The organism is Halorubrum shenae, from assembly GCF_051194165.1.
Classification (GTDB): Archaea; Halobacteriota; Halobacteria; order Halobacteriales; family Haloferacaceae; genus Halorubrum.
The window spans coordinates 1-57,671 of the sequence record NZ_JBLZNI010000017.1 but is presented as its reverse complement, the minus strand read 5'-3'; the positions used below and the strand labels follow the sequence as shown (position 1 = coordinate 57,671).

Annotated in this window: 43 protein-coding genes and 3 pseudogenes (1 of these 46 running past the window's edge); 17 read left to right on the top strand and 29 right to left on the bottom strand. The window is 54.1% G+C overall.

Annotation, left to right across the window (positions count from 1 at the left end; translation table 11 throughout):
- Window positions 1–20: the 3' end of a hypothetical protein gene (locus ACNS88_RS15095; protein ID WP_435099306.1), read on the top strand. It extends 226 nt beyond the left edge of the window; 20 of the gene's 246 nt are visible here — the last part of the coding sequence; its start codon lies beyond the left edge, outside the window; its stop codon occupies window positions 18–20.
- Entirely contained in the window at window positions 13–669 is a 657-nt protein-coding gene (locus tag ACNS88_RS15090) for a restriction endonuclease (RefSeq protein ID WP_435099304.1), read from the top strand. Before ACNS88_RS15095 ends, ACNS88_RS15090 begins: the two co-directional genes overlap by 8 nt.
- Before the next feature lie 200 nt (window positions 670–869).
- Here ACNS88_RS15090 and ACNS88_RS15085 read toward each other — a convergent pair whose 3' ends face one another.
- The gene (locus ACNS88_RS15085) at window positions 870–1,532 is read right to left on the bottom strand and encodes a hypothetical protein (RefSeq protein WP_435099302.1); all 663 of its coding nucleotides are present in this window, start codon (window positions 1,530–1,532) and stop codon (window positions 870–872) included.
- Between the two features lie 389 nt (window positions 1,533–1,921).
- Here ACNS88_RS15085 and ACNS88_RS15080 point away from each other — a divergent pair, with 389 nt between their 5' ends.
- Together ACNS88_RS15080 and ACNS88_RS15075 are read left to right on the top strand one after the other, a co-directional pair.
- Window positions 1,922–2,284 (top strand): hypothetical protein, encoded by a 363-nt coding sequence (locus ACNS88_RS15080; RefSeq protein WP_435099300.1) that lies wholly within the window; start codon window positions 1,922–1,924, stop codon window positions 2,282–2,284.
- Window positions 2,277–3,476, top strand: a complete 1,200-nt coding sequence (locus ACNS88_RS15075) for a tyrosine-type recombinase/integrase (RefSeq protein WP_435099298.1) — start codon at window positions 2,277–2,279, stop codon at window positions 3,474–3,476. Before ACNS88_RS15080 ends, ACNS88_RS15075 begins: the two co-directional genes overlap by 8 nt.
- 293 nt (window positions 3,477–3,769) lie before the next feature.
- On the opposite strand, the gene ACNS88_RS15070 is transcribed toward ACNS88_RS15075, so the two are convergent.
- Window positions 3,770–6,133 (bottom strand): DEAD/DEAH box helicase, encoded by a 2,364-nt coding sequence (locus tag ACNS88_RS15070; protein WP_435099296.1) that lies wholly within the window; start codon window positions 6,131–6,133, stop codon window positions 3,770–3,772.
- Window positions 6,134–6,306: 173 nt separating this feature from the next.
- On the bottom strand, window positions 6,307–9,516 hold the full coding sequence (locus tag ACNS88_RS15065; protein ID WP_435099294.1) for a DUF5817 domain-containing protein: 3,210 nt from the start codon (window positions 9,514–9,516) through the stop codon (window positions 6,307–6,309).
- 1,192 nt (window positions 9,517–10,708) lie between these two features.
- Here ACNS88_RS15065 and ACNS88_RS15060 point away from each other — a divergent pair.
- From ACNS88_RS15060 to ACNS88_RS15050, 3 genes are all read left to right on the top strand, one after another.
- Window positions 10,709–11,095: an HVO_A0114 family putative DNA-binding protein gene (locus ACNS88_RS15060; RefSeq protein ID WP_435099292.1), complete on the top strand. Its 387-nt coding sequence runs from the start codon at window positions 10,709–10,711 to the stop codon at window positions 11,093–11,095.
- An 88-nt stretch (window positions 11,096–11,183) separates the two neighbouring features.
- Window positions 11,184–12,113, top strand: a complete 930-nt coding sequence (locus ACNS88_RS15055; protein WP_435099290.1) for a hypothetical protein — start codon at window positions 11,184–11,186, stop codon at window positions 12,111–12,113.
- A 37-nt stretch (window positions 12,114–12,150) separates the two neighbouring features.
- A complete protein-coding gene (locus ACNS88_RS15050; protein WP_149784095.1) occupies window positions 12,151–12,456 on the top strand; it encodes a hypothetical protein in 306 nt (101 codons plus the stop codon).
- Between the two features lie 76 nt (window positions 12,457–12,532).
- On the opposite strand, the gene ACNS88_RS15045 is transcribed toward ACNS88_RS15050, so the two are convergent.
- The 9 genes and pseudogenes from ACNS88_RS15045 to ACNS88_RS15005 form a co-directional block, all read right to left on the bottom strand.
- The gene (locus ACNS88_RS15045; RefSeq protein WP_435099287.1) at window positions 12,533–13,129 is read right to left on the bottom strand and encodes a tyrosine-type recombinase/integrase; all 597 of its coding nucleotides are present in this window, start codon (window positions 13,127–13,129) and stop codon (window positions 12,533–12,535) included.
- Window positions 13,130–13,539: 410 nt separating this feature from the next.
- Window positions 13,540–14,100, bottom strand: coding sequence for a PIN domain-containing protein (locus ACNS88_RS15040; RefSeq protein ID WP_435099285.1), 561 nt, complete (start codon window positions 14,098–14,100; stop codon window positions 13,540–13,542).
- Complete coding sequence (locus ACNS88_RS15035) at window positions 14,097–14,723, bottom strand: DUF7437 domain-containing protein (protein WP_173230891.1); 627 nt, start codon at window positions 14,721–14,723, stop codon at window positions 14,097–14,099. Before ACNS88_RS15035 ends, ACNS88_RS15040 begins: the two co-directional genes overlap by 4 nt.
- 242 nt (window positions 14,724–14,965) lie before the next feature.
- On the bottom strand, window positions 14,966–15,187 hold the full coding sequence (locus ACNS88_RS15030) for a hypothetical protein (RefSeq protein ID WP_435099282.1): 222 nt from the start codon (window positions 15,185–15,187) through the stop codon (window positions 14,966–14,968).
- Between the two features lie 24 nt (window positions 15,188–15,211).
- The gene (locus ACNS88_RS15025) at window positions 15,212–15,631 is read right to left on the bottom strand and encodes a DUF8161 domain-containing protein (RefSeq protein ID WP_435099280.1); all 420 of its coding nucleotides are present in this window, start codon (window positions 15,629–15,631) and stop codon (window positions 15,212–15,214) included.
- Between the two features lie 17 nt (window positions 15,632–15,648).
- Window positions 15,649–16,044, bottom strand: coding sequence for an HVO_A0114 family putative DNA-binding protein (locus ACNS88_RS15020; protein ID WP_435099278.1), 396 nt, complete (start codon window positions 16,042–16,044; stop codon window positions 15,649–15,651).
- A 68-nt stretch (window positions 16,045–16,112) separates the two neighbouring features.
- Window positions 16,113–16,407, bottom strand: a pseudogene (locus ACNS88_RS15015) (toxin-antitoxin system TumE family protein).
- A 402-nt stretch (window positions 16,408–16,809) separates the two neighbouring features.
- The gene (locus ACNS88_RS15010; RefSeq protein WP_007344317.1) at window positions 16,810–17,091 is read right to left on the bottom strand and encodes a helix-turn-helix transcriptional regulator; all 282 of its coding nucleotides are present in this window, start codon (window positions 17,089–17,091) and stop codon (window positions 16,810–16,812) included.
- Between the two features lie 167 nt (window positions 17,092–17,258).
- The gene (locus tag ACNS88_RS15005; RefSeq protein ID WP_435099276.1) at window positions 17,259–18,143 is read right to left on the bottom strand and encodes a transcriptional regulator TbsP domain-containing protein; all 885 of its coding nucleotides are present in this window, start codon (window positions 18,141–18,143) and stop codon (window positions 17,259–17,261) included.
- 152 nt (window positions 18,144–18,295) lie between these two features.
- Between ACNS88_RS15005 and ACNS88_RS15000 the strand changes: the two genes are divergently transcribed.
- Complete coding sequence (locus ACNS88_RS15000; RefSeq protein ID WP_435099274.1) at window positions 18,296–18,964, top strand: tyrosine-type recombinase/integrase; 669 nt, start codon at window positions 18,296–18,298, stop codon at window positions 18,962–18,964.
- A gap of 98 nt (window positions 18,965–19,062) precedes the next feature.
- Here ACNS88_RS15000 and ACNS88_RS14995 read toward each other — a convergent pair whose 3' ends face one another.
- The 8 genes from ACNS88_RS14995 to ACNS88_RS14960 all read right to left on the bottom strand — a co-directional run bounded on the left by ACNS88_RS14995 (window position 19,063) and on the right by ACNS88_RS14960 (window position 25,180).
- A complete protein-coding gene (locus ACNS88_RS14995) occupies window positions 19,063–19,773 on the bottom strand; it encodes a hypothetical protein (protein ID WP_435099272.1) in 711 nt (236 codons plus the stop codon).
- Window positions 19,774–20,092: 319 nt separating this feature from the next.
- Window positions 20,093–20,326 (bottom strand): hypothetical protein, encoded by a 234-nt coding sequence (locus ACNS88_RS14990; protein ID WP_435099270.1) that lies wholly within the window; start codon window positions 20,324–20,326, stop codon window positions 20,093–20,095.
- Window positions 20,319–20,471, bottom strand: coding sequence for a hypothetical protein (locus ACNS88_RS14985; RefSeq protein ID WP_007998983.1), 153 nt, complete (start codon window positions 20,469–20,471; stop codon window positions 20,319–20,321). The genes ACNS88_RS14990 and ACNS88_RS14985 overlap by 8 nt, the downstream gene beginning before the upstream one ends.
- Window positions 20,472–20,729: 258 nt before the next feature.
- Window positions 20,730–22,478, bottom strand: a complete 1,749-nt coding sequence (locus ACNS88_RS14980; RefSeq protein ID WP_435099269.1) for a sensor histidine kinase — start codon at window positions 22,476–22,478, stop codon at window positions 20,730–20,732.
- Window positions 22,479–22,768: 290 nt separating this feature from the next.
- Window positions 22,769–23,308, bottom strand: coding sequence for a winged helix-turn-helix transcriptional regulator (locus tag ACNS88_RS14975; RefSeq protein ID WP_435099268.1), 540 nt, complete (start codon window positions 23,306–23,308; stop codon window positions 22,769–22,771).
- Between the two features lie 42 nt (window positions 23,309–23,350).
- Complete coding sequence (locus ACNS88_RS14970; RefSeq protein ID WP_435099267.1) at window positions 23,351–23,647, bottom strand: hypothetical protein; 297 nt, start codon at window positions 23,645–23,647, stop codon at window positions 23,351–23,353.
- 97 nt (window positions 23,648–23,744) lie between these two features.
- Complete coding sequence (locus ACNS88_RS14965; protein WP_435099266.1) at window positions 23,745–24,383, bottom strand: PepSY domain-containing protein; 639 nt, start codon at window positions 24,381–24,383, stop codon at window positions 23,745–23,747.
- Between the two features lie 311 nt (window positions 24,384–24,694).
- Window positions 24,695–25,180 (bottom strand): chemotaxis protein CheW, encoded by a 486-nt coding sequence (locus ACNS88_RS14960; RefSeq protein ID WP_092563099.1) that lies wholly within the window; start codon window positions 25,178–25,180, stop codon window positions 24,695–24,697.
- A gap of 297 nt (window positions 25,181–25,477) precedes the next feature.
- Between ACNS88_RS14960 and ACNS88_RS14955 the strand changes: the two genes are divergently transcribed.
- From ACNS88_RS14955 to ACNS88_RS14935, 5 genes are all read left to right on the top strand, one after another.
- Window positions 25,478–28,471: a PAS domain S-box protein gene (locus ACNS88_RS14955; protein WP_435099265.1), complete on the top strand. Its 2,994-nt coding sequence runs from the start codon at window positions 25,478–25,480 to the stop codon at window positions 28,469–28,471.
- Between the two features lie 123 nt (window positions 28,472–28,594).
- A complete protein-coding gene (locus ACNS88_RS14950; protein WP_435099264.1) occupies window positions 28,595–30,073 on the top strand; it encodes an ATPase domain-containing protein in 1,479 nt (492 codons plus the stop codon).
- Between the two features lie 48 nt (window positions 30,074–30,121).
- Window positions 30,122–31,663, top strand: coding sequence for an ATP-binding protein (locus ACNS88_RS14945; protein ID WP_435099263.1), 1,542 nt, complete (start codon window positions 30,122–30,124; stop codon window positions 31,661–31,663).
- Window positions 31,660–33,489, top strand: coding sequence for a PAS domain S-box protein (locus ACNS88_RS14940; RefSeq protein WP_435099261.1), 1,830 nt, complete (start codon window positions 31,660–31,662; stop codon window positions 33,487–33,489). Before ACNS88_RS14945 ends, ACNS88_RS14940 begins: the two co-directional genes overlap by 4 nt.
- A gap of 278 nt (window positions 33,490–33,767) precedes the next feature.
- Window positions 33,768–35,108, top strand: coding sequence for an ISH6 family transposase (locus tag ACNS88_RS14935; protein ID WP_435099259.1), 1,341 nt, complete (start codon window positions 33,768–33,770; stop codon window positions 35,106–35,108).
- A gap of 154 nt (window positions 35,109–35,262) precedes the next feature.
- Here the strand turns inward: ACNS88_RS14935 and ACNS88_RS14930 are convergent, their stop codons facing one another.
- Window positions 35,263–35,889 carry a deoxyribodipyrimidine photo-lyase gene (locus ACNS88_RS14930; protein ID WP_435099257.1) on the bottom strand — a complete coding sequence of 209 codons (627 nt, stop codon included), beginning with the start codon at window positions 35,887–35,889 and terminating at the stop codon, window positions 35,263–35,265.
- Between the two features lie 650 nt (window positions 35,890–36,539).
- On the opposite strand from ACNS88_RS14930, the gene ACNS88_RS14925 reads away from it, so the two are divergent.
- Window positions 36,540–38,438 carry a methyl-accepting chemotaxis protein gene (locus tag ACNS88_RS14925; RefSeq protein ID WP_435099255.1) on the top strand — a complete coding sequence of 633 codons (1,899 nt, stop codon included), beginning with the start codon at window positions 36,540–36,542 and terminating at the stop codon, window positions 38,436–38,438.
- Between the two features lie 140 nt (window positions 38,439–38,578).
- On the opposite strand, the gene ACNS88_RS14920 is transcribed toward ACNS88_RS14925, so the two are convergent.
- Window positions 38,579–41,911 (bottom strand): PAS domain S-box protein, encoded by a 3,333-nt coding sequence (locus ACNS88_RS14920; protein WP_435099253.1) that lies wholly within the window; start codon window positions 41,909–41,911, stop codon window positions 38,579–38,581.
- A 250-nt stretch (window positions 41,912–42,161) separates the two neighbouring features.
- Between ACNS88_RS14920 and ACNS88_RS14915 the strand changes: the two genes are divergently transcribed.
- Complete coding sequence (locus ACNS88_RS14915; RefSeq protein WP_435099308.1) at window positions 42,162–43,154, top strand: response regulator; 993 nt, start codon at window positions 42,162–42,164, stop codon at window positions 43,152–43,154.
- A 133-nt stretch (window positions 43,155–43,287) separates the two neighbouring features.
- On the opposite strand, the gene ACNS88_RS14910 is transcribed toward ACNS88_RS14915, so the two are convergent.
- Together ACNS88_RS14910 and ACNS88_RS14905 are read right to left on the bottom strand one after the other, a co-directional pair.
- Window positions 43,288–44,976 carry a histidine kinase N-terminal 7TM domain-containing protein gene (locus ACNS88_RS14910; protein ID WP_435099251.1) on the bottom strand — a complete coding sequence of 563 codons (1,689 nt, stop codon included), beginning with the start codon at window positions 44,974–44,976 and terminating at the stop codon, window positions 43,288–43,290.
- Window positions 44,977–45,452: 476 nt separating this feature from the next.
- Window positions 45,453–46,250 (bottom strand): recombinase family protein, encoded by a 798-nt coding sequence (locus ACNS88_RS14905; RefSeq protein WP_435099249.1) that lies wholly within the window; start codon window positions 46,248–46,250, stop codon window positions 45,453–45,455.
- A 96-nt stretch (window positions 46,251–46,346) separates the two neighbouring features.
- Between ACNS88_RS14905 and ACNS88_RS14900 the strand changes: the two are divergent.
- Window positions 46,347–46,667, top strand: a pseudogene (locus ACNS88_RS14900) (IS5/IS1182 family transposase); the annotation flags it as partial.
- Between the two features lie 199 nt (window positions 46,668–46,866).
- Here the strand turns inward: ACNS88_RS14900 and ACNS88_RS14895 are convergent.
- Together ACNS88_RS14895 and ACNS88_RS14890 are read right to left on the bottom strand one after the other, a co-directional pair.
- Window positions 46,867–48,639 carry a DUF4097 family beta strand repeat-containing protein gene (locus tag ACNS88_RS14895; RefSeq protein WP_435099247.1) on the bottom strand — a complete coding sequence of 591 codons (1,773 nt, stop codon included), beginning with the start codon at window positions 48,637–48,639 and terminating at the stop codon, window positions 46,867–46,869.
- A complete protein-coding gene (locus ACNS88_RS14890; RefSeq protein ID WP_435099245.1) occupies window positions 48,636–49,037 on the bottom strand; it encodes a hypothetical protein in 402 nt (133 codons plus the stop codon). The genes ACNS88_RS14895 and ACNS88_RS14890 overlap by 4 nt, the downstream gene beginning before the upstream one ends.
- A 396-nt stretch (window positions 49,038–49,433) precedes the next feature.
- Between ACNS88_RS14890 and ACNS88_RS14885 the strand changes: the two genes are divergently transcribed.
- Complete coding sequence (locus ACNS88_RS14885; protein ID WP_435099243.1) at window positions 49,434–52,892, top strand: Eco57I restriction-modification methylase domain-containing protein; 3,459 nt, start codon at window positions 49,434–49,436, stop codon at window positions 52,890–52,892.
- A 745-nt stretch (window positions 52,893–53,637) separates the two neighbouring features.
- On the opposite strand, the gene gdhB is transcribed toward ACNS88_RS14885, so the two are convergent.
- From gdhB to ACNS88_RS14870, 3 genes and pseudogenes are all read right to left on the bottom strand, one after another.
- Window positions 53,638–54,945, bottom strand: coding sequence for a glutamate dehydrogenase GdhB (gene gdhB, locus ACNS88_RS14880; protein WP_435099241.1), 1,308 nt, complete (start codon window positions 54,943–54,945; stop codon window positions 53,638–53,640).
- Window positions 54,942–55,085 (bottom strand): rubrerythrin-like domain-containing protein, encoded by a 144-nt coding sequence (locus ACNS88_RS14875; protein ID WP_435099239.1) that lies wholly within the window; start codon window positions 55,083–55,085, stop codon window positions 54,942–54,944. Before ACNS88_RS14875 ends, gdhB begins: the two co-directional genes overlap by 4 nt.
- Before the next feature lie 112 nt (window positions 55,086–55,197).
- Window positions 55,198–57,594: pseudogene (locus tag ACNS88_RS14870) on the bottom strand (bacterio-opsin activator domain-containing protein); the annotation flags it as partial.
- Window positions 57,595–57,671 lie beyond the last annotated feature (77 nt).

The following is a 57,671-nucleotide window of genomic DNA, read 5'->3' as shown; positions in this document are numbered from 1 at the left end:
AGGCCTCAACCGATGAGTGATTTCTTCGATGACCTCAACGAGAAAATCGGCGCTCTCGGCGATCAGGAGGAACCAATCGACGATCTTGAGCACGATCCGACAAATGGTCGGTGGCTCGAACGAGAGACAGCAGAAGCGTTCGACCGGTGGGGGTACCAGACAACACGGAATGAGTACCTATTCGGGCTTGAGACCGACGTTGTCGCCCGGAGAGTGGACCTACAGAACGGCCCGGCAGATTACCTCGTCGCGGAATGTAAAGACTGGCACACGACACTCGTCGGTCGTAATGCGGTCGCCGATATCTCTCACCGAGCACTGCTTGCTCGGGCGATGCCCGTGCTCGTCGTCGCGTGGGGCGTGACCAGCCAGGCATGGTGGCTTGCCCAGGTGCTTGATGTGCGAATCCTCACTATTGATGACCTCTATAAGGACTCGCTGCCGCCGCTGACTGAACGTCGGCCGCCTCGAGGGACGCTTCGAACGAGACGAGAACCATACGTGAGCGAACTCAGGAGTAATATGCCGCAGCTATTGAAGCGACGGAGCAATCTTGATATCGAGACGCCCGTGTTCTTCGATGGCGGTTGTGGGCCTTGTTACGTGTCAGACCGACGTGGGAATGACAAGTATATCAACGCCTCCGACACCGACTACAACTTTAGATAAAAACAAACGACGCTCTTGTGGCGGTGATTGGTGGTAGTGAACTTCCGTAGCGGTCTGGGTCGGTCAAACCATCGGTAGAAATGGCGGCATTCCTGTTTGACCTTGTCCATGAGGAGTGATAGCTATGTCGAAACCACCCGAAGGCTCTCCATCAACAATCCTCTATCTAAGAGCGTCCACAGATGAGCGTAGAACGAACTCTACTCTGGTGGGTTTTCGATGAGGCTACGCACTACTTCTCTGCGATCAGGGAGTAAGTAGACAACCATGGTCACGCCGAAGGTAAGAGCGATGGTCAGACTAATCCATTCAATTCGGTCACCAGTCGCAAGCGCTTGAAGTGCACCGTTCTGACCCAACAGTACAGCACTGACCATCGCGATCAGTATTCCGGTACCAATAATTTTCGTCGCAGTTGACCTACTTAGTGGGTATTCGATGTCTTGATGTGCCCGGAGATAGACACCTTTTATTTGGCTCCATTCTGCCACCGTACGCGCGTAGAAGGCCCCAATGTCGATCGGTATGATACTGCTGCGAACTTCAGCCGTTGGCTCATCAACAATCTTTGCAATTTCAATATCACCAATTTTGAGCATTGCTTTCCTACCGTTGATTCCCAAGACATCTCGTACTTCTTCGTCGATCCTAACGATCCCGCGATTGTTGATCCGAGAAATGGTTCGGCACGTTTCGTCTGGTAAATCCTCAACATTAATTTCATCGTCCTCAACCTTCACGACTTGAATTTCACATAATCTGACGAGCGCCTTTTTTTCCTTCAGACCTAGAACCTCCCGGATTTCGGAATCAATCGTAACACTTCCCCGTTCGTTCATATACCGAATCGTCTGTTCGCCCATACAACCAATCGACAGCAAAATAATATAGTTCTATCGGCCACTTGACATAGTTCAATGGATTGGAAGATTTAATATTGAGAATATTATCTTTCCGACTCACTCGGATACAAACTGACTTGTTCTAGATTGATCCGATTCAACCAGTCGGGTACACTCCATTCTTATTTTTGGCGGGGGCTAAAACAAAAGAAGTTATGTACATTCTAATCCGCCACCACGCTTTCTTCATGCGATTTCGAAAATAAGAATGACAAATGAGAACTGGAGTATATCGATTTTCCCTGTTTACATCCTGTTCTCATTTGTTTACTCTTACCGGAAAAACAACTAAGTGCCTGGCTTCCAGATAAAGAAATACAAGTTCAGTTGTAAAACTGGGCGTGAAAATCATGGCAAAGCCAGAATTCACGAAACGGTACGTATCGATGCCAACGACGATGTGGAAACGTGCCTCCGACGCTGAGGGGTACAATAGCGCAGCAGAGTACATTCGCATCATGATCTCTGCCGGTGAGAGTAACATCGTCGCGCTCGACCCGCGCACGTTGAACGATAAGATCAGGAGTACAGGTGAAGGTACTGATGACCCGGAGAAGCTCGTACTTGAGGCACTGGACGAGGACTACAAAGACCTCAACACCGTTCTCGAGGACGCTTTCAAGGAACTTGCTTCAGACTACCTCTTCCAATTAGCCAAAGACGATGACTCGCCCGTCGAAAAAGACGGGTTCGACTTCCGAATCAATGAGTAACCCAGACTACGGAACCGTACGGCACGGTAACGACCCCACCCGACCGCCGCTGGACTGGTTCGTCCATACGCGGCACAACCACTCGGCGGACTCCACCCAGCGGAGTGTCAAATGGCATACAGGGTTGTTCAAGCGGTGGCTCAACGACGAGTTAGACTGGATCATCTACGAAGACGATGATAAACGCACGATCGAAGAGAAGCATGACGAGTACGGCAGTGAGGTGCTGCGCCACGAGAGCGGGATTGACTGGAACACTGGTGGTGACAAACAGCCAGAAAACCTCTCGATCGACGACGCTCGAGATTATTTTCATGCGATGGCTGCGAATCCAAACTATGGTGGAGCCACTGAAGGGGAGAACGTAAAGACGATCAAGCAGTTCTACGACTTCTGCCTGAAGCGCGGCCACTCCTTGTTCACCGAGTCAGGGAACCCGATTGAACTCGCTATCGACGAAGGTGCTGATAAGATCATCGGGAGCGCCTCATCACGGAACCCGAAAATAATCGCCGTCGACGAGATGGCCAACTACATCCAGGCTTTCCAGCACCCACTCTGGGAAGCGATCACAGCACTGATGGCGAAAACAACGATACGAAGGGGTGTCATCACTAATGCTGACCTCCAAGATATCTACCTGGATCACCCAGCCTGTAACTGGGAAGTTCACAAAGCCCTCCGGCACAAGAAACGTCCATTCCTCTACGTGCCAAGTGCCCCCGAAGAGGGTGCACTCTGGGAGGAACGAGGGCGAGTCCCAACAGCGTCGAACAAAACAAGTGTCAACAGGACGATCCCGCTTGATGAGGAGATGGTCGACCTTCTCCTCCGATGGCTGGCAGCGCACCCCGGGACACTCGAATCTGACACGCCACTGTGCACGACAGTCTCACGCAATTGGGGACAGAGGATTCACCCACAGACGGTAGCCCAGAACATTCGCCGCCACTCGGAGGAACTCGGATACTGGTACGAAGCCTATGACGACGATAACATCAATCCGCACTACTTCCGCCACTGGGCAACATCAACGATCGACGAACGGCTCGAGGCCGCCAGTACGGGAGAACACGCAACGACGACGAAACTGCTCCGCGGTGACGAGGAAAACACGATGGACAACTACACCCACTGGTCGGACGACCGCGTCGAACGGTTCCTTGACGTAAGCCCCCGGTTCTACGACTGAAAAGGAGGTTTTCTCCTCGATCTCTTTCACTCACCGAGAGTAGTAGAATGGGTTCTAATCTGGCCGATATCCAGCGGACTCGAAAGTTAGCCGAACTCGCCGGGCAGTTTGTTGCCCGGTCGGATTTCAAGATGAAGAACCTACAGCCACCATCTCGATGAAGAATTCCCCTAGCAAGCGCATTGTGGGACTCATCTCCAGGGCTTGACCCCGAGACACTGCTTGCTTATGTGGTAGGTGAGTGGGCGGATACTGATTCACGAGTCCCTCGTGAGTTCAGACAATGATACTCTTTACACGAAGTCATCAAGTGACGTTCCACGTGTCGTATCACGAGAGCTTGATTCCGTAGACTCACTCGCAGGCTGCGGCATCTCGATCGTCCCGGACGAATTGCCGAAATTAAGGAAGTTACGACCAGATTCGGAAATCGGCGGTTGAGTCAGCTCTCCGGAGTCACCGGCTGTCCAGTCTTTCACCGCTTCGACAACAGTCGGTGCTGTCCCAGTCGAGATGTGGTCTGCGCTGAGAACGATATTTTCCTCGAAGCCTGACGGAGCCTGCTTCTGTTGGAAGGCCAGTTTTTCGATGGTTGTAGCGTGACCCGGTGGCGTATCCTTGTCGAGGCCTGACCACGCGGTCTGTATCTGATCTTCGAGCGCCATCACCTGTCCCCGAGCGATTCCATCGTAGGACGTCAGATGGAGATCTTTCACCGTTACCCCATCCGCAAGCTGCTGAGTAAACGTCTCTACCCACACCGGTTCTTCGTGTGGTGTTGCATTGTACAGCTCACCGATCGCCCCAATCGCTTCAGAGAGGTTGCTAGCAGTTGTTGAGAGGTGTGCTACGTCGATGTCCGCTCGATCTTCGATCAAGTCCGCATTGATGCCCTGGCACCAGAGCCACGTCATCACGGCTGCCGTCATCGACGAGTTGGACTGTTCATAACCGTGTCTCTCCAGTAACTCCCACAACGGATTATCCTCACTGGGCGACTCGCCAAGATCGCAGGTGTATGAAACCGTCGCAAACTCTTTGATTAACCGTTCGGGCGAGATTGGGTGGTAGTTCTCGAGCATCCTGACAACGCCCTTGAGCGCGTCAGGCGTGGGTTCAAGCCGGGTCGCATGGTCATACTCGAAGACAGCCTCACCAAGTTCAGTTGGTGTAATCTGATTGTCCGACTGGTAGTTGATGAAGCCCTTCTCGTCGAGTTCCTCTGTGAATCGAATGACCTTCTGGGCGACCTCATCATTACCGAGAGTCGGAGTCGCGGATGTCGACGCGCTCTGATAGAACCCGTACAGCGTCATCGAAACGAACTCGATCAGTTCATCGAGTGTATTCCACCCACTGACGACAAGTTCAATCAGGAGCCAGCGGAGATTCGTGTCGGCGTTCTCTGCGTTCGAAATGTATTCATCGCTCGGGAAGTCGTCAGGTACAGGCCCGAAGTGCGACCCAATTGATTCAAGCGATTTCTCTTCGACTGGCGTTCCGAACTCGAAGTACTCTTCGGCTTCTTCATCTGTGTAGATGGGATAAGCATACGCCTCCTCCATATCACCACCCCGGCCAGCCCGACCGATCCATTGTATGTACTCATACTTTCCAATAAACTGCCCAAAGCGAGCGAGGTCAGCAACAATGACTGACTGAATGGGTGAGTCAAACCCGTACGCGAGCGTGGTCGTACAGGAGATACACTTGATGTCGCCGTTCTTGACCCCCTCCTCTACGAGTTCTTTGATAGAGTTCTCGAGCCCGGCATAGTGAAACGCAACTCCGTTCTCCAGACAGCTGATCAAATCATGGTGGGTACTTGTGAGAACTGTATCGACTGCGGCCTCAACCTTTGCCCGGTAGTCTGTATCGGGTCGCTCGAACCGACAGTTATCTTTGATCCGCAGCGCCCGAGTCTGAGCATTTGACGTCGAGAAATTGAATATCATGAACGGGCCCACCTCTCGGTTATCCATGATCAGATCGCCGATGAACTCGCCATAGGACTTCCGTGAATCACCTTTCTTCACCGGTCTTTCAACGATCGGAACGCCTCGCTTCGCAGGGCTGATGACAAGATCTGACTCTAACCAACGAGCAATTTCATCAGGATTCCCAACCGTCGCACTGTTCGCAAAGATCTCAGCCCCATTCTGCCGGGCGATAGTCAGGCATTTTTCGATGGTATCTCCGCGAAAGTCTGAGTATATCTCGTGGAAGTCATCGAAAATGAGCGTATCCACACCGAGGCCAACACCGCGAATCGCTGCTTCATAATACGAGTCGAAGGTCGCAACGATCACATCAGCATGCTGGTAGCCGGCTGTGTCACCCCACGTGGCATTGGCCAGCGTATATCCTCCGTCCAGCCATTCGCTGATGGACTCGTACTTCCCGTTCGTGAGAGAGACACTTGGGACGAGATACGCAACTGACTTCCCGTTTTCAAGCGCCCGTTGTACAACAGTTTCAGCACAGAATGTCTTCCCATTCCCAGTCTCTGCGCAGAGCAGGGTGTTTCCCTCATTCATTCCATCTGCCTTGAGGAAAGCCGCCTGGGTCTCATTCACCGAGTCAAACCCTTTCCGCTGAAGTAGTGATTCGACCCGCTCAACACTGGAGTGGGAGAGACAATCTGGAATATCAGCCATTGATGAATTGTGATAAGAATACGCGGCATCAGATAAAAATACTACTACAATTGACACACCGAATCACCTTGTTTGTGTTTGGTGAATCGTCATAAGGCGGACATTCTACGAGACGAATACTTATCGGGTCGGGTGTATCATCGATCGGCACCGGACTCTCGTCAGAACTCACGTCACGTCGGGGTACCTCGGGTGGTCGCCTCCTGAAGGCTCAACTGACGGGGGCGTTTCCCCATCACCTCAATCTCTAGCTCGACGAGGGCAGCACCGGCGACAGCAGCGTCCTGTCGGTATGAGTCTCTTGCCGTGACTGCCCACAACGCTGGGAGAACCTCCTCGATCAACGGCCACGGCTCTGTGAGTTCAAGTAGGACGTCGCCAGCAAAGCCGACACCATCCGGGGGAACTGGCCCCTCCGGCCCGTGATGGGTTCTAGCTGTGCGCAGCGCTCCAGCCGCAGCGTGGACGTCGTTGCTGACAGTCGGATCACTCACCCACTTTGGATAGATATCACGATACCGTTCGGGGAGGTTTCTGTCGTCTCGGTTCGTCTCCTCGAATGACAGCTGTAGCCGGTAGCCGGTGTCCGTCTTTTCGACGATCCCCGCATCGATGAGATCTGGGAGGTGGTCACGCAGCGATCGAGCCGACACGCCAGCTCTCTCGGCGAGTTCCGATTGGTTCACAAGTTCATCGCATTCAGCGAGCGTCACAAGCGCTTTCCGCGGTGTCGACGACGCATCTCGAAGTATTTGCTCCGAAGACAGCGCTGCGATGACTCGACGGAGTTCTACAGACCGGATGTGCCGCGTCTTATCTTCCGGCTCCAAGGCTCGAGCGACACCGTTCGCGATGGCCAGTGGCGATCGACACAATCCGTGGAGTACCGACACCGCCTCCGGCGTCGTGATGAGATTCTTCTCACGGAGAACCGAGTCGAGGAGGTCCTGGAACTGCGCCCGGCTCGTCGACGTTTGGACAGAGATCCGGACACCGATCTCGGGAGCGCCGTCCCGGATTTTCTTTGGAGAGACGTTGGATCGGAGTTTCTCAGCGAACACCCCTTGGCGGTCGCCGTAATCTGCGAACAGACACCACGACCCGATGAGCTCGCCGAACGGTTCTGCGGCGTCAACATCGACGTCTATCGACCAGCGGAGGACTTCGTCGCGATCCTCGAACAGCTGGCGGAACACAGAGGCCATGCCGTAGGTCGACCCGATCGCCGAGTTGATACCGACGAATTTCGCGATGGACGAGAGCTTCTCTTCGTCAAAATCACTCTTGAGCCGGGGCATTCGGCCGATCCGGAGGAGATCAATGCCAGCGAAGTCGAGCAGCCGCGTCATCACACCGATTACGCCGAGCGATTCAGTGAGTATCTGCGTCCGGAAGGCCGTCCGAGAGTCATATTCGCGGTACTCACCATGGGTCATGTCCCGCGTCATCTCGCAGATATCCTCAAGAACACTCTGAATCCGGCTGCCGAACTCTTCGACGTCGTCGACGATGTCGTCACCGTCGGCGATCCACCCGAGGCACGCACTATTTTGGAGGATGCCAGGTGCCTCTTGGAGCAGCCGGCGGAAATCGCCGTGCTCGTCGAACCGCTCCTTGGTCAGGAGGTTGTCCCAGACAAACGCGTCACCCAACGAACGAGCAGTACAGACCGCCCACTGCATCGGATTGTCGACCTCGGCGGCCACAGCCAAGCGATTTTCTTCCCAGTCCATATAGCGATGGGGAGCCGCCCGATCATCCCACTCAGTGATGGCCGCATCGACCGTTGCGATGCCGTTCTCGGGGGTCGTCGCGACGGCAGCTTGGTAGGTAGAACGGGGAAGCGGCTGGATGGTGTGGAGTGCGGGGAGGCGGTCGCGGCTCCACCCGGTCCCCCCCTCACGTGTGTGCGCGGGTCTAGACTCCAAATTGTCGTCGGATTTTCCGGCCCGACTCACAAATTTTTGAAGGGGCTTCTGTTGCATCCCGGATCGTCCGATCTCCTCCAGTAGCCGCATCCCAGCTGGGCGAATCGCTACCTTGCTCCCATCACTAGTCCCGATCCGATCGGTCACCAGTTCGTGTTCGCGAAGCTGTCGGAGGTGGTACGCAACATTGTTCCGTGACTGGTCGGGCTCGTCGTACGGGGCAGCCCGGTAGAGCGCCTCGTAGGACGCAGTCTGTCCGGCTTCTACACCGATTCGTTCGAGCGTCGCGACGACCTCACCATCCGTATCGAGTGCCTCCAGAGCCGCAGCTACGTGGTCGTCAACGGCACCGGAAGCGCGCTGGCCTGTGTTGCATTGCTGACTCACATCGAACGCTGTCACGTCCGGCACGTTGCCGTCAAGCTCGTCGATATCGATCTCCGGATCGTAGGTCCACGCAAAGCGGCGCATCCAGATTGGTGATTCAAACACAACTCGAACATCCACACCGTGCCCGAGCCAGCTGAGCAGCTGGACCATCCGCCGGCGCTGGTCAGCATGGTCGATCTCTCGGAACGACTCGTCTATACGCACGGTGATCGTCGGCGTATGAACCGAGGCCGAGAGTAACGGCTTCACAATACGCCGGATGTCTTCGATCTCGCCGTTGAACCCGATACCTAGTGGGCCGAAGTCGGTATCACCGAGGCTAGAAAGAAACTCCACTGCCTGCTGGTGTTGCTCGGAGCCAACGTCCTTACACAGGCTGAGCAACGTCGACGTGGCAATTGACCCACGAAGGTTCTCGGCATCCTCGAGGGCGCCCCGATCGACCATGCCAAGCTGGTCGTCGATGATTGCTTCGAGCACTTGCCACCCGGCTCCGTCGCCGACGCCACCAACGAACTCACGAACGGCAAGCGCGATATCTTCCTGAAGGGTGTCAACAAGACGCTGCCACATCTCACCCGGCCGGCTGTCCTCGTCGAGACGCACCGTCCCTGACGACTCCGCTGGATACTGTTGGACCAGCCACAGACCAGAGTCCCCATCGTGACGGAGGTCTTCGAGGGAACGGTAATCGGGCTCATCGCCGGCTTCTTCATCCATCTCGTCGCCGTCCAGATGGTGATCATTCGAGAACTCACCAGTGACCACCTGGACACCGAGCGGGTCGTCGATGAGCTCGCGGTCCCACTCGCCTTCGAGCACGCTGTAGTGATCGACGTCGGCGAACTCATCGCCAGCGCTGCGCTTGTTCGCGAGCAGTACCGACCGTTTCTCGACGGCGTCCACCCACGTCTCTGCTCTCGCCCGGCGGCGTAACTTCTCGTCTGTATGGCGTGTTCCACACTGCGGACACTCGTGTTGGTCCGCAGGTCGCACGCCGACTACATCCTCGATGACCCAGTGTTCCGTACATTCGGCACATCCGACGACAGCGAAGCGACTCATCGGGAGGGCTCACCTCGATCTGATCCGGTTGCGTGCATACTGCGCTCTCGCACGCTATCTGACGCCAAACATCGCGTAAATCACCGAATTCACGCGGGAGAGGAGCAACAGGGCCTAGTTCCGGTGAAACACAGATGCCACTCTGCGCACCGGAACGATTAAGCCACCTCGGGAGAATTTGGGAGTACGATTGGATACTCCACTGGGCTGCCAAGCCCCGTGGTCTCCCGGGATGACCCCCTGCTGCCACCAGGGGGGATGACCCCCTGATTCTACGCCATCTAGCTGTGCATATTAGATGGCGATGTAACGACTCTTCTTAATCCCATCGGTCAGATAGATCAACTGGCGGTACAGTCCGACGTTTTTGGACTATCTGCCACAGCCCATATTATACGAAATCAAGGAGAATACCTGCGGCTTGAGCCGCAGGATGAATCCGACAACTTAGAATCAACCCACGTTCGACGCCTCAGTTCGAGTTTCCAATACGTAGTTTGAAGTTCAAAGACCCGGTATAAAACGGGAAGGTCAGGTCGGAACGGAGCGGATTCCGAACGACCTTCGGAGGCGGCCTCGCCGCCACTCAATGAGACAATATCCGAAACGCCGACGCGGTGAACACGAATCCTCGAAGGGTTCGTCGCTGTGCCCGTCGGCCTGAGCAAGCCCGGCGATACCTCCGAGTCCGGCGACGTGCCAGCGACTTCCCACTGGCAAAAACAACAGTTGGAAGTCAACGACACCGAGGATAGGAGTAACGGCCAGTTGGCATGGCCAGACAGCCACCGTCACGATGGCTGGGTTAGATGGGGACTCCCGTGAAGTGGCGGCGTCCGTGGTTGTAAACCTGAAACTCCCACCGCTCGGGATTCCTCCGCCTTCAGGCGGAGGAGGATGTCAACCTCATCACTGTCGGGTGGCAGATACTCCTTGTCGAGGTGAGGTTGGTTGTGGCGAGTATCCATCCCTACGATTTCGTCGTTTTCGTCGAGTGGAGACTCGGCTTTCTGAACGAGTGACCACCCATAGTTCTCGGCATCTTCTGCAGGGTCGTAGTCGTCGAAGCCGTCGGGATCTGGTTCGACATACCCGACGATAAAGTAGTTATCACCTCGGTACTCTCCGAGGTCAATATTGTCAAAACACCTTTGACTGTTGTGGTTCTAACAACGGTCAAGGAGTAATGAATATGCCTGAATTCGAAGAATCCCCAACATCGGTGCCTGATCCGAACGACTTCGAGAGTGAGGACGCAGAGTTTGATGAGCGTTTAGAACTCCGAGCTGCGTTCTCGGAGACGCTTACCCAGCACGGGTTCCCGGACACGCTCATTCTTACCCGGGAGCGTGCTGGTGATATCTTCCATGACCGGCGTCTCGATCTACTCGATTATTTGAAAGACCACGATCCTGACTCGGTTCGATCCCTTGCGAATGAGCTGGGCTACGATAAAGGAGTCGTCAGCCGGGATCTCCAGAAGCTTGCCCGTATCGACGTCATCGAATATGTAGAAGAAGGTCGTGCGAAAGCGCCACGGCTCAAGCACAATCACATCGCTATTGAACCGGTCGTCTAATCAGTTTTATTAGAAACAACTTCAGCCTCTCTCGATGTGCGTCTGACTTAATCTTAAGCTTAGGGATATCCTTAGGGATAACCGTATCATGGCTGATCAATTCACGGCGGCACTCGATGACGCCGAAGAGGCCCATGCTCGGTATGCCGAGCAGTTAGGGCTCATCGAGGACCGCACACCGTTCGCGGCGGAATCGCTTCCTGACACGCGGGTCGCCGTACGAGTCAACGATGACCTTCTCCAAGAGGTTGCCTCACACATCCTCACCCGTGCCGGGCACGTCTCGGTGATCGACAAGCGAGGTGCTGGGAAGACCCACTTCCGAGAGCTTGTGTACAACGCGCTGAGCGAGGGCCCTCGCAGCGACGAGTTCGCAATCGCCCGCATTCGTGAGGTCGAGAGCATCACCACACGCCGGCTTTACACGCGGCTGCTTGACGAACTCGATGCGTACGATGAGTTGGACATCCCCGAGACCTACCCGCGGGCGACCGACGAGGTCCGCCAAGTCGTTGAGGAGGTCGCCGAGCAGTTGGAGGCGGCAGATCTCACGTGTATTGTCCAAGTGGATCAGCTTGAGGACGCGGCGCGGAACACGCGTACCTTTGAGCAGTTGCTCGCCGGGCTTCAGAGCATCGGCGACCTCGGCGAGACTGGGCCTGCCTTCATCCTCTTCCTGTTCGGGACACCCGAGGCCGGCGACCGACTCGACGAACTGCGGGAGACGTTGTCGTCGCGGCTGGTCGCCAAGGACCGGTCGCTCGAACGCTTCGAGTTCGCCGAGACTGAGGAGCTGATCGCTCGGTGGCTGGCGTGGGCCCGCGACGAGGAGTACACTGAGGGGTATCTCTCCGATCCGTACACAGCCTCGGCGATCCGGACGATCGTCGAGCGTTCGGATGGGACGCCGCGCTCGGTGCGGCAGGAGTGCTATCACGCCTACCGTGCTGGCGCCCAGCAGTTCGCCGCCGGTGACGGCGTCGAGATCACTGACGAGACAATCGAGACATACGCCTAACCTTAAGCTTAAGATTAAAACTATGAGTGATAACCCGATGACGGACGCATTCGACGCAGCGGAAGACGAACAGAACGAGACGAACAAGGGCGACGCCGGGGATAACTTCGATGTCGACCGGTACCTCGACGCGCTGAACAGCGACAGCGCACCGAAGGATAAGACGGTCGGGGTCGCGGTGACGACCGAGACACACGCGTTCTACCATGAACTTCAGAACGCCGATGAGGTCGAGGTGAACCCAGCCCAGTCAGTCCGGGACCATTTGGAGAAGCTGGCGCACCGGCATCCGAAGGTCTTCGAGCGGGCGATGCGGAAGCTCGAAATCGAGCGGGAGTTCTGACGCTGTGTGTCAGCAAATTAACCAACATTCCGATAGAGATGCGTTCGAGTGTTGGTTAACACCAACCCCGCTACAGTCAAATTGTCTCGAAGTGGTCGTACTTGCGCTCAGTCGTGAGAAGGGAGGCGTGACGGAGGCGGTTTCGAACGTCGTAGAGCGTGTTTCCCTCTTCGATCCGTAGCATCCGCCAGGCGACGCTGTGGCGGAGTGTGTGGGCGGAGACATCTTCGGGTCGGCCTCGCCCCGAGAAGCAGTACGGGCGAACGCTAGCGCGACGAGCGGCCCGTTGGACGACGTCGTTGATCCCCTTCCCGGTCATCCGACCAGCCTTCTGGCTAGGGACTAGGGCGAGATCGTCGTCGACGCGGGCCTCGAGGAACTCACGGAGTGTTGCGACGGTCCGCAGCGAGCCGTCCCGATCGAGTTCAAAGGTAACGGGCGGCGGGGTACTGTCGTTTGGGTAGTCCTTTTGGACTGATGTCGGAAGTCGGAGCAGCCCGTCCTCAAGATCGAGCATCTCACGGTCCACATGGGCGAGTTCGCTGCGACGGAGCCCAGTGTCGTAGAGGAGGGTGATGATCGCGTCGTCACGCTTGGGGTGATGCCCCGCACGAGCGCCATCTCGCATCGCCTCGACCTGACCGGGTTTCACCCAGTGCTTCTCGTCACCCATCTGTGAACCATGCCTCTCTGGGAGCGGTCTAATAATGTTCGATTCCGTTGGTAGATTCGAACATTTCTGTAGCCGATCTACTTTGAACCCGGTACAGTCTGGTGGTTTTGTCTCGTGGAAGGTGGTCCTCAAGCTGCTAACCCTAGTGGTAGCGTGGCGATCAGAGCGGGCAGAACGCGGTCTGATAAACTGGTGAATGATATATAATTTTTCAGGACCCCGGCGCGGTGGTATGGTGAGGTCGTTAACTTACCGGATCTCATAAGCCGCGCAAGGAGGGTAGCCCCAACGAGGCAGGGAATGTTATGATTCTCTGTCGAACTGTACCGAAAAGTCGACCGCGGGACGATCTCACGGTGGAAGATCCAACGGACTATCAGAAACCGAAGGGCAGCAGAGCAACAAGGGTGTTACTGTATCTCTTCTAATACCTCTGGCCCCCTCAGTATCCGGAAGAATTGCTCGTACTCCGTCTCACTGACTACCTGGGATAGTGCGCGCTCTGCGTTCCTGTCGTCGATGATCAGCCCCACGGAATTGTGACCCTCAGACACCTGGATTTGAACAAGATTACCGGCGAATTTGGCGTCCGTTTTCGGGAGTTCATCTTCTCGCTCCTGTTCGAGCTTGGCTAATTCTCTGTGTGCTTCGTCAACCATCTCGCTCACGGTAGGTCCGTCACAGATTCGCGCACCGTAATCCGGCTCTGGAAGGGCAACAATCCAGTCCTCGTTACGTATTGGATCAAGCCAATCGTTGACACCGTAGGGACCAGCCCATTCCTTGTCCAACTCATCGACTACTCCAGTGGAGACGTACAACTGCTTATCATTCGACTGAATGTAGTTGATTAGCTGTCGCCGTTCTGGAGTAGATCGCCCGATTCCACCCAAGACGCTCGAGTCAACGAGGAGTGCATCCGGGAGCGGGTAGAGGGGTGAAGAGTCAACTAATTTCGGCCGATCGCTCATTCCTGCTCAAACACGTACGGAGTGTTTCGAATCTTCCGATCATGTACGTCGTGTTCGAAGGAATCATCGATGAGCCCTGCTTTGACAAATAGGGCAATGATCGGCTCCAGCGCCTGCGTGATGCTGATAGCCTCGATCTCATCAACATTAAGGCGGTCTGCTGCTCCACGACGAGTCACCTCGCCACTGAGGTATGCCCGTGTCTGCTCAACCGCCATCAGCAGCTTCGCCTTGCCGTGCCGATCAACGAAGAGTTCGATCTCACTGACCTCGCCGCTTGCACCGTAAGCGGCGATCGTAAGCGGGTCAAACAGTATCCGCGTCTCTCCCTCCCCAACGGGGAGAAATAGTGAATCAGTCCGGAGCTGGCTCTCTTTCCCGCTACTGACATCCTCGACAATGTCTAAGTTTTTGAGCTTTCCAACCCGCATTGAGGTTGTACTTCCGGCAAGATCGAGTCTACGCTCGATACTGCTGTTCGTAGTAGGCTGATTCAGCAGGATGTCAGTATAGACTCTGGCGATGTCGGGATTCACCAGTATCTCTGAGGCTGCGATGAAGGAGCGTGCGGTGCCCTCTTTCGAGCCGTTCTCGTCCGCAGCCGGGGCGTTTGTTACCACCATCGTAATTCATGATACGTGAACCGAGAACTAATATCTTGTGGCAGTCGTTTCGGACTGTATGGAGGCTCCGAGAAATTGTTCTTAGATAACTAATTTGTAGATACTGGTATTCGTATTCACGCCCTGAGAGAGTATTTCACTCAAATGAATTAATCTTAATCTTAATCTTAAGGTTAATCTGACAGCTTCTTCTGGACAAACGGCTGTTAGCCGGGTACTAGGGCGGTGTCTCTGTTTCGTGGTCACCACCCAGTGGCCATGTCCCAGAGGAGGGCGACGTCGACAACACCGAGGATAATCCCAGCCAGTAGCCACACATCAAGTAACGATGTGAGATCAAAGATCGGGCCAGAAACTGCGAGCTCGAAGGCCGACACCAAACTCGTCAATTCAAACAAGAGCACCCCGAAGATGGCCCAGAGTACAGTCGCACCAGCGGCGATGAGAAGCTTGCTCTCGCTCACCCTGGACGCCCTAGCGACACCCAGCTACTGTCCATCGTACCAGGGAGGCGCACCGAACGCATCGGCGTAGCAGTCTGGGTGACACGGCCGCTTGCGGTTATCTGGCCATGCCCGGTCGAGTGGAACCTGCTCGCCGCAGAGCCCACACTCGGCGGTGTGACCTGCCTGACGAGCGTCTGGTGAGAGATTCCGCGACTCGGTGTAGAGCTCGTGGAGCGCCCACGGAGTGAGACGAACGGCGACACGCTCGGCCGGATTGGGATCCTCGTCCGACGTTGTAGCCGAGAGTGTAAGCACCCAGTCGTCACCGGGCTCGCCATCGGTCGCTGGCCCGAGGGCGATCGTCCCCGCAAGGTCGTCGTCGACGTAGTACCACTCTGCGTCGCGGTCGACGTGGTAGTGGCCATCGGGGCGCGGATCCTCGGGATCGACGTCGTCGCCCATCGTGTGTCCTCGCTGAGTCAGGCGTTCGCCTTCCGTCCCTGTCCCGACCCAGTCGTGAGCGGGATGTCGACGTCGATCTCGTCGTACCACACGACAGGTCGCTTTGCTCGGCCATTCTCCTCGAGTTCGACGAGGCCGTAGTCAGCCAGTTCGTTCACGTTCTCGAGGACCTCTGGTGGGTTCCGATCAACGAGGCGTGCGAGCTCGCGGATGCTCCCCGGCTCGTGTTCGACGATCGCCTCCAAGAGCTCGAGGTTGATCGAGCGGAAAACGCGACCGAACGTTTCGAGGTTCTCGATCGACAGCGTCGGCTCGCTGGGGTCGACGTCTTCGCTGGCGTCGATCGCTTCGAGGCGATCTTCGAGGTCGCTACGGTCGGCGGACTTGATCTGAACGTGGAGTGTCTGGGTCATGGGTGGGCGTGGGGTTGTGGGTCGGGATTAGTTGTGGGTCTGTACGTCGGTCACCGTACTTGAACGGGCTACCAGTCGTCGCGCTTCTCTTCTGGGAGTGCCGCCCGCCAGGCACGGAGGATCTCCGTAAGGCCGGGGTAGTCGATCTCGAAGATCTCACTGCTGAGGTGGAGTTCGTGGACGCCGTGGTGGTTGTCGAATCGGATGATCGGATCGTCTGTGCCGGCTTCGGTAGTGGTAGGCGTACTTGATCCCGTCTTCGAACCGATCTGAGGTCCGGACCAAAAGCACGCGTACCTGCGCAACGGTACCGTCGGCGTAGGCTTCAATCTCGTCTTCAAGTACGGTGACATCATCGCTCATCCACACATGTGTCGACGCACCCTGTTCCGGTAAATGTTAGGTAAAAACCTAACAAAGACAAAGAAACAGATAGCATCCATGACGGCAGCATCGAGCTATCGCTCTGTCAGCTGTAAGGCTATACTCAGATGTGGCTAATGCGGTACTACTCGTCGTCGGAGCCGCCATCAACGAGACCTAGGAAACTGTCCGTTGCCTGTCTGAGCTACTGCCCGGCTGATGCCTTTCTCGAACAGATTACAAGTATAGCTCGGCAATTGGAAGGATATGAGTTAATCTTAACCTTAACCATAATATTAACCCAAAACACTCTTTCTACGATTTCTAGAGATGCTAAGTGGATCTCACGCGAGAAGAGCGCGAAATACTAGAGTCAAACAGTCCTCGAACGCAGCTGTTCGATTACCCGTCGTGGTCAATATACTCGGCTTCCCATTCAGTCCGAGCTTCGATCTCTCTAGTGCCCCGGCGAGTAGTGCTGTACTCGTTGGTCCGTCGGTCGCGCTGACTCTTTTCGATGAGTCCCTTCTCAACGAGCGTGTCGAGGTTGGGATAGAGCCGCCCATGATGGATTTCCTTTTCGTAGTAGTCCTCGAGCTCGTCTTTGATCGCAAGTCCGTGGGGGTCATCAAGTCCGGCAACTACGTACAGCAGATCGCGCTGAAAGCCAGTGAGATCGTACATGTCGCAATTTACTCATTCGAGTTTTGAAATACTATTGATCTGGTGACTGCGTGTTATAGAATACGTTTCACACCCTATACAGTGATTTTGACTGCTTCATCTCACGCTTGAGTCGGAGAAGTACCGTATTCTCGTCTCGATAGTCGGTGGCTATCGTGGGGCGGATGCTACAGCGGAGACTGGATCTCGGTGGAGAGTGTTTTCAGGTCTGCTGTCGCGAGTTCGTCGGTTTCGATAAGCCGAAGTCGGGGGCGACCGATGTTTACTGGGACTTTTTCAGTCTCGATGAGGCCAGCATCTTCGAGTGCTGTTTTGGCCCGTGAGAAGGTCGCTTTCGAAGCGATATCCGTATCCTCTCCCCATTTCGAGACGTCGTAGAGGAGAATCTCGTTGCGGGCTGCGAGGATGAGTATGATCTCGACGATACTGAGGTATTCGTTGCTGTTGGCAATCTCGTCAGCGTGTGCGAGCACTTCGGTGAGTTCGTCAGCGACACTGTCGCCAATCTCCTCCCGGAGCGTCTCTTTCACTACTGAGAGGGCAGGTGTCCGAAGGTGATACTGCTCGGCGGCTTCGAATCTGGAGTCGAACTCACTGTAGACTGATGAGACTAGTTCGGGATCCGAACCCGAGATACTGTGCTTGCCCATCACAGGGACTACAGTCTCAGATTCGGTTGTGAAGATGGTATTCTGGACTGGCTCTCTAAGTGTTCGGAGGCTAAGTTGATCTCGGCGGATCAGTTCGGCGATTTTTGATGCTGTGAGGAAACTGTAGAAGGCGTCTTTGATTTCACCTGTGTCTGCGAGCAGCCGGACCTTGGATTGGTCCCCAACCGTTACTGCTTCCTCTGCGAAGGCTGCGATTTGTTCAGAGCGGGGATTGATATACAGTGCTGGCTCGTCTTGTTCGGAAATCATCTGTGTGAAAATATGTTGTTTGACCATGTTCTGTAATTTCATCGATATGTACTTAATAGATATGGTATCTGAGGATTGGACTAGTTTGCCAGTTACGGGATAGAGCTGACTATCCGTTTCGAGTACGCTCATAGGAAGCAGATTGTTGGTCGCAGTAGTGACCCTCGATCTGGGGTAGTAGAATCCGGTATTCGGCTACCGATAGGTCCGATCTGACTCTCAAACCGACCCCTCAGACACCCATCCCACATGGTTTTTAGTAGCGTTACCTCGTTAAGCCTACTATGCGACTCGACGACTACCCCGAACGAGACGGGAAGCGGGTCTGGCTCAGCCAGAGCGACGAGAACGACGAGGTCGCAGCGCTCATCGACGAGGCGAAGTCCCCCGAGCAGGAGATCGCCTTTCGACTCGGAGTTCAGGCCGGGCTCCGTCGCGAAGAGATCGCAAGCGTCACGACTAACGACTTCACGCACGCTCCCGACGGGTTCGTTCGCGTGTGGAACGACTACGCGAAGCGTGGGAAGTATCGCGAGACGCCGATCCCGGAGCAGCTCGCCAGCTCCGTCCGCACGCTTTCGTACGACCGCGACCCAGACGAGCCCGTCGTCGGCGTCGAGCCGAACTCGATCTACCGCTGGGTGAAACGCGCCGGCGAGCGACGATACGCTGTAACTGGCGACGAGGGATGGACCTCTCTGGACGTTCATGACTTAAGACGGACATGGGCAGGCCACCTTCTGTGGGACTGTGGACTACTCCCTGCCGTTGTCATGAGTTTTGGCGGGTGGGAGGACTGGGAGACCTTCCGCGATCACTACCTCGGCGAGATGTCACCTGCTGCCGCAGAGCGCGAGCGCGAAAAAATATCATTCATCTCTGAGAGTCCTGGGTCCGAGCAAGAATCGAGCCGTGTGTTTGAGCCAGCGGTTCAAACACATTCTGGTTACTGAGTTATCCGAGCGATTCTGTAACCCGGTGTCTTGAACAGTGAAACATTAGACTGAGAATCACAAAATAAAATTGAGAAAAGCCATCTGCGATAAAACACCTATCTGGCCTTCTTCCACTCCTCCATCTGATCGACGCGAACACGCCGCGTATTGAGGCAATCGCTATCAAGACATTGTACCTCAGCCATATCCAGCGTGGTATCAATCCCGATAACTTTCATTCCGATTGCTTCCGCACCAGTGAATGTCGTTGATCCCGAAAGTCCCCACGCCAGGTTGCACTTTGGACACCGCATCTGCCAGAGGTGTGCCTCTTGTTGTACCTTTTTTTCGATCTCTTTCTTTCGCTGTTGACGCTCTTGGTTGGCCTTCTCGGCCTTTTTACGCTGCTTCTCTCTTTGTTGTTTCTTCTCTTTTTTCCGCTTTCGTTCGCGGCGTTTTTCATCTACCTTTGCCGCCGTATTGGCGATCTGAGCAGCTTGATCAAGTGCTTCTTTTGCCTCTTCAGGATTGTCCTTCATGTATTTCGCTGTGTCTTGGCCTAAGTCTCCGAGAACAATCATCCCCAAAAATGGCATTGCTAGTACAACAACACCCATGTTAGCAATGGCTGTCATAAAATTCCCATTTATGCCTGCGGGGAATGCGGCTATTAACGCTATAAGACTCCCAAAGCCGAATATCCCATAGCATTTCATGTAGGCCTTCCATCCATCTCTTCCGCCACTGTCACTCGTGGCGATCGAGTACGCCTTGTACAAACTCCATCCGATGATTCCTGCCGCGACAACTGTTGATACACCAACCATACAGAAAATGCCGCCAACTTGTTATAAATGCCTACTGGTGAATATATCAGATGTGATTTCTACGAACTGTGAGTTCAGTCTGCAGTGAGGTAGTCCGCGAATAGACATTGGATAAAGTACTCTTGATAGTCGCCTTTTACATCTTTGAATGGCGATCAGCTTCTGATTGACCACCGTCGGCCACAAGCCGCTGACCTCTGTCACCGAAATGACTATATAACACCCGGCCGCCTCTCAAACCGGTGTACCTTGTACACCATGTCAGAGGCTCAGCCGTGTGTTCTTCCTCCCCGTTCTCATTCACACTTTCTCACCCCGGCTAGACCTCGATGGGCTCGCCGACGCATTCCTGAACGCGCTCGTTCTGGTCGAGGAGGCCCGCCGGATTGTCTCGGGTCATCGTCGAGAAGCCAGTGTGGATCCCGAGATCGAGAACCTCCACCTTGTCGGCGACATCCTCCGCGAGACCTCGGACCAGTTCACGCTGGTCTTTGAGCCCGACGTCATCATCGTCACCCTTCGACTTCCGGATCCACGCGAGTGCTTTACTCATCGACGACTGTCACCTCTAGGGAGCTTCCCGATTTGACCTTCCAGTCGAGCCGCTTTCCGTCGAGGTCCATCGCCTCGGCGAGCCCCTTCGGTACGGTAACCTTGTACTGGCCGTTTGCCCCCTGACTGACTCTCGTTTTCGCCATCTCTGTATAGGCCTATAGTTAGGCCTAAACTTAGTTCTAATGTAGATGTTCAGATAACCCCCGTTTCCTGAACACCTTGCCCTGTACACAATCCGCTTATGTGTAGAAGATCGTTGATGGCTTGCCTTCTTGCGGTGTGAAAAATTTTTCTTCGGTTCGAGAGTGGTCTTGTAAACCGATCTCTGTTGAGTTTAGCACTCATTTCGAGTTCGACTGAGCTGTATCAACGACCTCCGCCAGAAGAGCGTACAGTATATACTAGTCCTTCGGTATGAATGGGAGATTGACAATAAACACTACACCCTCAGGCGGTGTATCAGCGGGTGTTTCCGTCTCAATAACGTCGCCTTCTTCCCGGTCTTCAATCCAGATGTCACCCCCGTAGCTCTCTACCAGCGACTTGACGAGGTAGAGACCGATTCCGGTGCCCCCACTGTCGAGGCCCTTTTCGCCTTTGCCGAAGATGTCCTCCTTTGCGGCGTCGGAAATACCGGGGCCGTTGTCTGTAACTCGAATGCTGATATGCTCATCCTCTGTTTTCGATGATACCGCAACGGTTGGAACCGGTTTGTCATTATGTTGAACTGCATTTTTTAGCAGGTTGCGGAACACAGAGCCTAACATTTCGTTGGCCCGCACAGAGACCTGTTGTACCTCCGAAGCGGTGATGATGTTGGCGTCTGGATATGCCTCACGAGTCTGTTCTACCTCAGACATTACCACGGGCCGGATACTGACCGCCTCAAGTTCTTGTTCTCCTGAGAGCATGACGGCTGCCATCTCTCGGGCTACTTTCGTGAGATCAACTGCCTGCTCTGCATTTTCACTAACGGTCTCCAAGTGTCTCTGTAACTCATCATCATCTATCGTGTCTACAACCATCTCAGTATACGCGAGTATCAATTGGAGATTATTCCGGATGTCGTGACGCAATACTTGATTAAGAATATCTAGATTGTCTCGTTGCTCTTCAATGCGGTGTCTATACTCTCTTTCTGCCGTAGTTTCATGTAACACGAATGTACGGCGTCTCTCGTCGCTGCCGACTGTTGACGCTGACACAGAAAAGTATCGTTTCTCATTATCATTTGTGATCTCAATTTCTGTCTTACCGTCGGCCACCTCAGCAAGCTGGTTGAGTTCTTGATTTCCGGCTGAAGAAACAAAGTCGTCTGCCGGCATGCCGACGTACTCTGGGTCAGTATCAAACAAGTCATGGGCAACGCCGTTGGCGTAAACGAGACGATCCTGATGATCAAGGACTATCGCAGCATCATCTATGTCATCTAATAACGCCCTGCGTGCGATGGGAGCTAACTCCAGGAAATCAGCGTAGAAGAGAGCCCAGAGGAAAGTTACGGACAAGACCGTACTCCCAGCCATCGTTGCGTTGTACAGTGGGTCTGGATATGGCTCAAGTCCAGCGACCTCAATAATTGCCGTCAGATAGATGACTACGACACCGCCAAGTACTGTACGGGCCTGTTGACGATACGCCCCACTCTGGGTCAAATACGCTTCGAGAAACATCCCCAACATCGCAGTGGCCGCGACAAACACCACAAAAATGTGTACTGTCCACCAGATACCAAACTCATAGACTGGTGTCCCAGCTTGAACAACTGTCGGCGTACGGGTATAGAACAAGCCGCCGGGATTGAGTCCGATCACTAACGCTTCCAGACAGAGATAACCACCAACACTGCCTAGTGCTATTGGTTGTTTGAGCCACGTCCGTTCAGTATACTCCACAGCGACATACATACCGGAGAATGCCACCACAACCGCAGCAAGCCACGAAACGCCCAACATACGTGGAGCAATCAACTGACTATTTATTCTGGTGCCTATTCCATAGCTAAGTATCCAGACGGCTGACCCGAGTCCGTGGATGACGAGTGGCTTGCCACCGGGGCTCGATTGATGTTGCCACGCAAACAGCGCGACACCTACTGATATCAGAGCCGGAACCCCGAACAAGATTAGATCAAACTGGGTCACACTCATATTAGGATAATTAGCAAAATGTCATATAAAGGCCATTCATGTACCGATCGCGTACTTCCCCGCTACCTGTCAGGAAAGTCGTGCGAGATAGACAGGGTGTTGTCAGCACGGGAACTGCGTTTTTTATCTGAATGCTAAATCAACCGATAGAATTCGCTTGCGTGTAGGCTGCCGGAAGCTCTTTGATTGTAACGTATGTTCTGGTGACCATGTTGTGGATACATGTATCTGTTAGGTAGTGGTGTAAGAATGGATCATGTTTTAATTAGTTTGTGCTTCAGATCGTGGAGTCAACCCCAGAAGTCAAGCACATTATCGACTGCCCTGTCAACGAAGCTTTCCTGATATCGTACGAGGAGTTGCATCGTCAATTCCTCGTCGGCAACAGTGTAGAGCGTCGTTCGGCCATCTCGAACCTCGGAGATAATCCCCTCTTCAACGAGGCGTGACACGTGCCAAGAAACCGTCGCTGGTGCCACGCCGACCTCTTCGGCGATTGCCCCATTTCGGGCCGTCTCCTCTTGTATCAAGAACAACAAGACATGGCGGGTCGTCTCGTATCGGAGGGACGACAGTATCTCACGCTCTTCACTATCGAGTTCCTCGGCGACGAACAACCGACGTTTACCCTGATGGTCCTCGCTCATGAGCACGTCATAGTTTTCGAGTGTGTCGAGATGGTGCTGTAAAAGCCCGGTCTCCATATCGAGTTCGCGCTTCGCTTGGCTGAAGTGAACACCCGGGTTTGTTTTGACGTATTCGAAGATCTCCTTCCGCGTCTCTAGCTCAAGGATGTCTTCCTCGCCGTCGTGAGGTCGGCGTCTAACCATCTGCGTTTCGTTTCTGTGAGCCGGGTGTGGCGCGTGGGGATATCATCGTGGCTGCCAGTCGAAGCGCCAGATTACTGTCGATAGCAAGAGGAGTGCAATCCCGAGTGCAAACAGGCTCGTGAGCAACTCGAAGTGTGGGATCCCTTCCTCGAAGAACTCATCACCGACCTCTAATATGAGATCGGTTGCGAGTAGCGCTGCGAGCAGCGCAAGGACCAGAATACGACGGACCCGGGTGCGGTAGTAGGCGAACGCGGTAACAAGAACCACGATCATCGTCACTAAGAGCGTAAGAGCCCGGATGAACGTTTCCGGTTCAAACAGTTCAATCTCCGTCATATAATGAAATTGGGTGTGGGGGCTATCTAATTATTTGCCACGGTGGTCACACGCGACCGTTGGTTCTGACGGTCATATTGTTGAGCGACACCACCGTTTATTCGTCGTCGCTGTCTTCGTACTCATCCTCGCCGTCCGCCTCCTCATCTTCCTGCTCATCTTCGTCGGCTTCGCTCTCAGTTTCGAGGACCGTACCATCGTCTGCGTGGACGGCAACTTCAGTTTCTGAGCCGTTTGCCGTCACGAGTTCGACTTCGTAGACTGGTGCGCCATCCTCAGTTTCGAGTTCAACTTCGTCAACAGTTCCGTTGGCTTCAGCAGTTGCGATATCAATTGCTTCTTGCTCAGTGAGTGAAACGTTACTCTCCGAAATCGAGTCTTCGTCCATCTCCTCGTCTTCGCTCTCAGTTTCGAGGACCGTGCCATCGTCTGCGTGGACAGCAACTTCGGTCTCTGAGCCGCTTGTCGCCACGAGCTTTATTTCGTAGACGGGTACGCTGTCTTCGTTTTCAAGTTCAACTTCATTAACAGTCCCATTAGCTTCGGCAGTTGCGATATCAATTGCTTCTTGCTCAGAAAGTGTGACGTTACTCTCTGGAATTGAGTCGTCGTCATCAACGTCCGATACGAGTGATGATCCACTCCCTTGCGCGAATGCTACCCCGCTGCCGACAACGGCGAGCAAGGCGATTGCAACAACGGCACCTCCGATTATCTTCCGACTGTTAGATTGCATCAGTTTCGTAGCCTCACTACGACTATACGGGACCACGTGTAAAGTGTCGTTTGGTATATGAGTCTAGCAGTGGTACACGCCTCTAACAACTCATTACATCTTGAGTCTGTAGATAATTGTAATCACTCTACCAGTCACATATCCCCCAATAATAGATATATTTGTTAATCTGGGACGTACATGAGACACAGCGCAAGTTAGCCCGACAGCAGTATCATTAACGTCCTCCCCGCGCTAAAAGCTGTCTCTTACCGTCCCGCACGAGTTGAGGTCGGAGTCTCCACGTTGTATTATGCTGATCCGTCGACCCACTATTCGTCGGCCTGCTCCTTCTCCCTCACGAGATTGGGAGCTTCGAAGTCCACGACCTCGTCGATATCTGTAGTGACCCAGATCAAGAAGCGGTTTTCGGATTTGACGATTCCATTAACTCCTTCGCCATTAACGGTTGTTGCTTGATCCACGTCTTCCGGAGCCACGTCGCGGACTTGGAACAGTTCATCAACCATCCAGCCGACGGCACCGCTCCCATCGGTCTCGTCGTCGTCGAACACCACAATCCGTTCGCGGGGTCCTTTCTCGTCGATCGAAAAGAGTGTCTTCGGGTCAACAATCGTTGTCGTACGTCCTCGCAGGTCCATTACGCCTTCAACGTGGTCAGGGGAATTAGGGATCCGCGTGAGCTTGCCGGCGTCAACGATTTCGTCGATGATCCCGATATCCAGACAGTACGTCCCGTTGCCCAAGCCAAACTCCAGCACTTTGGTGGGTTCAGCTTCAGTTTCTGTGACTGACATAAAGAGTCTGTGGTGAAGATACAAATAACTGTACCTCTGAAATTATTAGCTTTGATTGTCAGACCCGTAAAATCATCTTGACTCTCGCTCTTCTCGTGGAGGTTGTTGGCACGGGTTTCTTTTATAAAACTCACTCAGTAGGTAGTCGGCAGAGCTACTGTGGTGCGAGATATCTCACAGAAGTGGTGTATCTCGAAATCGCAAGAACTCTCTCCATCAACAATGTGCTATACAAGAACAAATCAAACATGATAATCCTCAGAAAGTGTTATAGAACTGGTGTCAAAGTAACGGGTAATGACTCTCGCTTCGGAACACCAGATTCAGGTTCTCCACGTTGACGATGAGCCGTCTCTTACAGACCTGACTGCGACGTTCCTCGAACGTGAGGATGATAAATTCACTGTTGAGACAGCAAACAGCGGTAACGAGGTCCTAGAACGGGTTGATAGTCACCTACCCGACTGTATTGTCTCGGACTACAACATGCCCGGCATGGATGGCTTAGAACTCTTACAAGGTGTCCGTGAGAACAATCCAGACCTCCCGTTCATTCTCTTTACCGGCAAGGGCAGTGAAGAGGTAGCCAGTGAGGCGATCTCCGCCGATGTAACAGACTATCTTCAGAAGGGAACAGGTTCAGAGACGTACGAACTCTTGGCCAACCGAATTCGGAACGCGGTCAACACCCGACGTGAGGCTGAGCGCGCTGACAGACAGGAAGAACTGATGCGCCTGACAGAGTTTGCGGGCAACACCGGCGGGTTCGAACTTGACAGAGAGAGTGGTAGGGTCTTGCTGACCGTTGGTGCCCGTCGAATTATCGAGCGTCCCAACCTGACTGAAATCCCTGTTGAAGAGGCGATAGAATTGTTCCACCCGGATGACCGCGAAGAAGTTCAGCAGGCACTCGAGAAGGGTTTCGAAGCAGGTGATAAACTACGAGACACGTGGCGACTCCATCCAGGCGGCAGCGACGAGCGTCTCTTGGACGTTACGATCACTCCAGTCGTGGAATCTGGGGAGCAGGTAACAAAGCTCCGCGGGGCAGTCAACGACATCACTGAGAAAAAAACACGTGAACGACAGTTAACCGAACTGAACCGGGCTACACAGGCACTCCTAGAGGCAGAAACCAGACAAGAGGTCGCTGATATTGGCGTTGAGGCTGCCAGTAATATCCTCAATTTCAAGGCAAATGCTATCCACGTCTCCGAAGCTGACGACACTCAACTGGTTCCCGTGGCACAGACAGATGAGCTAAACTCGCTCATCGGAGATATACAACCGCTTCCTGTGACGGACAGTATCGCGGGACGAGTCTACCGCGACGGCGAACCAGCAGTAATAGCAGATGTACAGCAGGATTCGGACAGCCACAACACCGGAACTGATCTCGCCGGTCACTTGTATCTGCCACTTGCTGACCATGGGGTACTGATCGCTGGCTCCGAGAGGCGAGCAGCCTTCGATCAACAGGACACCGCGCTCGGAGAACTACTGGCAGGGAGTCTCATAGCAGCGCTTAATCGCGTCGAACACGAGCAGACTACTCGCCAACGACAGCAGGAACTCGCGCTGTTATTCGAGGAATCCCCACTTGGGGCCGTCCAGTGGGACAACACATTCCGATTCGAACGGCTGAACGCACGGGCTGAAGAAATCCTTGGATATGGTGAGCAAGAGATACGCGGCGAACCATGGGAAATGATTGTCGCCGCCGATGACCATGACAAAATTGGCACTGTCGTCGAGAGCCTCCTCAATGCCAATGGCGGAGAACACGCACTCAATCGGAACGTCCGAAAGGACGGCGAAGTATTCACCGGTGAGTGGCACAACCGTGTTGTTACCAACGCAGAAGGGGACGTACAGTCGATCTTTTCAAAGTTTCAGGACGTCACCGAGCGCGAGAACCGCAAGCGAGGATTAGAAGAGTACGAAACGATCATTGAAGCACTGACCGACGCAGTGTACGTGATTGACGAGGAGGGACGGTTCACCTACGTCAACGACAAGTTCGTCGAGTTAGTCGGCTACGACCGGGAAACTATCTTTGGGAACACACCGTCGCTCATCAAAGACGAGGAGGCTGTCGAACAGGCAGAACACCAGTTGGGACGGTTGTTGTCAAGTGATGGCCCGGAAACGCTCACATTCGAAGTGACGGTGCACCCGCGGGAGGGTGACCCGATTGTCTGTGAAGATCAAATGGGCGTTCTCCCGTACGAAGGCGACCAATTCAACGGCTCAGTTGGAACACTCCGGGATGTGACCCACCGAAAAAAACGTGAACAGGAGTTACAGGAGTTAAAAAACCAGTACGAGACACTAGCCAAGAATTTCCCGGACGGTGCGGTATTCCTCATCAACACGGATCTCGAATACGTACGCGCCGGTGGCAGAGAACTGGGCAACATTGGCCTACCTCCCGACGATATCGAGGGTCGGAAATCACACGATCTGTTCCCGGAAGACATCGCGAATGAACTCTGTCACTACTACGAGGAAACGCTGAATGGGAATGCCAGCACGTTCGGACAGGAGTACGGGGGCAGGCAATACCGAATTCAGACCGCCCCTGTTCGGACCAACAACAATGAGATCGAGTACGTGATGGCAGTCTCACAGAATGTCACCGAGGAAGTCGAGAACAAACGGGAACTCGAACGTCAGAACGAGCGACTTGAGGGGTTCGCCAGCATTGTCAGCCACGATTTAAGAAATCCGCTTCAAGTGGCTGTCGGACGGTTAGAACTGATTCGTGAGGAGTGCGAGAGTGACCATATTGAGGGTGTTGCCCAGGCACTCGATCGGATCGGCGCGCTCATAGAGGACTTACTAACACTGGCACGAGAGGGTGAGAAGATTGGTGAGCCCGAACCAGTTGGACTTGCGGACATAGCCAAGGACAGTTGGCAAACCGTTGGCACGGGACAGGCAGCACTCGAATCTAATGTCTCTCAGGTTGTCAAGGCCGATCAGAGCCGTCTTCAGCAACTATTTGAGAATCTCTATCGTAACGCAGTCGAACATAACGACGAAAACGTGACAGTATCCGTCGGTACAATAGAGAACGGCTTCTACGTGGCGGATACCGGAACCGGTATCCCAGGGAGTGACCGCGAGGAAATATTTGAGGCGGGCTACTCGACCAATGAGGAGGGGACCGGCTTCGGCCTGCGGATCGTCGAGCAAATTGCCAGCACTCACGAGTGGGAGATTACTGTGACCGAGAGTGAACAGGGTGGTACACGGTTCGAATTTACGGGGGTCGAACTTGTAGAGTGAGTTCTGGACTTTGGTGGAGAAAGTGAATCGCCTCGGGGTATTCGCCTTGTCCGTCGATAAAAGACAAGACTAGAGCACGGTCACAGCAACAAACTACTTGAAGACTAAGAGTAATACCCTATTATGACAGATCGACGATTGTCTACGGGTATTAGTGGGTTGGACGATATTTTAAACGGCGGTCTCATCCACCCGCGAAACGTGCTTATACGCGGGTCTCCTGGTTCAGGGAAGACAATTTTCGGCTTACATTTTCTTTCGGCGGGGATAGACGCTGGCGAGACATCTCTGTACGTCAACATGGGTGAGCCACAGGCGTACGTTGAGGAAACCGCAGATGCGTTCGATCTTCATACCGAGCAAATTCACTTCCATAATATTTCCCCGACTCAAGAACAGTTCTCAGAGCGTAACTCGTACAGCGTCTTTGAGTCAGCGGAAGTCGAACAGCCGGACTTTATTGCCGATCTCCGTGAGAAGATTGATGAGATCGACCCAGACCGCGTGTTACTGGACCCAATCACAGAATTCCGACATCTTACAACTGACGAGCGGCAATTCCGGTCCGGAATCCTCGGTCTCCTTGATTATCTCAAAGAAATTGACGCGATGGGCATGTTAACGTCTCAAGCTGGCGGGCCAATCACAGACGATGATATTCAGTTTCTTGTTGATACTGTCATTTCTCTTGATGTGACTCCTGAGAGCCGGATGGTCAGTATCTCTAAGTTCCGAGGGTCGTCGTTCCGGCGTGGGGATCATTTCTACGATATTTCTGCGGCGGGACTGGAAGTATGGCCGGCACTCGTGCCCGATACGCAGAAACAAGTGATCGACACGGAACCGCTCTCATCTGGCGTGGACGAACTCGATGAGTTGCTCTATGGCGGGTTAGATCATGGCACGATAACAATGCTTAGCGGGCCAACCGGCGTCGGCAAGACAACGACTGGGCTTCAGTTCCTCATCCAAGCAGCACTTGAGGGCAAACAGAGCGTGGTATTCCAGTTCGAAGAAGCAGAATGGACAATTCGTGATCGGGCAGAAGCAATTGGGCTTCCACTTCAGGCTGCGCTGGACAGCGGCGAACTCTCTATTGTCGACGTCTCCCCCGATGAGTATACGGTTGGTGAATTTGAGCATCTCCTCCGGGAGGCCGTTACCAACGGTACTGAGGTGGTGATGATTGATGGGTCACAAGGCTTCCAAGAGAATCTCCGTGGACTTGCCGACACGACGGGTGCGTTGGTGCGGATTGGCCGGTTCCTGCGGGCTGCTGGTGTCACCACTCTCCTGGTTAATGAAGTCCACAATATCACCGGGGACTTCCAAGCGTCTGAAGAGCGGACGAGCAATCTTGCCGATAATATTGTGTTCCTGCGCCACGTTGAGTACCGTGGCGAGATGCGGAAAGTGATTGGGACACTGAAAATGCGAACGAGCGACTTCGAACGCAGCCTTCGCGAACTTGAGATTACGGCCGACGGGATACGCGTCGGGGAGCCTCTCCCACAACTTCGGGGCATTCTCACTGGGACGCCTGACTGGAACGAGGATACTGGCGGCACTAGTCGCGATGTGGCTGACACCGACCAATCGTAGCCCTCGCGTGATATAGGCACCAAATACGAGCCCACACGATCAAACCTCATGTCCACGAACGAACAGCAGCCATATCAAGAGACGGCCGACGAAGCGAAGCGCGTCCTGCTGCTGGTTAGTGACCAAGGGAACCGACGTGTCCTCACAGAGTGGCTAACCACACATGACCAATATACGATTGTCGAGAGCGTAGATATCGCTGAGGCGGCGTTCGACTGCTGTCTCGTCGACAGGACAGCGTTCAATGAGCACCGCTCGGAACTGCTCACACGAAAGCAACATGAGCAGGTTGTGCTGCCGTATCTGTTGTTGGTCCCCGAGGCAAAGCACCGCCAGATCTGTAATCGTCTCCGCGAGACACACCCGGAGTTGTGGGATGCTATCGATGGGCTGATCGATATGCCACTCGCAGAACACAGACTTGGCGAACAACTAGAGATGGCTCTCCGCCTGCGAGACCAGTCGACTGTCGCGTTCAACCGACGTGAGCAACTCCGCCAAATCCGCGACCAACACGCCGGTCACGGAGTATTGATCACCGACGTCGACGGGACAATTGAGTACGTCAATAGAGGTTTTGAGTCACAATCAGGGTATACAAGTGAGGAAGTCGTCGGAAATACCCCGCGGATGCTCAAATATGGTGAACACGATGAGGCGTTCTATGAAGAGCTGTGGGAGACTATCACCGCCGGTGAGACGTGGCATGGCACGGTTGTCAACAGACGCAAAGACGGCGAGAGGTATATTGTCCAACAAACAATTGCTCCGGTTGAAAACCCAAATGGTGATATCACGCAGTTCATCGCCGTTAATCACGAAATTACTGATCTCCGAGATCTCCAAGAACGTCTTCGTGAGCAACGTGAGCAACTCGACGTGTTGAACAGAGTTCTCCGTCATGATATCCGAAATGATATGAACGTCATTGTTTCGTGGGGGGAAATGCTTGAAAATGAGCTCTCTTCGGACGGTAAAGAGAAACTTGACCGGGTCCTCCGGGCAGGAAATCATGTTATTGAACTTACAAACGTTGCCCGTGACCTATCAGCACTCATTCACGGTGATGAAACACCAGATCTCAAGCCGATCTCACTTCGACAACTCCTCACTCAAGAACTCGAAAAGCGTCGGGAGACGTTTTCCGACGCAGAAATTACGATGCCAGACCCACCCGATCAAGAAACGCGCGTACTGGCGAATGAGTTGCTCTCGTCAGTGTTTCGGAACCTTGTCAACAATGCGGTCCAACACAATCAGACAACACATCCGAAGGTAGTCATCACCGTCGAAGAGATGGATGACACCGTCCGTGTCAGAGTGGCTGACAACGGACCAGGAATTCCAGCCGACGTCCGAAAAGACCTGTTTCAAGAAGGTCAGAAGGGACTAGAGAGCGGGGGGACCGGAATGGGTTTGTTCCTTGTTGATAATCTTGTTGAGAGTTACGATGGGAAAGTCTGGATCGCGGACTGTAGTGAGGATGAGTTGCCCAGTGAAGCAACTGAGACGGATCAGCCTGGCGTAGCCTTTGTTGTTGAGTTACAGACGACTGAGGCTCCAAACAATAGCGAGGGGGGCGATCGATGAACGATACACTTTCTGTAAATGACTCCTCTGATGATGTTACTGACCAAGCGGCCTTGTTCCCCTTACTCTCTGATAAAGGAAATCGGCGGCTGATTGTTGAGTGGATTGAATCCCACGACAGCTACACGCTTGTCGATCCTGACCAGCCAGTCGGAACAGCGGCATTCGATTGTTGTATCCTTGATGCGGAGATGTTACAGACGCATGCTGAAACGCTCCGAGCTCGGAAACACGAGGCTGAGCCCGCTCTCTTGCCATGCCTTCTGCTCATTCCGGAAGCAGACCTCTCCGTTATTGAAACCGATCGTGGTGAGATTGCCGACAGCGTTGTGTTCGAAACCGCCGACGAAGTGGTTTCGATGCCGATCAAAAAGGCCGAATTAGAGTGGCGGACAGAGGCGCTCACCAGACTGCGGACTCAATCGTTACGTCTCAAAACACGCACAGAGTCGCTGAAACTATTCAAACAAGCGGTTGAGTCCTCTGGTCACGCGATCTGGATGTCCGACACTACTGGGAAGATTAACTACGTCAACTCAGCGTTCGAATCAATTACGGGCTACAGTCGAACAGAAGCTGTCGGTGAGTCGCCAGAACTTATCAGTTCTGGAGAGATGACCGACGACTACTACAGTGACCTTTGGGAGACGATCACCGCCGGCGACACGTGGCATGAAGAAATCACAAATCAACGGCGTGACGGCTCCCAGTACGTCGCTGATCAGACTATCGCTCCAATCGTCGAAGACGGTGAGCCGAAAGCATTTGTCGCCGTCCAAAGGGATATCACCGAACGGAAAGAGATTGAACAACGGCTCTCCTTATATCGTGATATTGTTGAGCGGCTTGAGGATCCAATTATGCTCCAGAGCTGTGAGGGAGAGTTTCGACTGGTTAACGACGCACTGTGCTCGTTTGCCGGGCTCTCAAGAGATGAATTACTCGGCGATGGTGAATACGAGTTTATGGACGCAGCCACTGCCACAGAGATTGCCCGGCAGAAACAGCGTGTAATCGAGACCGAACAGCCAGTCGAATACAGTGTTGAGCCGACGTTCACACATACTGATAAGGAGGCGGTCTTCTACACGAGTCGGTACCCCTACTATGAGGATGGAGAACTCACAGGCACAGTTGCGATCTGTCGGGACGTCACCAATCTCGACAAGCGGACGCGACAGCTGAAAGTCTTCGACAATATTTTGCGCCATAATATTCGCAACGATGTGAATGTAATCCGTGGTCGAGGCAAGCAGCTTCAAGATGAACTCGATGGTGACCTCAAAGCTGCTGCCGATGTCATCGTTGAGCGAGCTAACGGTCTGTTGGCGACGAGCGAGAAGTCACGAAAGATTACTGACGGCCTCAGTGATCCACGCGAGCCGGCCCCGGTAGACCTCGGACAATTAGTTCAAAATCTTGCGGAAGAGACTGATCAGAATTGGTCTAACGCAAGTATCGATGTTTCGGCCCCGGCTCAACTTGTTGCCTCTGCGTCTGACTCGATTGATACCGCTATCGAAGAGCTACTGATTAATGCTGTAGTCCACAACGACAGCGACGAACCACGTGTATCTGTTGACCTTACTGCTGACAGTTCGTGGGGTATCCTCCGCGTACGAGACAATGGTCCTGGTATTCCGGAGTTTGACAGAAACGTTCTTGAATCGGGCGGAGCTATCAAGACACTCTCTCACGGCAGCGGACTCGGATTGTGGCTCGTCTATTGGACCATCACTCACTCTGGCGGAAAGATTCGTGTTGACGACCCCGAGCCAAGTGGCACCGAGATTACGATTAGACTCCCGTTGGCAGCTGAGAAGTGACTTCTTCTACTCCTTTAACAAGTGACTTTATCGGCTCTGCTCCCATTTGTTTGATATGACCAACTCGCCTGGCGAGACAATCGAAGCTCTACATGACGTTGCGACCAGACTTCAATCTCAGAATACGACTGAGGGTGTCTGTGATTTAACGGTTAGTGCCGCATCAGATATTCTGGATTTTAATCTTTGGGTCGTGTCGCAAAGTCCTCTAGAGTTCAGTAGCAACTGGCTCCCGTGAGGGACGGGTCGCCTCTGGTATCCAGCCTGAGAGGAGACCCATGCACGCCACAATCGACGTGCGGTTGACCGTTAGCATCGACGACGACAAAACGATACCGCTGGCCACGCTGGCTGAGTTCATCACTGACCAGAACGTCGAGTCAGTTCTTCTCGAAGGACTGGTCGAGAGCCTCGACGCGAGCCGCGTCGAGGCGCTCTGTGGCGAAAAATATGCCAACGGCAACGGTCAACAACGATTCCAACGAGCTGGAACCGATACCCGCACAGCCGTTACAACCGCCGGTGAACACGAATTCGACCTTCACTACGTCGAAGATACCGCCGCTGACCACGACGAAGCCAGCTACTTCCGGCCCGTCGAAGATGTTCTCAGCTTCGACGGGCAAAACCGCTATCAGCAGGACATCGCGGCCAAAAGTGTGGATCTCGCCACCTCGCTCAGCTATCGTGACGCTGCTGACCACGGCGACAGCATCTCCGAGAGGATGCCGTCGCCGACCACTATCAACCGTCGCGCCAAAGAGTACGGCAACAAGCTCAAGCAGTTCCTTCCAGATTGTGTCGCTGACACAGAGGCTGACGCTGTTATTCCTGACGGCACGAAGTGCCACAGCCAAGACGACGACCGCTCGTACCACTCCGTCCAGGCCACGCTCGGCGAAGATACTGCCGAGGAGTCACGCTCTCTGCTGGATCTCTCGGTCAACGCTGAGTGGGACGAGACAGCAGCCGACCTCGATGACATCGACGCAGTCACTGACGACGCGACGGTCGTCAGTGACGCTGATGACGGCATCGTCACAGCATTTACCGACGAAAATCGCAATCACCAACTCGATCTCGTCCACGTCGGCCGAACGCTTGACTACAACCTCTGGGACGACGGCGTCTTCTCCTTGAATCGGCGGAACGAGATCGTCTCGGAGGTGATCGACGAGGTGTTCCATCTGAAGAATTCGGTCGCCAAGCACTGTCCAGACGAGGAGTTCGCGGCGATCCGCGAGCGGATCGCGCGAACGACCGAGCGTATCGAGAAGACAGCGTGGCAGTTGGATCAGTACGGGTCAGAGAAGGCTGCGGGGTATCTTCGGCGGTGGCTGCCGTCGATCGTGACGTTTGCCGAGCAGGCTGTCGAGGGGTTCGAGGTGCCGTGGACCTCGAACCCCGTCGAACGGCTGATGGGTGAGGTCAGCAAGCGCTGTAAGAACCAGTGGATGCGCTGGACAACGGAGGGATTAGAGGCGATACTCCAACTTCGGCTGGTAAAGTATGCTGATCCAGAGCACTACCAGTCGTTCTTCGACGAACTGCTCCAGCGATCGACCAAAACAGCAATTAGCTGTGACCTCTCAATTGAGAGCACCAAAGGCAAACTCTAGACCGCTTTGCGACACGACCAAAATATTGTGAGTGATAACCAGGGCAACCAGTATCGCAGAAAAACTAGGACAGGAAACATTCGCGCCGGCTAGAAGTACAAGATCTTAGTCTTGTGAATCCCACTCTTTGGACCCGATCGAGCACTATCTCATATTAAGGCAAAAACGACCTACCGTCATCATACCGACGATACGTCGTTCCGTTTGACAGAGCTCGTAATTGCTTTCGAGCAGATTTAGTACCAGCGGTGAGGGGCGCAGAGTCGTATTCCTCTTCACGAAGGTCTGAAAGTCGTGGCACCTCTCTAGTTTCAATAGCTAGTGTATGTGGGTTAGCCAGATACGCCTCTGGGTCCGAGGGTAGCGTTGTAGATGAACTCGTCCTGGCTGCCTGTCCGGTTGGAACGGACGTGTAGGTGACTCCAGTGCGAGTGAGCGCACGCTGAACCGCACGGTCACGCTGACGAGCCAGTCGTGAGTAATCTTGGTTCCACACAACCCGTTCGACTCCGATAGTCCGTGCGATATGACCCACGATGTCGGTCGGGTCTCCGTGCTGTATCACGAGATCACTACCATAGCCTCGGTACCAGTCTCGAAGCTCACGGAGGGAACCGAGCATGAATGCAACTCCCAAGCCGTCGGCCTGTGACAAAATCGCGTCATCCAGCACGAACACTGACATCACACAACTATCATCCCGCTCAGCAGCGGTGAGGGCGGTCGAAAGCCCCGGATTTGGACTTGGCCGAAGCGTGCGACGGTGCCAATACAACTGCATACATACGCCTAGAGGTTTTCACTGATATCCTCCCCGCTCTAAAAGCGAGGAATCCCGAGCGGTGGGAGTTTCAGGTTCGCAACCACGGACGCCGCCACTTTACGGGAACTCGTTTAACCCAGTCGTCGTGGTCGGTGACTGTCTGGCGGTGCCAAACCGCCGTTACTCCTATCCTCGGTGCCGTTGACTCCCATCTGTTGTTTTTGCCAGCAACGAGTCGCTGACACGTCGGGGGATTCGGAGGTATCTTCGGGCTTGCTCAGCCGACGGGCATGAGACGAACCCTTCGAGGATTCGCGTTCACCGCGTCAGTGCTTCGGATACTGTCTCATTGGATTAGCGGCAAGGCCGCCTCCGAAGGCCGTTCGGAATCCGCTCCGTTCCGACCTGACCTTACCGTTGGGTAGTGGTTTTTTTCACTTGAACGTATGGATTGGAAACCCAGAACGTGCTACCGAGCCGCTGTTTGATCGCCAGTTGTCGGATTCATCCTGCGGCTGAAGCCGCAGGTATTCTCCTTGATTCTGGATAACCCCGATCAATATCAACCAGTGGCCCCGACTGCGTCATCTGGCTCAACAACTTAAGACATTCTCAAAAACGAGAACTTGAGGCGAGAGACTAAGTATGGTATCGCACAGCAAATGTATATGCAATTGGGAGATACAGAATCGCCAGTTAAAACCTATATCGAGAATACGCCGAATGGGAAAGAGATTCCTGACGAGACGTTCAAACGGCGACATATTGGTGTCTTGGCGTTCACACTCGCGTTACTTCCGTTTGTCTTCGGTGTGAGTCGGATGGTGGGCGCGGAGTCGATCACCGGTGCTGAACTGCCGGTCATCCCGATGTTACACTCCGTGGTCGGCAGTGGTATAGTGTTGGGATTGGTAGTGATAGCTGCAATCCCGGCACTTTCTCGTCGAGTTCGGGCGGCTACGGGCGCGGTCGCGTTCATGGCACAGGCGTCGGTGTTAGCCTACTTTACTGGTGGATTCATCGAGGCACATTTTCTCTACTTTGTGGGAGTCGGGGTTGTTGCACTGTATGAAGACTGGGTACCGTTTGCGATCACGATTGGGTATGTCGCTATCCAACACAGCGTCTTCGGGCTCATCGAGTGGTTCACGGTCTACAACCATCAGGCAGCGATGGCTAACCCGATCGTTTGGGGTGGGATACACGCTGTTGGGGTGCTCATGCTTGCGGGGACAATCACGTTCCTTTGGCAGTCGCTCGCGATTCAGCGACAACAGGCCCGCGAGAAGGTCCAAGAGAAACTGGAAGAAGCAGAAGAAGCGAGAGATCGTGCCAAAGAAAAGGAGATAGAGGCGGCCGAACAGCGTGAGGAAATGCAAGAACTCAATGCGGAACTTGAGCAGGCTGCTGCCGACTACCAATCGGTTATGGTTGAGTGTGCGGCCGGTGACTTCACCCGCCGACTTGATACCGACGTAGACAACGAGGCGATGGCGGAAATAGCCACTACGTTCAACGAAATGGTGGAAGATCTTGAGCTGACATTCGCACAGATTCAAGCCTTCGCTGATGAGGTCGCGTCTGCAAGTGAAGACGTGAGCGCGTCGACAGCCGAGACACAGCGCGCCAGTGAGCAGGTCGCAGACTCTATCCAAGCAATCGCGGCAGACGCCGATACCCAACACGAGCAGAGTCAAGAGGCGTCGAACGAGATGCAGAATCTCTCTGGGACGGTAGAAGAAGTCGCTTCCTCAGCAGACGAAGTTGCCACAGCCTCTCAGAATGCGGTTGAGCTCAGTAATAACGGCCAAGCGGCCGCGTCAGAAGCAATTGATGAGATGGAAAATATCGAGTCTCAGTCTGAGCGAACTGTAGATCAAGTCAATACGCTGGCGAGCGAGCTTGATGAAATCGGAGAGGTCGTAGAGTTGATTGAGGATATTGCTGAGCAGACGAACTTACTCGCACTTAATGCCTCGATAGAAGCGGCGCGTGCCGGTGAGGCCGGGTCCGGGTTCGCTGTGGTGGCGGACGAAGTGAAGGGGCTTGCTGAGGAGACTGCGGAGGCTGCTGATGACGTTACCGAGCGGATTGAGCGTGTCCAGTCTAATTCAGATGAGACTGTTGATGATATGGAGTCAATGCAGGAGCGGGTTCGTTCGGGTGCTGATACAGTCGAGTCAGCCCTCACTGCTCTCGATGAGATCACGACCACCGTCGAAGGGGTGAATGATGGTATCCAAGAGATCAGCGACGCCACAGACAGTCAAGCCGCCTCTACAGAGGAAGTCGTAACCATCGTTGAGGATGTCTCCAACGCGGCGAACAAGGTGAACAGCGAGTCCGATAACGTCTCGGCAGCGGCCGAAGAACAAACCTCGTCTCTTTCGGAGGTCTCTCAGAACGCAGACGATCTAAAAGAGCGAGCAGGAAGACTTCAAGACCGCCTCAGTGGGTTCACGATTGATACAGAGCCTGACCGGCTCGGTAGCGTAACGGCTGATAATGTCGGCCCTCAAGCCGGTGGATCGGTCAAGCCGGTGAGTGACGGCGGCAGTACAGAGTGATATCTCCTTCGCCGTCACCAGGGGTGTTCTCTCGCCAAAGATTGATACGGGATCCAGACCGTTGCCGTCTGGTGATTGGGTCGTTCAATGTGGTTCCCCATTCGGCCCACCAACAGCCGTGTCAAAAACTAGCGTGAGGCCTACGACGCCACGAGTTCAACATCCGTAATTTCGAAGCGTGCTCCACCATCGCTCCCATCTGTGACATGAATTTGCCAGTCGTGAGCAGTAATGATCTGTTCGACAATACTTAATCCAAACCCTGTTCCGTCTGTTGATTGCGAGTAGCCTGCCTCAAAGACATCATCACGCTCATCGGGGGTGATTCCTTGGCCATCGTCCTCGATGTAGAATCCATTAGCTAACTCTCCAACTGTCACCGTCACATCTGTTTGACCGTGTTCGACTGCATTCCGAAACAGATTCTCAAACACCTGCTTGAGGCGGCTCCTATCAGCTTGTATATCTCGATTAATATTATTAACTAATATCGCTTGACTTGTCTCGACAGTCTCCCAGCATCCGTTAGTTAGCGCGGCAAGATTAACCGCCTGAGTGTCGGTCACCGCTTTTCCTTCTCTAGCTAATGTTAGCAGGTCACCAATCAGCGTTTCCATCCGCCTGAGCGCTTTTCTCAGTCCCTTGAGATGCTCGCTGTCGCATTCGTCCGATAATAATTCAAGCCGCCCGGTAGCGACGTTGAGCGGGTTCCGTAGGTCATGTGAGACAACACTTGCGAACTCTTCGAGCTGCTCGTTTGCGCGTTTCACCGACTCACGTTCTGAGATATCAATATACATTGCTACTGTCCCGACGGTGTCTCCGTCTACTGTACGGCGCGGGACGGAGCGCAAAACTGTCTCAGTGACCTCACCGTCGGCAGCGACTAAATCACGATTCTCATTAGTGAACTCTCCAGCGAGCGACTGGGAGTACCCTCCTGATCGGAGCTTGTCCGCCGATTCAGGAGTATAAAACTCCGTAAGTTCACACCCGATTACCGCATCCACATCGTAGCCAAGTGTCTCCACAAATTGACCGTTACAATCCTCGATAACCGGTCGACCATCCTCTGATCGAGTCAAAACCGTCATTACCGGCGATTCCTCGAATAGCGTTCGATACTGGGATGCGTACTTGGTCGCCAACTGCTCTAATTCCTCAGTTTGTGCTGCCAACTGCTGTTCGCGTTCTATCTGTTCAGTAACATCTGTCGTGATACCGGTGAGACGTGACGGGCTGCCAGTCTCGTCATCAAGCACGTCAAGACTGGCCCGTACCCAGCGCATACCACGGTCAGGATGGTCAACACGGAATTCCTGTTTAATTGGCCACTCTGGTGACTCAGACTGCTGTGCCTCCACCTGCTCAAGTAACTCATGCTTATCATCAGGATGGACGTGTCGGAGCCAAGCCATCGGGTCATCATAAGCCTCCTCGGGTGTAATCCCATAGATTCTCTTGACTGCCGGATTCACGTACAAGGTTTCAGAATAATCGACTGGTAACAAGAAAAACGCATCTTGGACGTTACCCGCGAATCGCTCAAACTGATCACGAACCATTCTCAGCTCTTCTTCCCGTGCTTTGCGTTCGGTGATATCTTGAAACGTTCCTTGGACAGCAACAACTGTGTCATCATCAAATACTGGTTCTCCGAGTGTGCTGATCCAGCGTGTGCCGCCGTCGGCTGTGACAATCCGCAACTCTAGATTGTACGGTTCGCCTCCTGTCGTGAGACGGTCGAACGCGTCACGTACTGTCTCTCTATCATCCGGATGATAGAACTTAACGGCATCCTCAATGGTCACGTCGGCATCCGATTTCAGTCCGTGGATACGATACACTTCATCCGACCAACGCAGTGTCTCAGACTGTAAGTCAAACTCCCAGCCACCAACGTGTGCGACTTCTTGTGTATCTCGAAGGAACTGGCGACTCCGTTTAAGCTCCTGTTCTCTCTGTTTACGTTCGGTTACATCGCGGTACAGCCACAGGTGTGCATCTCCCGTAGGCAGGGTGTACGGAACGTAATCGCGCTCAACCACATGGCCGTTTGCGAGTGTGAGCTCCTCATTGCGAACCGGTTCTCGGCGTTCAATTCGGTTGGTGACATCGTCAATAAATTGTTGAGGATCAGCGAATAGCTCCTTGAGTTCTTCAGCGGCTGCAGCGCAGTCACGCCCAATCAGCTGATCACCAGTTGCGGGCACACCAAGCGTCTCTCCCAGCAGGTCATTCGCCATTAGTACATCCCGGTTGGAATCTTCGACTAGCACACCCACCGGAAGATTTTCCACAATGGTTCGGAGGACGGTATTGGTCTGCTCTAGCTCCTGCTCGCGCTTTTTATGACCCGTGATGTCTTGATTCGTGCAAATAACGTTGCCGTCCTCAAGCAACGAGAGTGCAACTTCTTGGCAGACTTCGGTCCCGTCGCGTCGTTTGCCTACAGTCTCGCCGCGCCATTCACCTTCGCTTTCGAGTACTGGGAACACCTCCTGCTCGATCCGCACGGTCTCGTCGTCGCCGTACAGTCGCCGCCAGCTGCTGCCGAGAAGCTCATCGGCGTCATAATCAAAGACATCGGCGTGAGCCTGGTTCATGTAAGTGTATTCAAGCTCCTCGTTCAGGATCGAGATCCCGTCCATCGCCGCTTCCATAGCAGCGGACTGTCTCTCAAGTTCGGCTTCTCGCTCCTTGCGCTCGGTAATGTCCGTTGAGACACCGAGCACGGCTTTGCCGTCCGTCTCAACCGGGTCATACGGAATCTTTGTTGTCTCTAAGACCCGCGTGTTACCATCTGCGGTCGTCAGCTGTTCTTCAGGAATATGTGTCGGTTCGCCGGACTCAATAACGGCCCGATCAGCAGCACGGAACTGTTCTACCTCTTTTTTACGGTCAGTAAAATCGGCATCTGTCGACCCTTCAAGCTCGCTCACCGTAGTTCCATACGCGTCGGCAGTGGCCTCGTTTGCCAACAAGAACTTGCCGACTTCATCTTTGGCAAAAACGAGCTGTGGGAGCATATCGATAATCTGGCGCAATCGATCATGACTCGCTTGTGCACGCTCTCGTTGCCGGTAGCTCTCTACCGCGTTACGAACCTTATTCGCAAGAACAGCATAGTGGCTCGTTCCAGATTCTTTTTGAAGGTAGTCTGTGACGCCGGCAGCGATCGCATCGCTTGCGACTGCTTCGCTCCCTTTGCCGGTGTACAAAATAAATGGCAAGTTCGGATAATCCCCACGTACGGCCTCAAGAAATTCGATGCCGTCCTGGCGTGGCATTTGATAATCACTTACGATACAGTCAAAGTCAGTTGTATCGAGTCGCTCTAGCCCCTCGCTGGGGCTCATCACTGTTTCAACAGTGAACTGGGCCACTTGTTTTGAGAGCATCTCGGATGTCAAATTCGTGAAGGTAGAGTCATCATCAACATGGAGGATAGAGATTCCTGTTGATTCAGTCATGTGCTTGAGACTGTTAGTGTGTCATATATTGTTTTGGAAGTAGTTTTCACACGAGATATTTGGTCAACCTGACTATCGAGATAGAATACAGTATGACCACTCACTCTAGATTGGAGCAACCCATCACGCCCTGAATATCGACTGTACCATCGTCTAAAGTATCATTCCAATAAAATGTTGACAAAGGTTTATAGATTATTCTGTCAAAAAACGAGCGTTGACAGATCCGATCACTGCCGAGTTCAGTGCCATGGTCGACCTCAGCCGGTCGACGAGCAGTGCGCCGAGCCGTGGGCGTATTGCGATGACGCCTACACAGGTTCGCGTCCAGACCGGGGACGTAGCGCGCCGGATCGACATCAACGAGGTTTTCGATATTGTACGGGACGTCTCGATGGCCGCCGCCGCTGACTCGACGGAGACTGTCACCCTGGCGTTCGACAGCGGAAACCGACGCGAGACACTCGCCATGCAGGCCGACGCTGCGACGCTCGTGAAGTTCCAGCGTCTGCTTTTTAAACAACTGCTCGTCGACGTGCAGGTGTCTGTCTCCCACCGACGCGCGGACGACCAAGCTGACGACAGACGATCCTGTCGGCTCGCTGTCTCAGCCACAGCGATACGACTCGAACCGACAGATGGCGGCGATCGGATCACCGTTGACCGGGACGACGTCGCTCGGTTCAGTCTCTCGGGAGCCGATGCGCCGGCAGTCGTCTTGTATCTGAACGCGCCGGACCGGGCCGAACGGATCAGCGTTCAGTTTCCATCGTTTCGCCTGTTGAACCTCTTCGGCCGGTACCTCCGCGCTGACCTGCTCGCGGTCGATGAGCTCGGGTCGGTGTCGGACGGAAGCGGTCCCATCGAGGTACTAGTCGTCGACGATGACGAACAAAGCCTCGAGATGACCCGCGTCTTCTTGAACGAACAGTCAGACCGGCTCTCCATAACCGAAGCGGCGAGCCCTCTCACAGCGCTCGAACACCTCTCTGAAGTCCCTCGAGCCGAGCAAATCGACTGTATCGTCAGCGACTACAAGATGCCGGGTATGAACGGCATCGAGTTTCTCAACGCTGTCCGAGACCGCCATCCGACGCTTCCCTTTATTTTGTACACTGGACGGGGCAGCGAGGAGGTAGCCAAGCAGGCGATCCTCGACGACGTGACTGACTACGTTGAGAAGGATGTCGGCCCGAAACAGTACGAAACCCTCATCGAACGGATCGAGAAGGCTGTCCGGTGACCGGCGGTCCGATCGACTTGATATTCTCCTCTGGCGAGGACGAAAGAATTTCGGGTAGTTGGTGATCCATACAAAGCAGGCTCTGTTGAAATATTTAAGAGCTGATAGAGTCGGCGTGCGAGATACAAAGACTCTATGCAGCAGAGGAACACATCTCAACACCGCCAATCTCGATCAGGACTCCGTCCTGGTACGTCGGGTCAATATCGACTGTCCAGCCGTGGCTGCTCGCAATCGCCTCCATCGTCGGAAACAGCATCCCAGTCTCCGCGGATGGCGTCGCCTCACCGTAGGCGAACACATTGTCAACCATCTCTGCTGGTATCGGATCACCGTCTGTCGTAATGGTGATCATCTCTTGATCAATACCTACCTTTAGATCGGTCGCGTTGTTCAGATCAGCAAATCGGCCAGCGGTTAAATGCAACTCCGTCAGCAGTGCACGATTTACCCGGAGCGTCGTATCCTCGTCAAGACAGATAGACAGTCCATCCGAATGGATATGATTGTGCGCGGCCTCGACTACCTCACTAAGCGAACATTCCTCGATCTCATCAATCGTCTGTGCACGCCGGGCCAACCTCGCTAAGTCGGTGACAATACACTCCATCCGCTCGTGCGCTTTCTTGATCGTCCCGACGGTGTCGTCATTCAGTCTGGTACTTGTTTCTGTCCGTTGTGTCGCAATCATCTCAACGTACCCCTCCGCGATTGCCAGTGTGTTCCGTAGCTCGTGTGTCATCGCCTCAGCAAAGTCGTCAAGTTGTTCGTTCTGACACTCAAGTTGTTCGTTCTTGCGCTTGAGCTGTCTGCGCTGGCGCTCGACATTAGTCACGTCTGTACAGACGATTGCCTGCCCGACTTCGAGATCGGCCTGCGTTAGAGATGTGGCGGTGAGGTGAAAATACCGTTCAGTGTCCTTATCGTCCTGCCCAATAGTCATAATTCCGTCTTCACGCTCTGATACTCGCGCTAACTCCGGCAAAGTCTCGCTCAGCGGTGTGCCCTCACACTCATATAGCTCGGGAAACATCTCAATTGCTCGCTGATTGTAGTCTCGGATATGCCCGAGGTCGTCGATCACGACCACCGCTTCGTCAATGTCGTCAATGATTTGTCTTCGCCAGAAGCGCGGGATTGCGATGAACTGATCTTCAACCACGTAGAGCACACCGACCGCAAACACGGCAACTCCGAGGGGCTCATAGTGAAGCGTAATCAGTCCGGTAGAATCCGTGAGGCTGATCACATAGAAGATGATGGGTATCGAGGTCGTTGCCACGAGCGCCCCAAGTACGCGAGTGTCAGACTTTGACTCGTCGAGCATCTCATACACAAGGTAGAACCCAATCGACGCGAGTGCATACGAGAGCCCAGTCACAACCCAGTGAATTGTGCCCAGTTCGATCACTACGTGGGCGAACGGTTGTGTCGTCGTCGTAGTGTCGAAGTACATCCCGTGGAGTGGATTAGTGATTTTGATCAGGCTAATACCAAGGTAGAGACTGAGCGCTGCTCGGCGGATCCGCGGTCGGCGGTGGTAGTCGTGACCGGTATAAGCAGAGGCAAAATACAGCCACGCCCCAATGGTTGCGAGTCCGACAACGAGTCCAACGAGATAGAACGCTACCTGTGCGGTCGGCGAGATCGGGAGGAGCCGACCGATGTGAGCAACCGCCCAGCCTCCGCCCAATCCTAACAATGCACCGAGACCGCGCTGTGTGTCCGGGTCGGTGACTCGGGACACGCGACGCATGCTCAGAAAGCAGGCCATAGCAGCGAGGCCGAACCCACCGACATACGCCAGCCGTACGGCTTCCATTACGTATCTGTTTCAATGTAGTGTAAAATAATTATTTATTCATACATTGGTATACAGTTATACGCTTAGCAACAATTAGGTGCGGTCGCACCGCAAATAGCGAGAAATATACTGTAACCAGATTTGTCAAGTCACTTTTGTGGTTAATCGTGTGCTGATTATCGGGGCAACTCGTGGTTAATATCTGGCGGTACTATGCGGGGAGTCTGCTTGTACCCATAAGCGATCTGAGGTTACGGTTATCACACTCAACCATGACTACGGGGTTCTTTGAGGGGGCGGATACTCCGTGATTGAATGTGCTGTTCTCCACGGGACAACTGATGAACCGCTTGTTGACTGAGACGCGCGCTACATTCAGCACGCCGGTCCAAACATCATTTGAAACTGACAGAAATTCCAGAGACCAGTTATCCTCGATATTCTGTACAGATCTACTAACAAATCTCTAGATGGATCACTACTGTGGATTGTGTTCAGTCAAGATTCTCGACCTTCTGTTCGAGCTGCTTGAGCCGCTCGTTGAGATCCTCGTCAGGCTCAGCAGCGGGCTCACTCAGTGGGCGAACATCCTCAAGGGCGGTGTCAACGCGATCGTCGTCAGCCTCGCCACGGAGATATAGCTCCGCGCGGTCGTTATACAGCTCTCGGAGCGTGCTCGCAGCGACACCAACGTCATCGGCGACGTCGGCAAGTGATTCACCACTGGCGACTCGCTCCATGCCGGCGCGTACCCGGAGGTACTCCTCTGGGTCGACCCGGAGATGTCCGTCGACAACCTCAAACCCCGTCGGCGGCCGACCGGTCCACTTACCGGCTTCTCGAGCAGCGTCGATCCCCGACTGGATTCGGCGAACCTTCTGTGTCTGTTCAATCCGAGCGAGGTCGCCCATGAGCCCGGCAATCATTTGCGTGACCGCCTGATCGACCATACTGTCGTCGACATCAAGCTCAAGACCGACCTCGAGGTCTCGGACGCTCGTCTCGTTCTCAAGGGCAAATTGTAGGAAGTTGTGGATCTCGCCACCACCGAGTCGGGAGAGTCGAGATAACTCATGAACAACGACGACGTCGACTTCCCCATCAGCGATCGCTTCACGGAGACGGTGATACTCTACACCACCCTCGTCATCAGTCCCGGAAATAATATCGGCGAACCGCTCGACGCTTGCGTCAGGATACTCCTTGCCGACAAACTCCTCAAGCTCGCGGATCTGTCGCTCGTGGTCTTGCCGGTCGGTCGAGACGCGGGCATACAACGCGACGTGGGTCACACTTTCCGTTTCGGCCGGGTGTGTATATAACAATAACCCCCTTTTCGTGGTCGTCTGTTAGCACTACCTTCTCGACACACTAACCATCACAGTTGAAATTTCACGAAGGAGGAAGCATATAACGAGTATATTGGGCTACGGGTCTTTCGGCGCAACGCCGAAGACTTGCGGGAGTTGCTGGCTGACAGGGTGTACGCGTGGAACGACCTCCGTGAAGCCTGTCATGATGCGTCAACGTGATCAGCGGTCAAACACTGTGAACAAAACGCACTCAAAAAGGCACACAACGCTAGAATTGACGGCGATGTCGCCAATTAGCGGTCAATGAGTGAGACAGTATTTTTCATACTGAAGGATGAAGCCGACGAGATTCGCTCTTGGAGCTGGCATAGCGAGTTCCAAGAGCTCACACGAAAGGACACTAAGTGGGCCTTGTTCAATATTTGGAGCCACCGGCTGGGGAGATCATCGGCGTCGATGCTGAAAACGGATCAAATTTTCGGACATTTCTCGCATACTTTGTCGACGGTCTCTGACGTCTTGTTATATCGGTAAGGCTCTGTGGAGGACGGTCACGAGTTCACTAGGCCTGACAGCCGTATCTCACCCGAAGCAATCACTTGATACCCCCCTTCTCAGGTGTTCCGTCCACCGTCCCCTGTTGTAGTGAGATATCATTGGCCTGCCCGTTTTTCTTCTCAATGTAGGTGCCTCCATCCGCACGAGTGCCTCCATTATCATTGACGAACAGGGTCCCCGACGACGCAGGCGAGGCATCGATATTCTGTGCTTGAATTTCCGTGTTTCGCAGGTCAATGTCAGCGGAGGAAGTGAGTGTTATTTTATTGCTTATCGTTGTGCTACCGCTGAGATCAACATCGCCACCGTTGGCGGTTATTTTCATCTCTTTATCGCTTCCTAGCGTTGTATCTTGAGCGTTGACAGCACCCGACGCTGTCACTGTGATCTTGTCACTGCTGTCCGCAGTCGCGCCGGTAAGGTCAACGTCCCCGCTAGCGGTTATTTTCATCTCTTTCTTGCTCTCTAAGGTTGCGTCTTGGGCAGTGAAAACACCCGACGCTGTTACCGTGATTTTGTTATCGCTGTCCACAGTGGCGCCAGTAAGACCGACGTCACCGCTAGCGGTTATTTTCATCTCCTTCTTGCTCTCTAAGATTGTCTCTTGAGCGTTAATCCCGCCGCTGTTGGATTTCAGCGTTATTTTATTTTCGCTATCAACTGTGCCAGCTTGTAAGTCGATTTCATCACTGACATCAAGTTTCAGTTCGTTGGTAGTCTCCAGTCTTGCACCATCTTTCAATTGTACTGATTTGGTTCCAATATCGATTTTATTACTGATGATATCTTTTTTGATGACTAAGTCAACGGGGTCATCCAACTGTGCCGCTTCTGATTCGGTGTAGGTTGGTTCATTGTTGTTATACAGACCGTCTCCATTTCGATCATTAAACGCGACAGCGTCAGCTGGGAGTGGATCACTGGTGCTGCCATCGTTGTTGTCGCCACTCCTACTGCCACCGATGCGCGCAGCATCGTTCTGAGTCGGATCTTCAGGCGCCTCCTGTACGCCAACTGTATCCACAGTCAGGTTGCTGGTGGTTGTATCAAGCGTCAGGTTGTAGACGCCATCGTCGTTTGTGTCGTCCGTAATACTGTACTCATTGTTTGGAATATCAGTCCCGCTCCAGTACTCGTCATCGCTCAACCGCGTCGGGACAGTGACAGTGAGATCACCTTCTGGAATTTCACTAGTGACACTCTCAGCTGGGCGGAGTTCAAGAGTAACTTGGCCGGTCCCGCTTCGGCGAAAATCGTTCTGTAGAGCCGTAATCTGTACCTCACCGTTATCAACGAGGGCTTGATCTTCAATCACCGCAATTCCACCCCCATCGTCACGAGCATCAAGGTAGAGCACGGATGCGTCATACCACGTTGAAGAGCGATCAAGCTCGTTGTACCCTGGCTGATACTCAATAAATCGCGTTGGAATCGTTATCGTCCCTTCAGGTGTGCCACTATTGTTCGAGATCGTGATCGGATATGGGTCCGTCGTTCGTATGGTTCCAGCTGGTGAGGGTGGATTTATTGTGAACGTGCGGGTTGAATAGGCAGTACCCAGCTGAACCGTCTGATACTGTGGCTGGTCAATACTACCAGCTTGTAGAATGGCCGCTCTGAGCTCAACAAGATCGTTACGGACCTCTCCGGAGTGTTGGAACTCTGTCTCCGCGTTCTGCTGTGGAACAATTTCTACCTGGTACAGTGAGAGCGCAAGGATCAGAAACCCAAACAGAATAACGACCCCGATGACTGGCGCGACAGCACGATTGTCGTCTATTCCTGATGTGTTGGTTAAGTGTCCACTCATTGTGGGTTCACCTGAACACGCTGTGTGTTTTCTACCGACGGCCAGATGGCTAGTCGAATATCTGCAGGGCTGGGAATGATATAGAGGAACCAGTACGCTATCATAAGATGATGGAGATAGTACGGATCGACGATTTTAATCTGTTGCCAAATACCGGTTTGAATAGCGATGGCAGCAGCCACGCCGCCGACAAATAGAGGGGCAAGTGCAATCATCCGGAGTGTGTCTTTTGCCGGCAGTCTCTCAAAATCAAGACGAAGTCGGAACGGGACCCATGAGGTCTGTTCAATCGAAAGCGGGCAGGCAATCCGGGCGACTGCTAGGTGGGTCAGTTCGTGGAGTCCTATCGCAAGAACTGGGAAACAGATAGCAAGAAAGATTGCTTGAACTCCAGCCATACTAAGTCACTATTTGCTAAGCATTTAAATCTGGTACTGAGATTTGACGTTCATGATAATCAGCTACAGTACCAGATTTCGGGCTTGCGGCCCCTATCACGACATGTGGTTCGACCGTCCAAGATATGTGGCCACTAGGGTGAGTAAGCCACCGCTGAGAGATAGTCGGGACCAGCGGAAAGAACGCGAATAGGCTATAAGGTCTTCAGAGTATATGCACGCCGGTCCAACGCCGCCCTTATCCGATTTGTACCTGTGTCTTTTCGTAGCCACTCTCATCGACCGGAAGGTAAACTTGGGAGGAGTGTGTTCACAAAGTCATCCGATTGATTTAGTACTCCTATGTCCCCCGATTCTACCCAGCCAGGCCGGTTGCGAGAAGTACTTGAGAACTTCGTGGACAGCCTCGGCACTACCGTTTCCGACGCCCACCTGGTTGAACGAGTTCTCGCAGGCGAGGAAACGCTCACGATCGACGCGCTAAGCAACCAGCCCGAAGAGTGGATTGAAGGGAATCTCATCTGGCCGTTGCTCGAGGCCGTCGGACTGAACCGTGAACCTGGCCGTCCCGCCAGCCAACGTTCGGCTGCTGGCACGACCCAACGGGAAGCCCCTGACTTCCGTCTGGTTGAGCGCGGTGGTGATTTCGTTGTCATCGGGGAGAATAAGTCTCCGAATAAGATCGACCGCGCTGAACAGGAACTCGTTGGCGACTATCTCTCAAACAAGGCCTGGCCCGACTACGGGATCGCTACTGATGGATTCGAGTGGGTAGTCTACCGTGCCGAGCACGGAGGTGACTTCCTCGAATTCAGTGAGGTAGAGCGTTTGGACCTCCGACCTGTCATCAACGCTGTCGCCCGTGACCTCGGGTACTTGGGGTCTGGTAGTGTAGATGATGTCGATATTGAGGAGACGCTGGAGACGTTCGTCTCGGTGTTTAATCCAGAGGGTCTACACACGCTCCTAACCCAGACCGCCCCAAAGGAATTCCGCGACACCCGGACCGCGGATGTCGAGCAGTTCTACGAGCTATACATCGAGCTGTTGTTCGGCGAAAGCGACGAACACGAGTACGACACATGCCTCCGTGATGACATCCAGGCCCCACCGACAGCAACCGAGGAGGACCAGGACCTGTTTGCCGTCACATTGATGAATCGCCTGCTGTTCATCAAGTTCCTCGAAACGCGCGACGTCCTCCCAGAAGGCTTCCTGCGGACATTGGTTCGAGACTACGAGGACAATGCCGAGTCCATCCCCGGAACGCTCTACGAGGCGTATATCAAGCCGCTGTTCTACGATCTGTTCAATACAGACGAAGGCGAGCGCCGTCCAAAACTCCGAACCGGCCGGTACGCAGATGTACCGTACCTGAACGGCGGGCTCTTCCGTGAGAACGTCCCGAACGAGTCGCAGTACAACCTCGTGGACCGGACACTTCCCACCGTCATCGAGGACCTCATCGAGGGGCACCGGTTGGAGATGAGCGGACAGAACTTCGATCCGGCGATCCTCGGGAGCGTGTTCGAGAAGACGATCAACCACATCGGCGGTGAAGAAGGACGCCAGAAAGAGATCGGCGCGTACTACACACCCAACGACGTGACGCGCCACCTCTCCGAGCAGACAGTTGATCCGAAGGTGAAGGATCTCTTCGTCAAGGCGTTTGTCGAGCACTCTGACGACGATGCCGAGGAGTACGTCCGCACCCAGATTGAGCAGACAGATCTCAGTGAGATCCTGCGGCACGTCGAAGACGGCGCAGCGATGTACGGTGCGAATCCGAGTGCGCTAGAGGACGTGCTGGACCGGCTCACAGACCTAACCATCCTCGACCCAGCCTGCGGCTCTGGACACTTCCTAACGACAGCGATGGAAGAGCTCCACCAGGTACAGCTCTCGCTCCTCCGTGGGCTCAACGGCGGCGAAGAGCCGTCGCCCCAGAAGCGATACGACGCGAAGCAGGGGCTCGCACTACACGCCATCTACGGCGTCGACGTTGACGACGTCGCCGTCGAGATCGCAAAGCTTCGCATCTGGCTGAAGATCATCGAGGGCAACAGTTGGAACGAGGAGTTCGGACGGCTCCCCAACATCGATGTGAATATCGTCGCCGGGAACTCCCTCGTTGGCTTCCCGGTCAGAGGAGATGTACAGACACAGTTCGGAGCTATCGACGAGCGACTCCCAACACTCGCCAAAAAGCGGCGTGCCTACAAGTTCGAGAACAAGGGCACGCGCCAGGAGGTGATGGAACTCGAACAGCGGATTCGTAGGGACCGTGATGAGAAGTTCCTCCGAAACCTAACTCACACGTTTGAGTCGGAGGTGACCGGCGTTGAAGAGTTCGATGCCCTCGTTGCGTCGATCCCGGATGGAGAGTTCCACCCGACCATACAGTCTGTGAAAGCTCAGCGGTGGGATGAAGACGGCGACACAATCGCACTCTCTGAAGAAGACAAGGAACTGCTTGCTGAGGCCCGGTTCGAGTGGCAAGAGTGGCGGGACACGAACAAGAGCGCGACACTCGATGTCGGGGAGCGCATCCAAGAAGCCGGTGGCGCACGTGGCGAACTCGCGGAACACCAAGACATCGCCGACGACCTCCGCCGGCTCCTTGACGCCGGATTCGTCTTCGACGTCGTCGAGCGGCAGCCGACACGGTACGACCTCGATCACATCACGGGGAAGCCGTTACACTGGGACATCGAGTTCCCCGAGCTGCTCCCGCTGGAGGAAGCCAACGGGATGCACCCCGAGATCGAGTTTGATATTGTCATCGGCAACCCGCCCTACGGCGACATCCTCAACCAGAATGAGGAGATGTTCACCGCACCGTACCTCACCGGGTCAGTCAACGATGTCTCGGCGCCGTTCGTCGAACGACAGCTGCAATTGACAGCCGAGCATGGCTACTTCGGGAACGTCACGACGCTCCGGCTGATCTATCAGTCGTCACTTGAGGAGTTCCACGATCTGCTCCGGTCTACGCTCGCCCCTGCGCGTGTGGCCTGTTTCGGAATGTGGGGACGGGTCGGTGTCTTCGAGAACGCCCTGGTCCGTGTTGCGCTCCTTTCGGGACAGAAGAACACAGATACGCCAGGGACCATCCACACGAGCGACTTCACCGTGTTCAACCGAGACAACAGACAGCACCGCTTCGAGAATCTTGAATATAGCCCGGTTGATGGCTTGATCCTCCGAGACCGGATCGGTGGTGACGGTTCTGGTGGCCCGCTGCTCCCGAAGATTGGCGGTGACATGAAGAGCAGCATCTTGTTACAGCTGAAAGACTACTCGCACACCATCTTCGAGGACAAGTACGAACAGGACCCAACCGGAGAGGACGAGTACCCTGTATGGCGGCGCGAGGGAGCGGGATACTGGATCAACCCGATGATGGAAGAGCTATATGAGGCACGTGAAGTTGAGCCGGTGTTCTTCGATTCGGAGTTGGAGCAGAAGACGGCGTTCTTAGTGCTGAACTCCTCGCTGTACTACGTCTATTGGATGACGTACGGCAATCAACATCACCACAATTGGACGCAACTCTCGGCGTTCCCATGGCCCGATGAATCTGTGGTTGAGGAGTACGAAGACGAGATTATCGAACTCGCAGACACGCTTTGGTCCCGGATGAAGGACGGGTTTAGTGGATCGAGCTTCCGGATGACGGCACTCCGGCCGATCATCGACGACGTCGATGTGCTCACGGGTGAGTTATACAACCTGACGGACAAACAGGTTGCGTACACACAGAACTATCTTACTGACCTCGGTGAGGGGAGTGCTCGGGCAGGGAGTGGCGATGAAGATCTCACCTATAGTCCGATTGTTGCTGAAACAGATTAGCTACGCAATTTCTTCTTAAAATCGCGATCGTCTGAATCACGCTGTTTGTAAGGCCTAATTCGCGATAGGAGATCTCCGGACCAGCTCGCGTCCAGCGGCACTCTGAGAAGATTTTTCAACATGTCGGTATAAAAACCACCACTCACCCCCAACTAGCGACCCAGTCTTTCGCGGAGCATGTCGTAGTCGGGCTCATCTTTGTACTCGATAGCCCCGTGGGTAGCGTGCTGTTGTTGATATCAGATACGATGGAAATCACATCCAATATTCTCTTACTGAAAAGAATTTGTTCTATTTTGACCCATAATGAGTGCGGATGAGATGTTGCTCGTGATTATTGCGCTAATTCCTCCCACTCGGTAGCACGACAAACCCACAACGGTCGTTTTTCAGTTTCGTTCATACGACGTCCGAGATCAATTCCTTATGTAACATACAGATAACACCGGGAAGCAAGAGTTACATAAGGAATTACGACGGTGTTGAGCAGCTACTAGAGCCACCCGATTTCGGCGGGTGATCAGCTGTCTTGCTCTTTATCAATTCCTCTAGAACACTCGTCACAGTCGACATGGACCGTAGTGGCTCTGTTGAAATCCTTAGATGCTGATAATTTGGAGAGGCTATGCTGAATGCACAGCGCATATCGGTCACGAAGATTCAACCAATTGTGGCTGGGATGAATCGGTCAGTATAGAGTTCTCATACAGCACTGACTGTCGGTGTCAGTCATATTTGAATTGAATTAGGGCCAGAGGCCTCGCGCCTCGTGGGCCTCAGCAATACGTGTGAGTGCCACGATGTAGGCTGCATCTCGCCAGGTGACGTCTCGGTGTTCGAACTCTGTCTGGACGGCCTGCCAGGCGGCCTGCATCTCCGTTTCGAGTTCGTCGTTCACCCGTTCGAGCGACCAGGACCGTCGATTAATGTCCTGGAGCCACTCGAAATAGCTCACCGTAACGCCGCCCGCGTTGGCGAGAATATCGGGAATCACCGCGATATCTCGCTCTGCGAGGATCGAATCGGCCGTCGAGGTTGTCGGACCATTCGCGCCTTCGACAACCATGTCTGCAGCGACCGCCTCCGCATTCTCTTCGGTGATCACATTCCCCAGTGCTGCTGGAATGAGTACGTCGACGTCGAGTGTAAGCAACTCGTCGTTCGAGATTACGGTGTCCGCATACGTGGTGACCGCTTCCGGTTCCTCGTCGTGAGACGGGACGGATGCCGTATCGATTCCCTCCGGGTCATACATCGCTCCGTTCACGTCACTGATCGCGACGACGGTCGCGCCCCACTCGTCGAGCAATCGTGCGGCATTCGCCCCAACGCTCCCGTAGCCCTGGACTGCGACGGTCGTGTCCGTGAGTTCTCGATCGTTGTACTCACAGACTAACTGCGTGATGATCGCGACACTTCGACCAGGGGCTTCTTCTCGCCCCTCACTGCCGCCAACGATCGGAGGTTTACCGGTGACGACACCCGGTGTCGTCTCACCTTCCTGCATCGAATACGCGTCCATCAACCACGCCATGGTTTGTGGATCCGTTCCCATGTCGGGGGCTGGAATATCCCGATTGGGGCCGATGGCATCGCGAAGTTCCTGCGCGAACCGACGAGTGAGCCGCTCCTTTTCGTCCGAACTCAGGTCCTTTGGATTGACAGCGACGCCGCCTTTGGCCCCGCCGAAGGGCAGGTCCATAACGGCGCATTTCCAGGTCATCCACATACCGAGTCCGACACACTCGTCTCTGGTGACGCGTGGGTGGTACCGAAGCCCACCTTTGTACGGACCTCTGACGCTGTCGTGTTGGGCTCGATAGCCCGTGAACATCTCGACGGTTCCGTCGTCCCGCTCGATGGGGACCGTCACCTCGTGAACCTTTGTCGGATGTTTGAGACGCTCGACGACGTTCTGATCAAGGTCGAGGTGGTCGGCAGCGTGGTACAGCTGGCGACGGGCCGTTTCGAGCGCGGATTCCGACTCGGTCGACGGTTCCGCCTCGTCGCCTGACTCGTCGCGGGTACTATCAGTTTTGGAGGTCACGGTCATTCGAGCGGGATTTGACGGTTTCGCATCGCTCCACTACAGTCGGGACACTGTCCGGGGGCTGTCTCTGCGATGATGATTTTCCCACACTCAAAACACTCGTACGTGGCTTCTTCGTCTGTTTCAGGGTCGATATCTTTCATGGTGAGTTCACGAGTGCCAGCACCAGACCAGGGCACTCTACATACGGATAATAAGTGTATAAGGGAATATTGGGGTGTTGAATAACAAACCATCTCAAAAACTCGTGGTTTGTTATTCAATTATCTTAGTAGAAGCAGCGATAGGGAGGTTGTTCTCTTCAAAAAGCGTCGCAAACAGTTTGCGTTGGACGGTCCGAGCGTGTGTATAGAAGGCAGGCGGAGAAATCCCTAACGTCGCTGCAACGTCTTCTCCGGTGCTCTCGCGTGGCGACTCGAAATACCCGCTGTAGTATGCGGTTTGGATCACCTCGAGTTGTCGCTCGGTTAGCTTGTCGAGGAACCTCGAATAGAGATCGTGTGCAGCGGTCTGATCGAGGGTCTGTTTGGCACGGAGTTCGACAGTGGAGAACGTCTCGCGCACGAGTTGCGTGATCGTTCGGACGTCGATACTGTCCGGGATATCGATGATGAGCGTCGTCGTGGTCGGATCAGCCGTCGCTCCGCGAAACACGGCGCCGTGATCGGCCAGTTCTAAGGCGAGAAACGGCTGTGTAAGCCGGAGTCGTAGAACGCCGCCTTCACCCTCGGTACTGATCGTCTGGACATCACCGATAGCAACCAGCTGTGAGGCGGCTTCTACGACGTCCTCGAGCGATGCGTCTTCAACGCTGACGAATACGTAACTTCCCTCTGTGGATTGCTGGACTCCTCCCTGATACGAGAGAGTACACTCGGCGTCCTTCGCAAGCCGTGAGAGGACGAATGCCGGATCATCGATGCTGAACTCGACACGCGTCATCGATGTCGTGAGGAGTGCATTCTTCCGCTCGATCGCACTGAGAGCAGACGCAATTGTTTCGCCGAGTTCGGCTAGGACGGCCTTCGTCGTGTCGTCGAACGCATCTTGGGTCGGCGCGTAGACCGTCAGGACGCCGTGCGTGAGGTCGTTGTATACGAGAGGAATGCTCAATACAGATAGGTAGTCGCGAGCGACGGCGTCTTTGCGCCATAGTTCGTCACGGATCCCGGCAGCGACGTTCGAGACCATCGTCACGTCGCCGGTGGCCGTGGTTTGTCCAGCTGGCTCTGTATTTCCCACGTCGACAGCAAATGACTGACTATCCAAATATCCCTGCTCGGTGCCTGCCCAGGCCCGTGGCTCGATGGTGTCGGTCGCCGGGTCAACCGTGCCTATCCAGGCGAACCTGAACCGATCATCGGCAGTCAACAGTTCACAGACTGTCTGATCAATCTCATCCCGCGTTTCGGCTTGTACGACTGCTTGATCGATCTCACGAATCGTCTCATTGATTCGGTTCAGAGCGGTGAGCTGTTCGTTTTGCTGCTGGAGTGTGCGATCTTGTTCACGAAGTTGGGACTCTCGTGTAATACGGTCCAGGGCCGCCTCAGCGGTTGCGGCGAGCAGATCGGCCAGCTCTCGGGTCACGTCGTCGAAGACGCCAACGTGGTCTGAACCAACGATGAATACACCGTGGTTGCCAAGTGGAATGTAGGCTGCACTGCGAAGGTCAGTCGCCCGGTTTTCGAGTCGCTCTGTCTCGTGGACATCGTCGAAAAACAACGCTTCGTCCTCGACAAAACTGTAACTCGGAAGCGTTTCTCCGTCGGCATGAACGGTGGGGAGCGGTCCGTTGAATTCTTTTATTGTGGCCGAGTGCGCTGCGGGACGGAGATTGCTGGTATCGGTATCAAAGAGGTAGACCGCACTCGCATCCAGATTTAGTACACTCGGTGTATCGTCGACGATATGCTGGGCAATTTCTTGGTGGGTCTCGGCGTAGAGGAAATCACGGGCCGTCTCATGGAGCGTTGCGAGTGCTTCCTCGCGCTGCTTGCGTTTCGTGATATCTCGACAGCTGAATAGGAGGCTTCCGTCCTGAATAGAGACTTCGCGGATGTTAACGAGGAGTGTGTGCTCGCGACCTGCTTTGTCAGTCGCGGTCGTCTCAATGTTTTTGAGTACTCCCTCAGCCGCGAGTTCGGCACGATCGAAGAGATCCTCACCCAAGAGGTCGTCAATTGTCCCTTGCTCGTGAATCTCATCAGCCGTGTAGCCGAAGATGAAGTGGACGTTGGGACAGACGTAGGTGTACCTGCCGTCTTCGTTCGTGATGAGAACCGTGTCAGTCATGTTGTTCAGCGTGACACGATGGAGTTCCTCTGATTGACGGAGGTCACGTTCGAGGTCAACACGCTCGGTGATATCAACGCCTTCAACGACAATTGAAACGATCTCTCCACTTTCGTTCTTGACTGGGCGCATGGAGAGATCGATGACGCGCGAGTCCTCGATGTGTGGCAGCTGTGTGACGACCGCGTTGCCGAATTTGCCGTCGAGTGCGTTCTCCACGATTTGTTGTACGTCCGTGTTCGTTGCATCGGGCTCTGCCCACCACGGAAGCGTCTCGAAGGGCTCGCCAACGACCGATTCGACGTCTGCATCGATCATCTCCCGTGCGGTTTCGTTCACACGGGTGAGTACACCATCCATCCGTCTTCAGTTAAGACTCACACCTCGGTTGTGTAGCGGTAGCGAGCGTCTCTTGTAAGATCGGTCGCTGCTTG

Excerpts from the sequence above, each read along its gene's own strand:
- ACNS88_RS15090 (WP_435099304.1), top strand. The coding sequence starts at position 13 with ATGAGTGATTTCTTCGATGACCTCAACGAGAAAATCGGCGCTCTCGGC.
- ACNS88_RS15085 (WP_435099302.1), bottom strand. The coding sequence starts at position 1,532 with ATGGGCGAACAGACGATTCGGTATATGAACGAACGGGGAAGTGTTACG.
- ACNS88_RS15080 (WP_435099300.1), top strand. The coding sequence starts at position 1,922 with ATGGCAAAGCCAGAATTCACGAAACGGTACGTATCGATGCCAACGACG.
- ACNS88_RS15075 (WP_435099298.1), top strand. The coding sequence starts at position 2,277 with ATGAGTAACCCAGACTACGGAACCGTACGGCACGGTAACGACCCCACC.
- ACNS88_RS15070 (WP_435099296.1), bottom strand. The coding sequence starts at position 6,133 with ATGGCTGATATTCCAGATTGTCTCTCCCACTCCAGTGTTGAGCGGGTC.
- ACNS88_RS15065 (WP_435099294.1), bottom strand. The coding sequence starts at position 9,516 with ATGAGTCGCTTCGCTGTCGTCGGATGTGCCGAATGTACGGAACACTGG.
- ACNS88_RS15060 (WP_435099292.1), top strand. The coding sequence starts at position 10,709 with ATGCCTGAATTCGAAGAATCCCCAACATCGGTGCCTGATCCGAACGAC.
- ACNS88_RS15055 (WP_435099290.1), top strand. The coding sequence starts at position 11,184 with ATGGCTGATCAATTCACGGCGGCACTCGATGACGCCGAAGAGGCCCAT.
- ACNS88_RS15050 (WP_149784095.1), top strand. The coding sequence starts at position 12,151 with ATGACGGACGCATTCGACGCAGCGGAAGACGAACAGAACGAGACGAAC.
- ACNS88_RS15045 (WP_435099287.1), bottom strand. The coding sequence starts at position 13,129 with ATGGGTGACGAGAAGCACTGGGTGAAACCCGGTCAGGTCGAGGCGATG.
- ACNS88_RS15040 (WP_435099285.1), bottom strand. The coding sequence starts at position 14,100 with ATGAGCGATCGGCCGAAATTAGTTGACTCTTCACCCCTCTACCCGCTC.
- ACNS88_RS15035 (WP_173230891.1), bottom strand. The coding sequence starts at position 14,723 with ATGGTGGTAACAAACGCCCCGGCTGCGGACGAGAACGGCTCGAAAGAG.
- ACNS88_RS15025 (WP_435099280.1), bottom strand. The coding sequence starts at position 15,631 with ATGGGCGACGACGTCGATCCCGAGGATCCGCGCCCCGATGGCCACTAC.
- ACNS88_RS15020 (WP_435099278.1), bottom strand. The coding sequence starts at position 16,044 with ATGACCCAGACACTCCACGTTCAGATCAAGTCCGCCGACCGTAGCGAC.
- ACNS88_RS15010 (WP_007344317.1), bottom strand. The coding sequence starts at position 17,091 with ATGTACGATCTCACTGGCTTTCAGCGCGATCTGCTGTACGTAGTTGCC.
- ACNS88_RS15005 (WP_435099276.1), bottom strand. The coding sequence starts at position 18,143 with ATGAGCGTACTCGAAACGGATAGTCAGCTCTATCCCGTAACTGGCAAA.
- ACNS88_RS15000 (WP_435099274.1), top strand. The coding sequence starts at position 18,296 with ATGCGACTCGACGACTACCCCGAACGAGACGGGAAGCGGGTCTGGCTC.
- ACNS88_RS14995 (WP_435099272.1), bottom strand. The coding sequence starts at position 19,773 with ATGGTTGGTGTATCAACAGTTGTCGCGGCAGGAATCATCGGATGGAGT.
- ACNS88_RS14990 (WP_435099270.1), bottom strand. The coding sequence starts at position 20,326 with ATGAGTAAAGCACTCGCGTGGATCCGGAAGTCGAAGGGTGACGATGAT.
- ACNS88_RS14985 (WP_007998983.1), bottom strand. The coding sequence starts at position 20,471 with ATGGCGAAAACGAGAGTCAGTCAGGGGGCAAACGGCCAGTACAAGGTT.
- ACNS88_RS14980 (WP_435099269.1), bottom strand. The coding sequence starts at position 22,478 with ATGAGTGTGACCCAGTTTGATCTAATCTTGTTCGGGGTTCCGGCTCTG.
- ACNS88_RS14975 (WP_435099268.1), bottom strand. The coding sequence starts at position 23,308 with ATGGTTAGACGCCGACCTCACGACGGCGAGGAAGACATCCTTGAGCTA.
- ACNS88_RS14970 (WP_435099267.1), bottom strand. The coding sequence starts at position 23,647 with ATGACGGAGATTGAACTGTTTGAACCGGAAACGTTCATCCGGGCTCTT.
- ACNS88_RS14965 (WP_435099266.1), bottom strand. The coding sequence starts at position 24,383 with ATGCAATCTAACAGTCGGAAGATAATCGGAGGTGCCGTTGTTGCAATC.
- ACNS88_RS14960 (WP_092563099.1), bottom strand. The coding sequence starts at position 25,180 with ATGTCAGTCACAGAAACTGAAGCTGAACCCACCAAAGTGCTGGAGTTT.
- ACNS88_RS14955 (WP_435099265.1), top strand. The coding sequence starts at position 25,478 with ATGACTCTCGCTTCGGAACACCAGATTCAGGTTCTCCACGTTGACGAT.
- ACNS88_RS14950 (WP_435099264.1), top strand. The coding sequence starts at position 28,595 with ATGACAGATCGACGATTGTCTACGGGTATTAGTGGGTTGGACGATATT.
- ACNS88_RS14945 (WP_435099263.1), top strand. The coding sequence starts at position 30,122 with ATGTCCACGAACGAACAGCAGCCATATCAAGAGACGGCCGACGAAGCG.
- ACNS88_RS14940 (WP_435099261.1), top strand. The coding sequence starts at position 31,660 with ATGAACGATACACTTTCTGTAAATGACTCCTCTGATGATGTTACTGAC.
- ACNS88_RS14935 (WP_435099259.1), top strand. The coding sequence starts at position 33,768 with ATGCACGCCACAATCGACGTGCGGTTGACCGTTAGCATCGACGACGAC.
- ACNS88_RS14930 (WP_435099257.1), bottom strand. The coding sequence starts at position 35,889 with ATGCAGTTGTATTGGCACCGTCGCACGCTTCGGCCAAGTCCAAATCCG.
- ACNS88_RS14925 (WP_435099255.1), top strand. The coding sequence starts at position 36,540 with ATGCAATTGGGAGATACAGAATCGCCAGTTAAAACCTATATCGAGAAT.
- ACNS88_RS14920 (WP_435099253.1), bottom strand. The coding sequence starts at position 41,911 with ATGACTGAATCAACAGGAATCTCTATCCTCCATGTTGATGATGACTCT.
- ACNS88_RS14915 (WP_435099308.1), top strand. The coding sequence starts at position 42,162 with ATGGTCGACCTCAGCCGGTCGACGAGCAGTGCGCCGAGCCGTGGGCGT.
- ACNS88_RS14910 (WP_435099251.1), bottom strand. The coding sequence starts at position 44,976 with ATGGAAGCCGTACGGCTGGCGTATGTCGGTGGGTTCGGCCTCGCTGCT.
- ACNS88_RS14895 (WP_435099247.1), bottom strand. The coding sequence starts at position 48,639 with ATGAGTGGACACTTAACCAACACATCAGGAATAGACGACAATCGTGCT.
- ACNS88_RS14890 (WP_435099245.1), bottom strand. The coding sequence starts at position 49,037 with ATGGCTGGAGTTCAAGCAATCTTTCTTGCTATCTGTTTCCCAGTTCTT.
- gdhB (WP_435099241.1), bottom strand. The coding sequence starts at position 54,945 with ATGACCGTGACCTCCAAAACTGATAGTACCCGCGACGAGTCAGGCGAC.
- ACNS88_RS14875 (WP_435099239.1), bottom strand. The coding sequence starts at position 55,085 with ATGAAAGATATCGACCCTGAAACAGACGAAGAAGCCACGTACGAGTGT.